53 protein-coding genes and 1 tRNA gene (2 of these 54 cut by a window edge) are annotated in these 54,577 nt (G+C 68.7%); 18 read left to right on the plus strand and 36 right to left on the minus strand.

The window, feature by feature from the left end:
- A protein-coding gene (locus ACAM54_RS00285; protein WP_145738842.1) for an RcnB family protein crosses the window boundary here: on the plus strand, positions 1–194 show its final stretch. 250 nt of this gene lie to the left of the window's left edge; only the last 194 of its 444 coding nucleotides appear in the window; its start codon lies off the left edge, out of view; the stop codon is at positions 192–194.
- A 93-nt stretch (positions 195–287) separates the two neighbouring features.
- Here ACAM54_RS00285 and ACAM54_RS00290 read toward each other — a convergent pair whose 3' ends face one another.
- Together ACAM54_RS00290 and ACAM54_RS00295 are read right to left on the minus strand one after the other, a co-directional pair.
- A complete protein-coding gene (locus ACAM54_RS00290; RefSeq protein ID WP_012745225.1) occupies positions 288–548 on the minus strand; it encodes a hypothetical protein in 261 nt (86 codons plus the stop codon).
- 114 nt (positions 549–662) lie between these two features.
- Positions 663–1,607: a CysB family HTH-type transcriptional regulator gene (locus ACAM54_RS00295; protein ID WP_145738840.1), complete on the minus strand. Its 945-nt coding sequence runs from the start codon at positions 1,605–1,607 to the stop codon at positions 663–665.
- A gap of 191 nt (positions 1,608–1,798) precedes the next feature.
- Between ACAM54_RS00295 and ACAM54_RS00300 the strand changes: the two genes are divergently transcribed.
- Together ACAM54_RS00300 and ACAM54_RS00305 are read left to right on the plus strand one after the other, a co-directional pair.
- A complete protein-coding gene (locus ACAM54_RS00300) occupies positions 1,799–2,401 on the plus strand; it encodes a TetR/AcrR family transcriptional regulator (RefSeq protein ID WP_145738839.1) in 603 nt (200 codons plus the stop codon).
- Between the two features lie 215 nt (positions 2,402–2,616).
- Complete coding sequence (locus tag ACAM54_RS00305; protein ID WP_369649422.1) at positions 2,617–3,534, plus strand: alpha/beta fold hydrolase; 918 nt, start codon at positions 2,617–2,619, stop codon at positions 3,532–3,534.
- Between the two features lie 51 nt (positions 3,535–3,585).
- Here the strand turns inward: ACAM54_RS00305 and minE are convergent, their stop codons facing one another.
- The 5 genes from minE to ACAM54_RS00330 form a co-directional block, all read right to left on the minus strand.
- Entirely contained in the window at positions 3,586–3,864 is a 279-nt protein-coding gene (gene minE, locus ACAM54_RS00310) for a cell division topological specificity factor MinE (RefSeq protein WP_012745230.1), read from the minus strand.
- 3 nt (positions 3,865–3,867) lie between these two features.
- The gene (gene minD / locus ACAM54_RS00315; RefSeq protein ID WP_124960303.1) at positions 3,868–4,683 is read right to left on the minus strand and encodes a septum site-determining protein MinD; all 816 of its coding nucleotides are present in this window, start codon (positions 4,681–4,683) and stop codon (positions 3,868–3,870) included.
- Between the two features lie 55 nt (positions 4,684–4,738).
- Positions 4,739–5,515: a septum site-determining protein MinC gene (gene minC / locus ACAM54_RS00320; RefSeq protein ID WP_192324772.1), complete on the minus strand. Its 777-nt coding sequence runs from the start codon at positions 5,513–5,515 to the stop codon at positions 4,739–4,741.
- Between the two features lie 121 nt (positions 5,516–5,636).
- Positions 5,637–6,923: a solute carrier family 23 protein gene (locus tag ACAM54_RS00325; protein WP_369649423.1), complete on the minus strand. Its 1,287-nt coding sequence runs from the start codon at positions 6,921–6,923 to the stop codon at positions 5,637–5,639.
- An 87-nt stretch (positions 6,924–7,010) separates the two neighbouring features.
- Entirely contained in the window at positions 7,011–7,433 is a 423-nt protein-coding gene (locus ACAM54_RS00330) for a hotdog fold thioesterase (RefSeq protein WP_145738831.1), read from the minus strand.
- 83 nt (positions 7,434–7,516) lie between these two features.
- Between ACAM54_RS00330 and ACAM54_RS00335 the strand changes: the two genes are divergently transcribed.
- Positions 7,517–8,854, plus strand: coding sequence for a hypothetical protein (locus ACAM54_RS00335; protein WP_369649424.1), 1,338 nt, complete (start codon positions 7,517–7,519; stop codon positions 8,852–8,854).
- Between the two features lie 60 nt (positions 8,855–8,914).
- Here ACAM54_RS00335 and ACAM54_RS00340 read toward each other — a convergent pair whose 3' ends face one another.
- The 3 genes from ACAM54_RS00340 to ACAM54_RS00350 all read right to left on the minus strand — a co-directional run bounded on the left by ACAM54_RS00340 (position 8,915) and on the right by ACAM54_RS00350 (position 12,131).
- Complete coding sequence (locus tag ACAM54_RS00340; protein ID WP_186454094.1) at positions 8,915–10,303, minus strand: tripartite tricarboxylate transporter permease; 1,389 nt, start codon at positions 10,301–10,303, stop codon at positions 8,915–8,917.
- Positions 10,300–10,752 carry a hypothetical protein gene (locus ACAM54_RS00345; RefSeq protein WP_369649425.1) on the minus strand — a complete coding sequence of 151 codons (453 nt, stop codon included), beginning with the start codon at positions 10,750–10,752 and terminating at the stop codon, positions 10,300–10,302. Before ACAM54_RS00345 ends, ACAM54_RS00340 begins: the two co-directional genes overlap by 4 nt.
- Before the next feature lie 92 nt (positions 10,753–10,844).
- On the minus strand, positions 10,845–12,131 hold the full coding sequence (locus ACAM54_RS00350) for a hydroxymethylglutaryl-CoA reductase, degradative (protein ID WP_369649426.1): 1,287 nt from the start codon (positions 12,129–12,131) through the stop codon (positions 10,845–10,847).
- A gap of 137 nt (positions 12,132–12,268) precedes the next feature.
- On the opposite strand from ACAM54_RS00350, the gene ACAM54_RS00355 reads away from it, so the two are divergent.
- Entirely contained in the window at positions 12,269–13,657 is a 1,389-nt protein-coding gene (locus tag ACAM54_RS00355) for a PLP-dependent aminotransferase family protein (protein WP_369649427.1), read from the plus strand.
- Between the two features lie 10 nt (positions 13,658–13,667).
- Here ACAM54_RS00355 and ACAM54_RS00360 read toward each other — a convergent pair whose 3' ends face one another.
- From ACAM54_RS00360 to ACAM54_RS00375, 4 genes are read right to left on the minus strand one after another with little or no spacing between them, the layout of a single operon-like run.
- Entirely contained in the window at positions 13,668–15,485 is a 1,818-nt protein-coding gene (locus tag ACAM54_RS00360; RefSeq protein ID WP_369649428.1) for a feruloyl-CoA synthase, read from the minus strand.
- 1 nt (position 15,486) lies between these two features.
- Positions 15,487–16,428, minus strand: a complete 942-nt coding sequence (locus ACAM54_RS00365) for a 3-hydroxyacyl-CoA dehydrogenase NAD-binding domain-containing protein (RefSeq protein WP_369649429.1) — start codon at positions 16,426–16,428, stop codon at positions 15,487–15,489.
- A gap of 10 nt (positions 16,429–16,438) precedes the next feature.
- Positions 16,439–17,431: a Bug family tripartite tricarboxylate transporter substrate binding protein gene (locus ACAM54_RS00370; protein WP_369649430.1), complete on the minus strand. Its 993-nt coding sequence runs from the start codon at positions 17,429–17,431 to the stop codon at positions 16,439–16,441.
- Between the two features lie 60 nt (positions 17,432–17,491).
- Positions 17,492–18,415 (minus strand): 3-keto-5-aminohexanoate cleavage protein, encoded by a 924-nt coding sequence (locus ACAM54_RS00375; protein WP_369649431.1) that lies wholly within the window; start codon positions 18,413–18,415, stop codon positions 17,492–17,494.
- A gap of 132 nt (positions 18,416–18,547) precedes the next feature.
- Here ACAM54_RS00375 and ACAM54_RS00380 point away from each other — a divergent pair, with 132 nt between their 5' ends.
- Positions 18,548–19,258 carry a Crp/Fnr family transcriptional regulator gene (locus ACAM54_RS00380; protein ID WP_369649432.1) on the plus strand — a complete coding sequence of 237 codons (711 nt, stop codon included), beginning with the start codon at positions 18,548–18,550 and terminating at the stop codon, positions 19,256–19,258.
- A gap of 9 nt (positions 19,259–19,267) precedes the next feature.
- On the opposite strand, the gene ACAM54_RS00385 is transcribed toward ACAM54_RS00380, so the two are convergent.
- Positions 19,268–21,070, minus strand: a complete 1,803-nt coding sequence (locus tag ACAM54_RS00385) for an NAD(P)/FAD-dependent oxidoreductase (protein WP_369649433.1) — start codon at positions 21,068–21,070, stop codon at positions 19,268–19,270.
- Positions 21,071–21,299: 229 nt separating this feature from the next.
- Between ACAM54_RS00385 and ACAM54_RS00390 the strand changes: the two genes are divergently transcribed.
- The gene (locus tag ACAM54_RS00390; RefSeq protein WP_309925492.1) at positions 21,300–21,944 is read left to right on the plus strand and encodes a helix-turn-helix domain-containing protein; all 645 of its coding nucleotides are present in this window, start codon (positions 21,300–21,302) and stop codon (positions 21,942–21,944) included.
- Positions 21,941–23,152, plus strand: a complete 1,212-nt coding sequence (locus ACAM54_RS00395) for a glycosyltransferase (protein WP_369649434.1) — start codon at positions 21,941–21,943, stop codon at positions 23,150–23,152. The genes ACAM54_RS00390 and ACAM54_RS00395 overlap by 4 nt, the downstream gene beginning before the upstream one ends.
- Here ACAM54_RS00395 and ACAM54_RS00400 read toward each other — a convergent pair.
- The 3 genes from ACAM54_RS00400 to ACAM54_RS00410 all read right to left on the minus strand — a co-directional run bounded on the left by ACAM54_RS00400 (position 23,149) and on the right by ACAM54_RS00410 (position 26,217).
- Positions 23,149–25,080: a sigma-54-dependent Fis family transcriptional regulator gene (locus ACAM54_RS00400; RefSeq protein WP_369649435.1), complete on the minus strand. Its 1,932-nt coding sequence runs from the start codon at positions 25,078–25,080 to the stop codon at positions 23,149–23,151. The genes ACAM54_RS00395 and ACAM54_RS00400 overlap by 4 nt on opposite strands.
- A 143-nt stretch (positions 25,081–25,223) precedes the next feature.
- Complete coding sequence (locus ACAM54_RS00405) at positions 25,224–25,466, minus strand: 4-oxalocrotonate tautomerase family protein (RefSeq protein ID WP_192324750.1); 243 nt, start codon at positions 25,464–25,466, stop codon at positions 25,224–25,226.
- A gap of 10 nt (positions 25,467–25,476) precedes the next feature.
- Complete coding sequence (locus tag ACAM54_RS00410) at positions 25,477–26,217, minus strand: SDR family NAD(P)-dependent oxidoreductase (protein ID WP_369649436.1); 741 nt, start codon at positions 26,215–26,217, stop codon at positions 25,477–25,479.
- 108 nt (positions 26,218–26,325) lie between these two features.
- Here ACAM54_RS00410 and ACAM54_RS00415 point away from each other — a divergent pair, with 108 nt between their 5' ends.
- Entirely contained in the window at positions 26,326–27,237 is a 912-nt protein-coding gene (locus tag ACAM54_RS00415; protein WP_192324746.1) for a LysR family transcriptional regulator, read from the plus strand.
- 6 nt (positions 27,238–27,243) lie between these two features.
- On the opposite strand, the gene ACAM54_RS00420 is transcribed toward ACAM54_RS00415, so the two are convergent.
- The 9 genes from ACAM54_RS00420 to ACAM54_RS00460 all read right to left on the minus strand — a co-directional run bounded on the left by ACAM54_RS00420 (position 27,244) and on the right by ACAM54_RS00460 (position 36,404).
- On the minus strand, positions 27,244–27,945 hold the full coding sequence (locus ACAM54_RS00420; protein ID WP_124960284.1) for an ABC transporter ATP-binding protein: 702 nt from the start codon (positions 27,943–27,945) through the stop codon (positions 27,244–27,246).
- Positions 27,946–27,947: 2 nt separating this feature from the next.
- A complete protein-coding gene (locus ACAM54_RS00425) occupies positions 27,948–28,697 on the minus strand; it encodes an ABC transporter ATP-binding protein (protein ID WP_209500431.1) in 750 nt (249 codons plus the stop codon).
- Positions 28,694–29,668 (minus strand): branched-chain amino acid ABC transporter permease, encoded by a 975-nt coding sequence (locus ACAM54_RS00430; RefSeq protein WP_145738799.1) that lies wholly within the window; start codon positions 29,666–29,668, stop codon positions 28,694–28,696. Before ACAM54_RS00430 ends, ACAM54_RS00425 begins: the two co-directional genes overlap by 4 nt.
- Positions 29,665–30,537, minus strand: coding sequence for a branched-chain amino acid ABC transporter permease (locus tag ACAM54_RS00435; protein WP_021004792.1), 873 nt, complete (start codon positions 30,535–30,537; stop codon positions 29,665–29,667). Before ACAM54_RS00435 ends, ACAM54_RS00430 begins: the two co-directional genes overlap by 4 nt.
- Before the next feature lie 153 nt (positions 30,538–30,690).
- On the minus strand, positions 30,691–31,863 hold the full coding sequence (locus ACAM54_RS00440; RefSeq protein WP_192324744.1) for an ABC transporter substrate-binding protein: 1,173 nt from the start codon (positions 31,861–31,863) through the stop codon (positions 30,691–30,693).
- Entirely contained in the window at positions 31,860–32,666 is an 807-nt protein-coding gene (locus ACAM54_RS00445) for an alpha/beta fold hydrolase (protein WP_369649437.1), read from the minus strand. Before ACAM54_RS00445 ends, ACAM54_RS00440 begins: the two co-directional genes overlap by 4 nt.
- A 139-nt stretch (positions 32,667–32,805) precedes the next feature.
- Entirely contained in the window at positions 32,806–34,353 is a 1,548-nt protein-coding gene (locus tag ACAM54_RS00450; protein ID WP_369649438.1) for a benzoate-CoA ligase family protein, read from the minus strand.
- Between the two features lie 30 nt (positions 34,354–34,383).
- On the minus strand, positions 34,384–35,934 hold the full coding sequence (locus tag ACAM54_RS00455; protein ID WP_369649439.1) for a 3,4-dehydroadipyl-CoA semialdehyde dehydrogenase: 1,551 nt from the start codon (positions 35,932–35,934) through the stop codon (positions 34,384–34,386).
- Positions 35,931–36,404 (minus strand): DUF4863 family protein, encoded by a 474-nt coding sequence (locus ACAM54_RS00460; protein WP_369649440.1) that lies wholly within the window; start codon positions 36,402–36,404, stop codon positions 35,931–35,933. Before ACAM54_RS00460 ends, ACAM54_RS00455 begins: the two co-directional genes overlap by 4 nt.
- A gap of 200 nt (positions 36,405–36,604) precedes the next feature.
- On the opposite strand from ACAM54_RS00460, the gene ACAM54_RS00465 reads away from it, so the two are divergent.
- The 5 genes from ACAM54_RS00465 (at position 36,605) to ACAM54_RS00485 (ending at position 42,817) form a co-directional block, all read left to right on the plus strand.
- The gene (locus ACAM54_RS00465; RefSeq protein WP_309933577.1) at positions 36,605–37,552 is read left to right on the plus strand and encodes a helix-turn-helix transcriptional regulator; all 948 of its coding nucleotides are present in this window, start codon (positions 36,605–36,607) and stop codon (positions 37,550–37,552) included.
- A gap of 255 nt (positions 37,553–37,807) precedes the next feature.
- Complete coding sequence (boxC, locus tag ACAM54_RS00470; RefSeq protein ID WP_369649441.1) at positions 37,808–39,484, plus strand: 2,3-epoxybenzoyl-CoA dihydrolase; 1,677 nt, start codon at positions 37,808–37,810, stop codon at positions 39,482–39,484.
- A gap of 31 nt (positions 39,485–39,515) precedes the next feature.
- Positions 39,516–40,943, plus strand: a complete 1,428-nt coding sequence (gene boxB / locus ACAM54_RS00475) for a benzoyl-CoA 2,3-epoxidase subunit BoxB (RefSeq protein WP_218296135.1) — start codon at positions 39,516–39,518, stop codon at positions 40,941–40,943.
- Between the two features lie 130 nt (positions 40,944–41,073).
- Positions 41,074–42,366, plus strand: coding sequence for a benzoyl-CoA 2,3-epoxidase subunit BoxA (boxA, locus tag ACAM54_RS00480; RefSeq protein WP_369649442.1), 1,293 nt, complete (start codon positions 41,074–41,076; stop codon positions 42,364–42,366).
- A gap of 10 nt (positions 42,367–42,376) precedes the next feature.
- Positions 42,377–42,817: a MaoC family dehydratase gene (locus ACAM54_RS00485; protein ID WP_369649443.1), complete on the plus strand. Its 441-nt coding sequence runs from the start codon at positions 42,377–42,379 to the stop codon at positions 42,815–42,817.
- Between the two features lie 51 nt (positions 42,818–42,868).
- Here the strand turns inward: ACAM54_RS00485 and ACAM54_RS00490 are convergent, their stop codons facing one another.
- Positions 42,869–43,453 carry an adhesin gene (locus ACAM54_RS00490; RefSeq protein ID WP_369649444.1) on the minus strand — a complete coding sequence of 195 codons (585 nt, stop codon included), beginning with the start codon at positions 43,451–43,453 and terminating at the stop codon, positions 42,869–42,871.
- 286 nt (positions 43,454–43,739) lie between these two features.
- Between ACAM54_RS00490 and ACAM54_RS00495 the strand changes: the two genes are divergently transcribed.
- The 3 genes from ACAM54_RS00495 (at position 43,740) to ACAM54_RS00505 (ending at position 45,229) form a co-directional block, all read left to right on the plus strand.
- Positions 43,740–44,201, plus strand: coding sequence for an Rrf2 family transcriptional regulator (locus tag ACAM54_RS00495; RefSeq protein WP_145738777.1), 462 nt, complete (start codon positions 43,740–43,742; stop codon positions 44,199–44,201).
- Positions 44,191–45,099, plus strand: coding sequence for an NAD(P)/FAD-dependent oxidoreductase (locus ACAM54_RS00500; protein ID WP_369649445.1), 909 nt, complete (start codon positions 44,191–44,193; stop codon positions 45,097–45,099). The genes ACAM54_RS00495 and ACAM54_RS00500 overlap by 11 nt, the downstream gene beginning before the upstream one ends.
- 54 nt (positions 45,100–45,153) lie before the next feature.
- A tRNA-Gly gene (locus ACAM54_RS00505) sits at positions 45,154–45,229 on the plus strand.
- 58 nt (positions 45,230–45,287) lie between these two features.
- On the opposite strand, the gene fahA is transcribed toward ACAM54_RS00505, so the two are convergent.
- The 7 genes from fahA to ACAM54_RS00540 are packed head-to-tail and all read right to left on the minus strand — an operon-like array spanning position 45,288 to position 51,556.
- The gene (gene fahA, locus ACAM54_RS00510; RefSeq protein WP_369649446.1) at positions 45,288–46,610 is read right to left on the minus strand and encodes a fumarylacetoacetase; all 1,323 of its coding nucleotides are present in this window, start codon (positions 46,608–46,610) and stop codon (positions 45,288–45,290) included.
- 19 nt (positions 46,611–46,629) lie between these two features.
- Positions 46,630–47,436: a cyclase family protein gene (locus ACAM54_RS00515; protein ID WP_145738771.1), complete on the minus strand. Its 807-nt coding sequence runs from the start codon at positions 47,434–47,436 to the stop codon at positions 46,630–46,632.
- Positions 47,437–47,475: 39 nt separating this feature from the next.
- Positions 47,476–48,264, minus strand: a complete 789-nt coding sequence (locus ACAM54_RS00520; protein WP_369649447.1) for an ABC transporter permease — start codon at positions 48,262–48,264, stop codon at positions 47,476–47,478.
- Positions 48,261–49,115 carry an ABC transporter permease gene (locus tag ACAM54_RS00525; protein WP_369649448.1) on the minus strand — a complete coding sequence of 285 codons (855 nt, stop codon included), beginning with the start codon at positions 49,113–49,115 and terminating at the stop codon, positions 48,261–48,263. Before ACAM54_RS00525 ends, ACAM54_RS00520 begins: the two co-directional genes overlap by 4 nt.
- Positions 49,108–49,890, minus strand: coding sequence for an ABC transporter ATP-binding protein (locus ACAM54_RS00530; RefSeq protein ID WP_369649449.1), 783 nt, complete (start codon positions 49,888–49,890; stop codon positions 49,108–49,110). Before ACAM54_RS00530 ends, ACAM54_RS00525 begins: the two co-directional genes overlap by 8 nt.
- On the minus strand, positions 49,887–50,831 hold the full coding sequence (locus tag ACAM54_RS00535; RefSeq protein WP_209535764.1) for an ABC transporter substrate-binding protein: 945 nt from the start codon (positions 50,829–50,831) through the stop codon (positions 49,887–49,889). The genes ACAM54_RS00530 and ACAM54_RS00535 overlap by 4 nt, the downstream gene beginning before the upstream one ends.
- Positions 50,828–51,556, minus strand: a complete 729-nt coding sequence (locus tag ACAM54_RS00540; protein ID WP_309925432.1) for a TetR family transcriptional regulator — start codon at positions 51,554–51,556, stop codon at positions 50,828–50,830. The genes ACAM54_RS00535 and ACAM54_RS00540 overlap by 4 nt, the downstream gene beginning before the upstream one ends.
- Positions 51,557–51,655: 99 nt before the next feature.
- On the opposite strand from ACAM54_RS00540, the gene ACAM54_RS00545 reads away from it, so the two are divergent.
- Positions 51,656–53,671: an acetoacetate--CoA ligase gene (locus ACAM54_RS00545; protein WP_369649450.1), complete on the plus strand. Its 2,016-nt coding sequence runs from the start codon at positions 51,656–51,658 to the stop codon at positions 53,669–53,671.
- Here the strand turns inward: ACAM54_RS00545 and ACAM54_RS00550 are convergent.
- A protein-coding gene (locus ACAM54_RS00550; protein ID WP_369649451.1) for an adenylate/guanylate cyclase domain-containing protein crosses the window boundary here: on the minus strand, positions 53,650–54,577 show its 3' portion. It continues 1,019 nt past the right edge of the window; the window shows 928 of its 1,947 coding nt (coding positions 1,020–1,947); the start codon falls outside the window, past its right edge — the gene reads right to left on this strand; its stop codon occupies positions 53,650–53,652. The two genes, ACAM54_RS00545 and ACAM54_RS00550, sit on opposite strands and share 22 nt — an antisense overlap.

The following is a 54,577-nucleotide window of genomic DNA, read 5'->3' on the forward strand; positions in this document are numbered from 1 at the left end:
CGCATGCGGAGTGGCGTCGCGGCGGGCGCGTGCCCCATGAATACCGTGGCCGCAACTACGTGGTGAACGATTGGCGCGCCTACCGCCTGCAGCAGCCGCCGCGCGGCTACCAGTGGGTGGGCGTGGGCGGCGACTACGTGCTCGCGGCCATTGCGACCGGCGTGATCGCGCAGATCATCGTGGGCAGCCAGTAACCGGCCGGGCGCGCAGGCTGCTGCGCACCGGACATTTCAAGACCGCCGCGGGGCTTCCTGTGGCGGTCTTTTGCTTTGGCGGGCGCGAGGCTCTCAGGCCACCACCGTGGGCAGCGACTGGGCGCAGACATTGCGCCCGGTGATGGTGAGCCGCAGGCCGCCGCCGTGCCATTCGAGCCAGTTCAGGCTCACGTAGGCCTCGATGTCGCTGTCGTCGATGCGGTCCGCCTGGCGGCTCTGCAGCAGCTCCACCGTGGCGGGCAATGCCCGCCTCAGCCGCTCGCGCCGTTCGGCGGCGTCGGCGGCCTTCAGGGCGGCCCTTGTTTTCTGTTGCTGCTGCGGGGTCGATGCCATTGCTGATCCGTTCCGGGAAGCCAAGGAATTAACCCGAATGTACGCCCCCTGTGTGAAGCGGCGCGCATCTTTTTAAAACCTGTTGCTGCAGGCGCCGAAGACGTTGCGCGGGCCCTAGATTTCGTAGTGCGATCCCTTCGCTTCATCGCCCAGAGCCTTTTCGACGACCGCGCGCGTCAGCGTGGGTGCGAACGACTCGATGAAGGCGTAGACGTACTTGCGCAGGTAGTTGCCGCGGCGAACCGCGAGCTTGGTCATGTTGATGCCGAAGAGCCGGCCCGCATCGAGCGCGCGCAGCTGCGTGTCGCGCTCCGTCTCGTAGGCCACGCCGGCCACGATGCCCACGCCCATGCCCAGCTGAACGTAGGTCTTGATCACGTCGGCATCCATCGCGGCCAGCACGATGTTGGGTTCGAGCCCGTGCTGCGCAAAGGCCTCGTCGATGCGCGAGCGGCCGGTGAAGCCGGTGTCGTAGGTGATCAGCGGATGGCGCGTGAGCGCCTCGAGCGTCAGCGGCGCATCGAGCAGCGCGTGGCCCGGCGGCACGATCACCGAATGCGTCCAGCGGTAGCAGGGCAGGGCCACCAGCTGGGGATAGTCGCCCAGCGCCTCCGTTGCAATGCCCACGTCGGCCTCGCCGTCGATCAGCATCTGCGCGATCTGCCTGGGCGAACCTTGGTGCAGGTGCAGCTTCACGTTGGGAAACTGCGCGCGGAATTCCTGCACCGCCACCGGCATCGCATAGCGCGCCTGCGAATGCGTGGCCGCCACCGAGAGCAGGCCGCTTTGCTGCGCCACGAACTCCTGTCCGGCATGGCGCAGGTTGCTGCTCTCCATCAGCATGCGCTCGATGATCGGCAGCACGTGGCCGCCCGGCTCCGTGAGCCCGGTGAGCCGCTTGCCGGCGCGCACGAAGAGTTCGATGCCGAGCTCTTCCTCCAGCTCGCGGATCTGCCGGCTCACGCCCGGCTGGGAGGTGTGGAGGGTATGGGCGACTTCGGTCAGGTTGAAGCCGCAACGAACGGCCTCGCGTACCGAGCGCAGTTGTTGGAAGTTCATCTGGCGCGGAGAAGATCGGGAGGAGAAGGCACAGGCCCGCGGCGGGCCGAGCGGCGATTCTCGGCACAAGCGCTCATGCGGGGAACGATGCGTTTGTTGGTTTCACATGAGCAAAACATCTGTGCAGACCTGCTGCCGATGCCGCAGCCAGCGAATTTGCAATTTCGCACGACTGTGCTAAAGTTGCCGGCATGGACGCCAAGACCCAGAAAAGCGAACTCACCCGCGCCGCCATCGTCGGCGCGGCAATGGACCTTGCGCTGGCCGAAGGCCTGGAGGCCATCACGCTGCAGGCCGTGGCCAGCCGCCTGGCGCTCTCCAAGAGCGGCGTGTTCTCGCGCGTGGGCTCGCGCGAAGCGCTGCAGAAGGCGGTGATCGAGGAATACGGCCGCCGCTTCCTGGCCGACGTGTTCGTGCCGGCCATGCAAAAGCCCAAGGGCCTGGCGCGCCTCAACGACATCGTCGGGCGCTGGATTGCCCGCACCCGCGACATCGAGGCCGAAACCGGCTGCATCTACATGGCGGGCGCCTTCGAATACGACGACCGCGAAGGCGAGCTGCGCGACCTGCTGTTCGGCGAGATCACGCGCTGGCGCGCCGCGCTGCGCCGCACGGTGCTCCAGGCGGTGGAAACCGGCGAGCTGCGGCCCGACACCGACCCGGCGCAGCTGGTCAGCGAACTGAACGGCCTCATCATGGGCCTGCTGCACGACGCGCGCTTCCTGCGCGACCCCCAAGCCGCCGATCGCGCCACGCAGACCTGGCAGCGGCTTCTTTCGAGCTACCGCGCCTGAGCCACGGCACAGGCCATTTCGTTCCGTCTTTCTTTGTCTTAATTTCGCACGATCGTGCGATAAAAGGAAAAACACCATGCTGATCATCGCCCTCTGTCTTGCCGTCTATGTGGTCGCCATCGGCGCCGACGCCACCCGCGATGCGCTGCGCAGCCTGCCGCGCAGCAATGAGGACTGGGTCTGGTACTGAACGACCGTACGCAGGAGCCCATTGCATGACGAGCACCACCACCTCCGCGGCCACGCACGCCGCGCAGTCGAACTACTACCGCCCGGGCCGCCTGATGCGCGCCTTGCGCTTCGGCCTGACCGCCTCGCAGCGCCTGTGGCCCGCGCTGGGCGTGCGTGCGGCCTACCGCGTGTTCGGCACGCCGCTGCCGCCCAAGTGGCTCTACCGCGGCCAGGGGCCCGGGGCCGGCTGGCGGCGCGAGGCCTGGGCTTTCGAAAACGCCGGCCTCGGCCTCTATCACCTGGCTGCGCAGGACTTCGGTGCGGAATCGGCGCCCGTCGTGCTGCTGGTGCACGGCTGGGGCGGGCATGCGGGGCAGATGCTGGCGCTCGCGCAGGCGCTGGCCGATGCGGGCCTGCGGCCGGTGCTGCTCGAACTGCCGGCCCATGGCCGCAGCGCGGGCACGACGAGCAACTCGCCGCAGTTCGCGCGCGCCATCGCGTATGTGGTTGCCAGGCTCGCGGCCGACGGCCATGCGCTGCGCGCGGTGGCTGCCCATTCGCTGGGAGCCAACGCGCTGGCGCTGGCGGCCGCGCAGGGCCTGCAGGCCGAGCGGATGGTGCTGCTCGCGCCGCCGGCGTCGCCGCGCGAATACACGCGCTATTTCGCGCACACCTTCGGGCTCAGCGAGGCGACGCGCCAGGCCATGCAGCGGCGGTTCGAGGCGCGCGAAGGCATCCTGATGGCGCAACTGGAGCCGGCGGCCGTCGGTCCGCGCATCGCGCAGCCGACGCTGATCGTGCATGACCGCGACGACCGGGTGAACCGCTTTGCGGATGCCGAGGCCTATCGAGACGCGATCAGTGGAGCGCGGCTGGTGGCCACGCAGGGACTGGGGCATCGCCGCATCCTCAAGGAGGAGGACGTGGTCCGCCAGGTGGTGCGCTTCGTGGCGCAGCCCTGAGCGGTGGGCGGGCGTGGGGGGCAATGCCGCCCGCGCCGCGTTCTTTCTATTTCAGCGCGCCGGCGAGGGTGCCGGGTCGGGCAGCTCGATCTTGATGTCGAGCACTTCGAGGTCGTCCTGTTTTTCCAGGTGAACCTTGATGTCATCGGCATTGATCTTCACGTACTTGGAGATCACCGCCATCAGCTCGCGCTGCAGGTCGGGCAGGTAGTCGGGGCGCTTCTTGCCGCTGAGGCTGGACCGCTCGTGCGCGAGGATGATCTGCAGCCGCTCCTTGGCGACGCTGGCCGTCTTCTTCTTTTCGCCGAGCAGGAACGAGAAAAAGGACATGGCCTACTTGCCTCCGAAAATTCGCTTGAAGAAGCCCGGCTTTTCGGCGTCGACGAAGCGCATCGGGCGGTCCTCGCCCAGGAAGCGCGCCACCACGTCGCTGTAGGCCTTGGCCACGTCGGTTTCCTTGTCGTGGATGGCGGGCACGCCCTGGTTGGAGGCCTGCAGCACGCTCTCCGACTCGGGAATGACGCCGATCAGCTTGATGCGCAGGATGTCCTGGATGTCCTCCAGAGAGAGCATCTGGCCGCCGGCCACGCGGTTGGGGTTGTAGCGGGTGATCAGCAGGTGCTCCTTGATGGGGTCGCCGCCTTCCTTCGCCCGCTTGGTCTTGCTGCTGAGCATGCCCAGGATGCGGTCGGAGTCGCGCACCGAGGATACCTCGGGGTTGGTCACCACGAGCGCCTCGTCGGCAAAGTGCATGGCCATCATCGCGCCGGTCTCGATGCCGGCGGGCGAATCGCAGACGATGTAGTCGAAGTCCATCGCGGCCAGGTCGGTCAGCACCTTTTCGACGCCCTCCTGCGTGAGCGCTTCCTTGTCGCGCGTCTGCGAGGCCGCGAGCACGAACAGGTTGTCGCACTGCTTGTCCTTGATGAGCGCCTGGCTCAGGTTGGCCTCGCCCTGGATCACGTTGATCAGGTCGTACACCACGCGGCGTTCGCAGCCCATGATGAGGTCGAGGTTGCGCAGGCCCACGTCGAAGTCGATCACCGCCGTCTTCTTGCCTGCGAGCGCGAGGCCCGACGCGAAGCTGGCGCTCGTCGTGGTCTTGCCGACGCCGCCCTTGCCTGAGGTCACCACCACAATTTTGGCCATGGCCATTCCTTCTTGTTTCGATTCGGTTGTTGGTTGTCGGATGCGGCGCGGCCCGTCAGGGAATCGCGTCGATCATTAGCTTCTTGCCATCGAGGCGTATCTGGGCCGGCTTGCCGAGCACCGGGTCGGGCAGCGGCACCTCGTTGGTGCGGTAGATGCCCGCGATGGCCACGAGCTGCGCTTCCATGCAGGTCGAGAAGATGCGCGCCTCGGTGTTGCCGCGCGCGCCGGCAATGGCCTTGCCCCGCAGCGGCGCGTAGACGTGCACGTTGCCGTCGGCGATGACTTCGGCGCCGAAGCTCACCACCGCGGTCACCACCACGTCGCCGCCGCGGGCGTAGACCTGCTGGCCCGAACGCAGCGGCTTGTCGATCAGCAGGGTGCCGTTGGCCGGCACCGGCACTTCGCGCACGATCTGCGGTGCCTCGCTCGCGGGCGCCGGCGAAGCGGCCGGCGGTGCCGGGGAGCGCGGCGCGGGTGCCACCGGCATGGCCGTGAGCGACAGGCCGGCGGCGCGCGCCGCCGCATTCTGGGCGTTGTTGCCCCCGCGCACCGCAATCGGCTGCGTCTGGTGGCGCGCCAGCAGGCCGCGCAGCGCCGCGAAGTCGAGCGCCGGGGGTTCCTCGCCGCCTTCCTCGTCCGGCTGCAGCTGCGAGAGGTCGATGACCACCGGCTCCTGCTCGAAGAAATCGGGCGAGTCGGCCAGCTGCGCGTCGAGGGCCTCGGCCAGCACGGCCAGGTCGGCCGTCTTGAGGATCACTGCGATCAGCGGCAGCGTGGCGCTCTTGAATTCGAAAACCGCCTTGGTGCGCGCGGCGGAGACATCGGCCATTGGAAAACGTCGGTGCGAAAAGCGTTGAAGTCTAACGGGCGCGGGCTTCGGGCCAGTGACCGGGGCCCGCTTCAAGCACCTCGGACAACATTTCTTGCACGAGGTTTCACTTTGCAGAGCCTCAGGCGTTGCGCGTCCGGCCCAGAAGCGCGTAGAGGATGATGGCCCCGAAAGTCGCGGTGCCGATGCCGCCCAATGCGAAGTCGCCGAACTTCAGCGTGAAGTCGCCGGTGCCGATGATCAGCGTGATGGCGGCCACGATCAGGTTCTTGTTCTGCGAGAAGTCGACCTTGTTGTCGACCCAGATCTTGGCGCCCGCAATGGCGATGAGGCCGAACACCACGATGCTCACGCCGCCCATCACCGGCAGCGGAATGGCCTGGATCAGCGCGCCGAACTTGGGGCTGAAGCCCAGCACCAGCGCGATGAGCGCGGCCACCACGAACACCGCCGTCGAGTAGATGCGCGTGGCCGCCATCACGCCGATGTTCTCGGCATAGGTGGTCACGCCGGTGCCGCCCGAGGCGCCGCTCACCACGGTGGCAATGCCGTCGCCGATGAAGGCGCGGCCGATGTAGGGGTCGAGGTTGCGGCCGGTCATGGCCGTGACCGCCTTCAGGTGGCCGAGGTTCTCGGCCACCAGGATGATGGCCACGGGCGCGATCAGCAGCATGGCGTTGGCCGTGAACACCGGCGCGGTGAAGGTCGGCATGCCGAACCAGGCGGCGTTGGCGATGCCGCCCAGGTCCACCGGCTTGCCCAGGCCCATGCCGTTGGTCAGCGCCGCATAGACCAGCGTGGCCAGGATCAGCCCGACCAGGATCAGGAGCCGCTGCAGCATGCCGCGCGTGAACACCGCGACCAGCCCGACGCAGAGGAAGGTGACGGCCTGCATCCACGAATCGAAATTGCTGGCCGCCATGTTCTTGATCGGCACGCCCGCCAGGTTGAGCCCGATCACCGCCACCACCGCGCCCGTGACCACCGGCGGCATGAAGCGCTCGATCCAGCCGGTGCCGATCGCCTGCACCAGGGCGCCGATCAGGATGTAGACCACCCCGCAGGCCACGATGCCGCCGAGCGCCACCGCGATGTTGGCGTTGGGACCCTTGCCCGCGTAGCCGCTGGCCGCGATCACCACGCCGATGAACGCGAAGCTCGAGCCCAGGTAGCTGGGCACCCTGCCGCCCGTCACCAGGAAGAAGATCAGCGTGCCGATGCCGCTCATCAGGATCGCGATGTTGGGATTGAAGCCCATCAGGATGGGCGCCAGCACCGTGGCGCCGAACATCGCGATCACGTGCTGCACGCCCATCGCGCCGGTCTGCAGCCAGGGCAGGCGTTCGTCGGGCGCGACCACGCGGCCCTCGGTGGCGGCGACTTCGCGCCAGCTGAACAGGTTGCTCATGAGTGGTGATCTCCTCGGTAGTTATTGATGTTCCTGGGGGGCTTCTCTCGGCCCGCTGCCGCCCGCGTGCCGGGCGGGTTTCCTGCCCTAGCGCGGCGCCAGCACCGCCATTGTGATGCGCGAGACGCAGGTCAATTCGCCCGCGTCGTTGGTCATGTCGATCTGCCACACCTGGGTGGTGCGCCCCCGGTGCACCGGCCGCGCGGTGCCCGTGACCCAGCCGCTCGTGGCCGAGCGGATGTGGTTGGCGTTGATGTCCAGGCCCACGGCCCGGTCGCCCTCGGGGGCCGAGTAGTGCGCGCCGCAGGAGCCCAGCGTCTCGGCCAGCACCACCGACACGCCGCCGTGCAGGATGCCGTAGGGCTGGCGGGTGCGCTCGTCCACCGGCACGCGGGCGCGGATGAAGTCGTCGCCCACCTCCAGGAATTCCATGCCCAGCGTGGACACGGCGGTGCCGATGTGGTTGCGGGTCAGTTCCTCGACAGAGATGTCTTTTTTCCAGATACGCATTCGGTTTCTCCGGTACAGGATTTGGGAAACTATAGCGACGGGGGCTGACAACGGCAGTCGCCTTTGCGTGCTAAGTTGGCCGGATGAAACGTCCTGTCCGCCGTTGGCTCATCGGCATTGCCGCGGTCCTGCTGCTGGGTGCCGGCGCGCTGGTGTGGGTGGCGAGCACCCGCCTGCCCAGCGACGAGGAAGTGGCCGCGCGCATTGCCGAAGGTTTCGAGAAGCGCTTCGGCGTGGGCCTGAAGATCGGCGGTGCGCACTGGGCGCTGTGGCCCAGCCCCGTGCTGGTGCTGTCCGACCTGGCCACCGAGCAGCCGCGCCCCGTCACGCTGCGCCGCATCACGGTGCAGCTCAAGCTGCGGGAGCTGCTGCGCCGGGTCGTCGCGATCGACGAGGTCGAGATCGAAAGCCTGGTGCTGCCGCGCGAGTCGGTGCGCGCGTTCCGCGGCAAGGGCCCCAAGCCGAAGGAGGGCGGCCACATCGTCGCGCTGCCCGCGCCCTGGACGCTGGCGCCCGTTCCGCTCGAAAAGCTGCGCTGGCGCGACCTGAGCTGGATCGACCGGCGCGGCATTGCGCTGGCCTATGACGGCGAAATCAGCTTCGACGCCGGCTGGCGGCCGCGCCAGGCGCGCATCGAACGCGCCGGCGCATCGCCACCCGCCCGGCTGCGCCTGGACCGCGCCGCCGGACAGGACCGGTGGCGCACCCGCATCGACGTGGGCGGTGGTACCGCGAACGGTGTGACGTGGTTCGAGGCGTTGCCGAACGACCTGCTGCGCGTGTCGGCCGAGCTCGAGCCTCGGCAGGTGGACATCGAAGGACTGGTTCAGGCCTTCGGCCGGCGCAGCGCCGTGGCCGGCAAGGTATCGGGCCAGTCCACGCTGGTGGCCGAGGCCGGCGAAGTGGGCGCGCTGCTGCGCAGCCTGCGCACCCGCACCACCTTCTCGGTCCAGCCCGCCACGCTCACGCGGCTGGACCTGGCCAAGGCCGTGACCACCGCCGGCATCAGCCGCGGCGGCGCCACGCCGCTCGACGAGCTCACCGGCGTGCTCGACACGCAGGGCACCGAAGACGGCGTCGTGATGCGCTACACCGGGCTCAAGGCGCGTTCGGGCGTGCTCACGGCCAGCGGCAACCTGCGGCTCTTCAACGGCAAGCTGGACGGCGAGATGGCGGTCGACCTGGTCGATGGCGTGGTGGGCATGCCGCTCAAGATCGGCGGGACCATGAGCGAGCCCGAGGTGTCGCTGACCGGCGGTGCGCTGGCCGGTGCGGCGGTCGGCACCGCGCTGCTGCCGGGCGTGGGCACGGCCATCGGCGCGCGCGCGGGGCAGCAGATCGAAAGGCTTTTCGGCGAGGAAGAGCCCGCGAAGAAGGCAGCGCCGGCGGCTCGCAGGAAAGGCCCTCGGGTTTCCCCCTGACCGGTGCCGGCGGGGCCTGCCACTGAAGCTCGTTGAAGCCGCGCTGCGCACCCCGAGGCATCAACCGAAGGCCTTGATGACGGCCGGCACCGTCAGCACCGCCGTGTAGTAGCCCATGAACTGCACGCCGGTGTTGAAGCCGATGGCGCGCGACAGCAGGCCCCCGAGCAGGCCCATCGTGAGGATCACCAGCAAGCCGAGCAGCTGCCCTTCCCACACGCTGATCACCACGATCAGGCCAACGAAGGTCGCGATGATGGCCTCGTGGCTCACCTTGCGCGAGACGAAGAGCGCCGCGCGGCGCGCGAAGTTCATCGTGAACGGATAGGCCACCAGCGCCGCGAGCATCACCGCCAGCATGCCGTAGCCCAGGAACTCCCAGTGGTTCAGCAGGTTGTGCAGGTTGTGGGTCTGGCCGGTGGCCGAATCGATGGTGAACACCGGCGGCGCATTGAAGAGCGGCGCGGCCGGGCCGGCCGCCACCGGGCTCAGCGGCAGGCCGATGGCGATCAGCGGGATCAGCGCCTCGGCGATGTACGTGGCCTCGGTCACGCCGTTGCGCGCGGCCAGCGTGGTGGTCAACCGGTGGTAGGCGTGCTTGATGCGCGAACCCACCAGCTCGCCCAGCACCACCGTCATCGCGACCGGGCTGAACACGAAGGTGGCGCTGGAGATCGCGGCGGTCGCAACGGTCCACTTCACCTGTCCGCGGTCGAGCACCTTGAACGGGTTCGGAAAGTAGCCTGACCAGCCCTTCACGTCCGGCGCGAGCGAGAAGGTGCGGACCTTGTCGCGCTTCATGCGGGCGCGTGCCGCCGGCGAGATCACCGAGAACAGGTCGGCCACCAGCGGCCCGATCGCGATGCCCAGGAAGTAGCTGATGCTGAGCTTCACGCCGTACTTGCCGGTGAGCGCCTGCAGCGCCACGATCACCATCACGAACGGCACCAGCGTGGCCACCGAGGCCCAGCGACCGCTCGAGAAGTAGGCGATGGCCACGGCCGCCACCACGAAGATCCAGGGCGCCGCCTTGGTGATGGCCGCGCCGTAGGGTGCCAGCAGCACCGCGAACAGCACGGCCAGCGGCACCGCGAGGAAGGCCGCGATGATTGCGCCCGACACCATCTTGCGCAGCGCGATGTGCGGCACGCCGAGGTTGCGCAGCACGTTCGCGTCCTGCAGCAGCGGCGTGGCCATGGTGTCGCCCGGAATGCCCAGCAGCGCGGTGGGCACCGCATGCGTCATGTGCTTGGCCACGGCCGCTGCGAGAAAGAAGGTGAACACGCCTTCGGGCGGCACGCCGAGCAGCACCACCAGCAGGGTGAGCGGCGCGAGCGTGGTGGTTTCGTCGGTGCCCGAGACGAGGCCGATGGCCGCGAAAACAATGGCCCCCACGAGGCCCATGCCGGTGGCAACGAGGATCTGGTCGAGGAGTGCAGCGTCGATCACGGTGCGGCTCCTTCGGCGCTGCGTGCGCGGGGCTTGTACGACGCGAACAGGTCGTAGATCTCCAGCTCCTTCATCTCGCGCACCACGGACGGCGGCAGGTCGTCCACCGAGCCCAGGTCGCCATGCTCGCCGGCCAGTTCGGCCAGCACCTCTTCGCGCCAGCGCGGATCGGCTTCGGTGCCTTCCACCACTTCGCGCTTCGGCGTGAAGAGCTTCGCGCAGACCAGGCCCGACACCACGCAGCCGCCGAGGCCGGCGAGCATGGCGTAGGCGCGTGCCAGCTCGGGTGTGCCCACGGCGCTCGCGAGCACGCGGCTGGCCACGAGATAACCCGTGAGGCTCACCGCGACGCCGATGACGATCGACCACGCGAGGTGGCCCAGGTCGGCCGTGTCGCCCCATATCTCCACCAGCCGCCATCTGGCGCGCGTTGCACTGTCTGCGTTCATTTGTGATGTCTCCGTCTTGGTGATGTGACGGCCGCTTCCATGGCCGCCGCGGTTTCGGCCGCGGTCCGTTGTGCGGGCCTCTCCGGCCCTGCCTACTTCCTGCGCAGCGCTTCGAGCAATGCCACGGCGCGATCGGTGCGCACGTCATGCTCGGCGGCCATCTGCCTGGCGATGCTGTCGATCTCGTCGCCGGCGGCGCCCGCGACCAGCGCGATATTGCGGGCATGCAGCGCCATGTGGCCGCGCTGGATGCCTTCGGTGGCGAGCGCGCGCAGCGCGCCGAGGTTCTGCGCGAGACCCACGGCCACCGCGACTTCGCCGAGTTCCTGTGCCGACTTCACGTCGAGGATCTTCAGTGCGAGCCGGGCGAGTGGATGCGTCTTGGTGGCACCGCCGACCAACCCCACAGGCATCGGCATCTCGATGGTGCCGACCAGCGCGCCGCCCGCATCCTTCTCCCAGGTGGTCAGCGAGCTGTAGCGCCCGCTGCGGCACGCATAGGCATGCGCGCCGGCTTCCACCGCGCGCCAGTCGTTGCCGGTCGCGACGATCACCGGATCGACGCCGTTCATGATGCCCTTGTTGTGCGTCGCCGCGCGGTAGGGGTCGATGGCCGCGAAGGTGTAGGCGTCGATCACGCCCTCGACCACGTCCTCGCCGCTGCGCTCGCGCGTGGCCAGCACCGCGGGGGCGAGCCGCACGCGCGCACGGGCCAGCCGCAGGTCCGCCAGGTTCGACAGGATGCGCAGGCGCACCGTGCCACCCGTGAGCGTCTCGACCAGTGGCGACACCGCCTCGGCCATGGTGTTGACCGTGTTCGCACCCATCGCGTCGCGCACGTCGACGATCAGGTGCATCACCACCATCGCGCCGCGCGGCGTGTCGCCGAACACATGCACCTCGATGTCGCGGCAGCCGCCGCCCAGGCCGATCAGCACCTTGTCGCGGCTGTTCGCCACGGCCAGGATTTCGTCGCGCGCACGCAGCAGCGCGAGCCGCGCACCGTACGGGTCGGTGATGCCGATCACCTGCACCTGCGCGCGCATCAATGGCCCGGTGCTCGAAGCCTCGAAGCCGCCGCCCTCGCGGGCCAGCTTGGCCATGAAGGAAGCGGCCGCCACCACCGAGGGCTCCTCGACCGCCATCGGCACGAGGTAGTCGCGCCCGTTCACGGTGAAGTTGCCGGCCACGCCCAGCGGCAGCTCGAAGGTGCCGATCACGTTCTCGACCATGCCGTTGGCGCGGTCCACGCTCAGCGCGCCGGGCTGGGCGAGCAGCGCCACCTCGTCGCCGGTGAGCGATGTGGCCTGCGCGATGTGGGCAAGGCGCTGTGCGGGCGTGAGCGCGCGGAAGTTGGGAATGCGGGAATCGGCGACCATCGTTGCTTGTCTCTTCGGAAGATGAATTCGGGAGCAGGCAATTTAGGCCGGCTGTACCGGCCGCGGAAGGCACAGTTTGGCGGGACAGTGCGGACAGTGGTGCACCGCGGCGGCCTGCTGTGTCACAGTCGCAGCCCATGACCACGATTGCCGATTCGCTTGCCGAAACCCTCGCGCGCCAGATCGCGAGCGGCGCCTACAAGGCCGGCGACAAGCTGCCGTCGCTGCGCGAACTCGCGCAGCTGCACGGCTATGCCAAGAACACGGTGGTGGCCGCGTTCGAGCTGCTGGTGTCGCGCGGCCTCGTCGAGCCGCGGCGCGGTTCGGGCTATTTCGTGCTCGCGCAGTCGACCCCCAAGCCCGTCGAGGAAGAAGCGGGCAGCCTTGGCCGCGCGATGGACATCGTGTGGCTCATGCGCGAGCAGCTCAAGACGCAGCCCGACGCGGTGGCCGTGGGCGACGGCTTCCCGCCGGTCGAATGGCTGGCCGACGTGCGGCTCGACAAGTACCACCCCAAGGTGGTCCGCACGGGGCTTGGCGCGCTGTTCCGCTACGGCAGCCGCTTCGGCTATGCGCCGCTGCGCGACCACCTCGTGCGCAAGCTGGCCGACTTCGGCATCGGCGCCGAGCCGCGGCAGATCGTGCTCACGCACGGCGCCAACGAGGCGATGGACATCGTCATCCGCTATTTCGTGCCGCCCGGCGGCAAGGTGCTGGTGGACGACCCGGGCTACTACCCGCTGTTCGGAAAGCTCAAGCTCGCGGGTGCGCAGATGCTGGCCGTGCCGCGGCTGGCCGACGGGCCCGATCTCGACGTGCTGGAGCGGCTGTTGATGGCCGAGCGGCCGCGCCTCTTCTTCACGCAGTCGCTCGCGCACAACCCCACGGGCTCCGACATCTCGCCGGCCAAGGCCTTCCGCGTGCTGCAGCTCGCGCAGAAATACGACCTGCTGATCGTCGAGAACGACCCGCTGGCCGACTTCAAGCCCACGGCCTTGCCGCGGCTTTCGGCGCTCGACCAGCTGGAGCGCACCATCTACATCGGCAGCTTCTCGAAGTCGTTCTCGGCAGCCTTGCGCGTGGGCTTCATCGCCTGCGGGGCCGGCCTGGCGAGCGACCTCGCGGACCTGAAGGCGCTGATCCACGTGAGCAGTTCGGAGTACAGCGAGCGCACGGTCGACGTGATCCTGAGCGAAGGCCACTACCAGCGGCACCTGAACCGCCTGCAGAACCGCCTCGGCGAGGCCACGCGCAAGGCCTTGCAGCTGTTCGATTCGGTCGATGCGGAGGTCTTCGCGCGCACCCCGCAGTCGCTCTATGTCTGGGCCGCGCTTCCCGGCGTGGCCGACTCGCTGGTGCTGGCGAAGGAACTGCTGCCGCGCAAGATCGTGATGGCGCCGGGGCGCATCTTCAGCACCGATTCGACGCAGGTCTCGCGCTGGTCGCGCTTCAACGTCGGCGCCATGGCCGACCCGCGTTTCGCGAAGGCGCTGCGTACCGCGCTGCGGCGACGTCCCGGCGGTTGATCTTTTTCAGTCAGTCGCGCAGCCGGATGACCTGCAGGTCGTGGTCCGCGCCGGCATGCAGCCGCGCCACCTCGGCCGCGCGGCGCACGAGCACCGCGCGCTGGTTGATGTAGCCCTTGTCGGTGATCTCGCCCGCGTCGAGGCTCGGTGGTTCGCTGAGTACCAGCGCGCATGCGGGGCATTGCGAGGAACCCGCGCCTTCGCTGCGCAGCGCGCGCAGCACCTCGGCGATGCGCCCGGCCAGCGCCTGCGGCGCGAGCGAGGCGGCCTGCGGGCTCGCGAACACCAGCATGCCGATCTCGTCGCGGTCATGGCCCGTGAGCACCACGTCCTGCACATGCGGCGCCAGCATCGACACCAGCTTCACGCGCAGCGTGCCCACCGAGACCCAGGTGCCGCTCGAGAGCTTGAAGTCCTCGGCCACGCGGCCGTTGAAGATCACGCCTTGCGAGGGTTCGGCGGGGTCCGCAAGAAAGCCGGCATCGCCGATGCGGTAGTAGTCCTCTTCGTCGAAGGCCTCGGCGGTTTCGCGCGGCGCATGGCGGTAGCCCGGGAACACCGAGACGCCCTTGACGCGCATCTCGAGCTTCTGGCCGTTGGGCACGAACTTGAGTTCGAGCCCTGGCAGCGGTGCGCCGATGCAGCCGGCGCCATCGAGCTTCCAGTGCGCCGAGGTGATGGCAGGAGAGGTCTCGGTCGCTCCCCACGAGGTGGTGAGCCACAGCGGGCGCTCGGGCCGCACGCGCTGCGCCACCGCTTCGAGCCGCTGCCAGGTCGAGGGGGCGAGCGCCGCGGCCGCATAGAAGGCCAGCCGCAGCCGCGAGAACACCTCGCTCGCGAGCGCATCGTCGGCTTCGAGAAAAGGCAGCAGCATGTCGAAGCCGCGCGGCACGTTGAACAGCAGCGTGGGCTTCACCTCGCGCAGGTTGCGCATGGTCTTCTCGATCAGGCCCGGCGCGGGCCGGCCCTCGTCGATGTAGAGCGCGCCGCCATGGGCGAGCACCATGTGCAGGTTGTGGTTGCCGCCGAAGGTGTGGCTCCAGGGAAGCCAGTCGACCAGCACCGGCTTCTCGTGCGCGAGGAATCGCCAGGTCTGCGCCATCATCTGCTGGTTGGCGCAGAGCATGCGGTGCGTGTTGATCACCACCTTGGGCTTGCCGGTGGAGCCCGAGGTCAGCAGGTACTTGGCGTGGGTGTCGGGCAGGATGGCTTCGTAGGCCTGCATCACGGCGGATGTCTCGCGCGCCTGCAGCAGTTGCGCAAAGGGCAGGGCGCCGGCATGCGCGTCGGCATGGCGGCTGAACACCGTGACCGCCTCGACGCCGCAGCCCGCGAGCGCGCCGCCGTAGATCCTGGCGTCCGAGGCGTAGATCAAGGCGGGCTGCAGCGCCTGCAGCATGCCGTGCAGCCGCGACGGATCCCTGGCCAGGCGCGAGTACGCGCTCGACAGCGAGCACGCCGTGCGCCCGATGTGCATGGCCGCGAGCATCAGCACCGCGTGGTCGATCGCGTTGTCCGAGAGGATCACGATGGGCTTTTCGGCCGGCAGCTCCAGGTCGAGCAGCGCCTGCGCGACGCCGCCCACGGCCTCGCGCAGCGCGCGGTAGTCGAGCTTGCGCCAGCCTTCGCCGCTGTCGTCGCGCTCCGCGAAGGCCAGTGCCTCGGGCGTCTCGCGCGCCCAGCGCTCCAGCCATTCGCCGATGCAGCGCGCATAGGGCTTGAGCGCCATCGGCGAACGCAGCGCGAAGGAGCCGTCGTCGAAGTCGATGCGCACCGTGCGCGGCGGGGCGATCTGGCTTTGGTCGAGGAGGAAGTCGTCGTCGTTCATTTCAATCGAGTCTGCCGGTTTCGGACTTCGCGCGAATCAGGTTCAACAGCAGGATGTCGCGCGCGGCCTCCAGCTCGGCCACGCGCCGCGCGCCCAGTTCCTCGGCCACGCCCTCGGCCACCTTCTGCTTGAGTTCTTCCGTCATCGACGGCGCGCCCAGGTCTTTCCACCAGTCCTCGATCGGCCCGCCCAGGTGCGCGAGCACGTGTTCGATGCCGCCCGCGCCGCCTGAAAGATGCAGGTTCATGAACGGCCCCATCACCGCCCAGCGCAGGCCGGGGCCGTGCGCAATGGCGGTGTCGATGTCGGCCACGCTCGCCACGCCTTCATCGACCAGGTGGAAGGCCTCGCGCCAGAGCGCAGCCTGCAGCCGGTTCGCGATGTGGCCCTTGACCTCGCGCTTCACGTGGATCGGCCGCTTGCCGATGGCGGCATAGAAGGCCATCGTGCGTTCGATGGTCTGGTCCGAGGTGCGCGCGCCGCCGACCACCTCCACCAGCGGGATCAGGTGCGGCGGGTTGAAGGGATGGCCCAGCACCACGCGCTCCGGGTGCTTGCACTCGGCCTGCACGGCGCTGATCGCGAGCCCCGAGGAGCTCGACGCCAGGATCGCGTGGGCCGGCGCGGCCTCGTCCATGCGCCGGAACAGGTCGACCTTGAAATCCAGCCGCTCGGGGCCGCTTTCCTGGACGAAGTCGGCCTGGGCCACCGCATCCTCGAGCCGCGCGTGGAAGCGCAGCCGCCCGGCCGAGGCGCCGCTGGCCAGGCCGAAGCGTTCGAGCGTGGGCCAGTGCGCAGCCACGGCCGCGCGCAGCCGCGCCTCGGCATCGGGCGAGGGGTCGGTGGCCTCCACGTAGAGGCCGCGCGCGAGGAAGTAGGCGGCCCAGCTGGCGCCGATGACGCCGGTGGCGACCACCGCCACGCGTTTCGGAGTCGGTTCCATCTGCATCGCCTCAGGAGTCCGCCGTGAAGCCGATCTTCTTGACCAGCGGGCCCCAGCGCTCGGCCTCGGCCCGCTGAGAGCGCGCCATCTCTTCGGCGGTGGAGCCCTGGGCGATCAGGCCGACCACGGCCAGGCTGTCCGTCACCACCTTTTCCTTGATGGCCGCGTTGATCGCCGCATTGGCCGTTGCCACCACGCTGGCTGGCGTCCTGGCCGGCGCGTAGAAGCCGAACCATTCCTCGGTGGTCAGCTCGGCGAAGCCCTGCTCGGCGAAGGTCGCCACCTCGGGCGAGAAAGGCGAGCGCGCCTTGCCCGAGGTGGCGAGCAGCCGCAGCTTGCCGGCCTTGTGGTTGGGAATGAAGTCGCCGCTGGGCGTGACCATGGCGGCGATCTGTCCGCCCACCACGTCGGTCACGCCGGGAATGGAGCCGCGGTAGGGCACGTGCTTGAGATCGACGCCGTTGTGGAGGCCCAGCAGCGCGCCGATGAAGTGCGGCGTCGAGCCGGCCGCGGGCGAGCCGTAGCTGGCCTGGTTCGGGTTGGCCTTGGCCCAGGCGAGGAAGTCCTTCACCGTGCGCACCTCGGGCGGCACCAGCGGGCCGACCGCGAGGCCATGGTGCATGACGGCGGCGATCGACACCGGCACGAAGTCCTTGCCCGGGTCGTAGCTGAGCTTGCTGTAGATGTGCGGATAGATCGAGGTGCACGAGAAGGGCGACAGCGCCAGCACGCTGCCGTCGGCCGGCGCGCTCTTGAGCGTTTCCAGCGCGATGCGTCCGCCGGCGCCCGGCTTGTTCTCGACCACGGCCGCGTTGCGGCAGTAGGCCGAGCCCGCGAGCTTTTCGCCCACGCGGCGCGCCACGCTGTCGCCGGCGCTGCCGGCCGGGAAGCCGTAGTAGATCTTGACCTGCTCGAGTGCCTGGGCCCGTGCGGCCAGCGGCGAGAGGGCGCCCAGCGCAGTGGCTGCGCCGAGCGTGTGGAGGAAGTGGCGGCGGGTGTTCATGGAATGTCTCCTGTTTTCTGGTGGCGGTTCGGGCGGTTTCCGGCGGGTCGGACGGCCGCTTCAGCGCGGCGCGAATTCGGGGCGCGGGCCGCTTCTGCGCGGCAGCCCCATCATCTGCCTTGCTTCGGCCGGCGTGGCCACTTCCATGTCGAGCTCATGGATGACGCGCACGATGCGTTCGGTGAGCTGCACGTTGGTGGCCAGCTCGCCGTGGCGGAAGTAGAGGTTGTCTTCCAGCCCCACGCGCGCATGGCCGCCCAGCAGCAGCGCCGCCACGTTGGCTTCCAGCTGCGAGGTGCCGATGCCGCTCACGCCGAAGATGCTGCCGCGCGGCAGAGTGTCGACCATCATCTGCAGGAAGCGCGGCGAATACGGCATCGCGTTCTGGAAGTTGCGGTGCACGTTCATCACCAGGTTGATGAAGTAGGGCTCGTCGTCATGGCCCTCCTCGATCAGCGTGGTGGTGTCCTGCAGGATGTGCGTGGGGCTGAACACTTCCCATTCGGGCTTGATGCCGCGCGCCTTCATGCCGGCCGCGAGCTCGCGGCCGCGCGTGATGGGCGTGTCCATCAGGATCTGCCTGCCCTCGAAGCTCAGGTTCAGCGTGGTCGCGTCGAGCGTGCACATCTCGGCGCCCGCGTCCATGCCCTTGATGCGCTCTTCCCAGGCGATCTCCCAGCGGTCGCCCGCCAGTGGCTTCACCATGTCGCCGTGCACGCCGCCGCCGGTGGAGTTGTTGATGACGATGTCGCAGCCGGCATTGCGGATGCGCGTGTTGATGTCGCGGTACACGTCCGCGTCGCAGGTCGCGCCGTCGTCGGGGCGGCGCGCATGGATGGCGGCCACGCTCGCGCCGGCGTTCCAGCAGCGCAGCACGTCGGCCGCGATCTCGTCGGGCTGGGTGGGAAGGTGGGGGTTCTGCGACTTGTGCGCCATGCCGCCGGTGGGGGCGATGGTCACGATCACTTTGCGCTTGGACGACATGCTCCGGGTCTCCTGGGGGGTCTTCTTTCATGAGGGGCGCGCTATTATTTTTGGCGGCGCAGGCACACTCAGTCATTGCGACGACATTTGGGCTCAGGGTTTACGCACCCGGGCCCCAGGAGCTTTCATTTCATGGCCACGACGAAGCCGGCCTTCAAGGCGGCATCGCTGACGATTCCCCAGTTGCTGCAGCGCTCGGCCTGGTATCCGCTGCTCGACGAAACGGCGCGCGAACGCGTGCTCGACGAGATCCGCGAGGTCGAAGTCGCGGCCGGCGCCGCGCTGTGCCGGCGCGGCGATACGCCGCTGCACTGGTACGGCACGCTCGAAGGCTTGCTCAAGTGGTCGATCACCTCGAGCGACGGCCGCTCGGTCACCTTCGGCGGGCTGTCGGTGGGCAGCTGGTTCGGCGAAGGCACGCTGCTGCGCGGCGCTCCGCGCTCGGCCGATGTCATTGCGCTGCGGCCGAGCCGCGTCGCGCAGCTGCCGGTCGAGACCTTCGAATGGCTGCACCGCACGCAGCGCGGCTTCGATCACTTCCTGCTGCAGCAGCTCAACGAGCGGCTGCACTGGTTCATGGGCAACTACGCGGCGCACCGGCTGCTCGACGCCGACGGCCAGGTGGCCCGTGCGCTGGCGGGGCTGTTCCATCCGTGGCTGTATCCGGGCAGCGAGCTGCACCTGCAGACCTCGCAGGAGGAGATCGCCAACCTTTCCGGCGTGTCGCGCCAGCGCTGCAATGCGGCACTGAACCGGCTGAAGGAAGCGGGGTTCCTGCGGATCGAATACGGCGGCATCACCGTGGTCGACCTCGAAGGGCTGCGCCGCTTCATCAGCGAATGAGCCGCCCGCTCAGCGCGTGTGGTAGGACGGCGCGCGCTCGTACACCGGCGTGTCGATGCCTTCCATGCGCGCCTTCAGCTGCAGCGCCAGGAACTGCGAGTAGTGGCGCGACTGGTGCAGGTTGCCGCCGTGGAACCAGAGGTTCTCGACCTGCGTGGGCTTCCACATGTTGCGCAGCTCGCCTTCCCACGGGCCTGGGTCCTTCGGCGTGTTGGAGCCCAGGCCCCAGCACTTGCCGACCTTGTCGGCGATCTCGGGCGAGATCAGGTCGGCCAGCCAGCCGTTCATCGAGCCGTAGCCGGTGGCGTACACCAGCAGGTCGGCCGGCAGCTCGGTGCCGTCGGTCAGCGTGACCGAGCGCTCGTTCACCCGCTCGATGTTCACGCCGCTCTTGAGGTGGATGCTGCCGTTGGCCACCAGCTCGGAGGCACCCACGTCGATGTAGTAGCCCGAGCCGCGCCGCAGGTACTTCATGAAGAGCCCCGAGCCGTCGACGCCGAAGTCGAGCAGGAAGCCCGCCTTCTCCAGCCGTGAATACAGGTCGGCGTCGCGCTTCTTCATCTCCTCATACACCGGGATGTGGAAGGTGTGCATGATCCTGTAGGGCACCGAGGCGAAGATCAGGTCGCCCTTGTGGTGGTCGATGCCGTTCTTCACGGCCTGCTCGGAGTAGAGCCCGCCCAGCGCCAGCTCCATCAGCGACTGCGAAGGCGCGATGTGCGTGGACGAGCGCTGGATCATCGTCACGTCCGCGCCGTGCTCCCACAGCGCCGCGCAGATGTCGTGCGCCGAGTTGTTCGAGCCCAGCACCACGCACTTCCTGCCGGCATAGGCCTCGGGCCCGGGGTGCTGGCTCGAATGGTGCTGGTCGCCCTTGAAGTTCTCCGCGCCCGCGATCTTCGGCACGTTCGGGTAGCCCGAGACGCCGAGTGCGAACACCAGCTGCTTCGGCCGCAGCACGACCTGCTTGCCTTCGCGCTCCACCGTCACCTCCCAGCGCTGCGTGGCTTCGTCGAAGCGGGCCTTCTTCGCGTTGGTGGAGCTCCAGTAGTTGAGCTCCATGATCTTGGTGTACATCTCGAGCCAGTCGCCGATCTTGTCCTTGGGCGCGAACACCGGCCAGTCGTCGGGAAAGGGCATGTAGGGCAGGTGGTCGTACCAGACCGGGTCGTGCAGGCACAGCGACTTGTAGCGCTTGCGCCAGGAGTCGCCGGCCTTCGCGTTGCGCTCCACGATGATGGTCGGCACGCCCAGCCGGCGCAGCCGCGCGCCCAGCGCGATGCCGCCCTGGCCGCCGCCGATGACCACCACCTCGGGCTGCTCGGTGTAGCCGAGCGCGGCCTCTTCGTCGCGGCGCTTCTCGAGCCAGTTCTTGCGGCCCTTGTGCACGCCGTGCTCCGCGCCCTTGATGCGGTTGTCGCCGGTCTTTTCCTCGAAGCCCTTGAGCTCGGTCATGGTGGTGAGCAAGGTCCAGGCCTTGCCGCCGCGCAGCCGAAGATGGCCGCGGCCGCGCGCCACGCGCGTCTCGAAGCTGAACCAGGCATCGACCACGCCATCGGCCTCGGTCGCCTCGCCCTCCAGCGCGAAGGCCGCGGGCTGCGTGTCGGCCAGCCGCGCCTGCAGCATCGCGCGGATGGCATCGGCACCTTCCTGCGTGCGGATGTTCCAGGTGAAGGCGACGAGGTCGCGCCAGTAGCTGTCGGCCTCGAACAGCGAGACGGCCGTGTCGATGTCGCCGCGTGCGAGCGCGGCGGCGAAGTCGGCGAGCCAGGTGGCGGCGGCCCGGGTGGGGGCGGTGGTCGGGTCTGTCATTGCATGTCTCCGTGTGTCGTTGAACGAGTCGAATCGAATCGCGGCGCAGCAAGGCGCACGCGGGATTCGTGGCGCAGATTTCGTGCCGTGCGGAACGGGACGAAGAATCAAGGGCCTGGCCGGGGTTTTGTCGCAGGCGCCTGTTGCTGTCTCACCGAGACTGAGACAGCGCATGAGAATTTGAACGTCGTATAAAATTGGACGGCGTTTAAATTCAAGGGCCCACACCGTGACAGAACCCGACCCCCCAGGCCGCCGCGAGCGCCGGCGCACCCAGACGCTCGACCACGTCGCGTCCACCGCCATGCGCCTGTTCGAAGCCCAGGGCTACGACGCGACCACCATGGAGCAGATCGCGCAGCGGGCGGACGTGGCCAAGGGCACGCTCTACAACCACTTTCCGACCAAGGAAGCGATCCTGGCGCACTGGGTGCACCTTGAACTCGTGTCCGATGTGCAGCGCCTGCACGAGGCGGTCGATCCGAAGGCGGATTTCGCGGTGCAGCTCGCCAGCCTGCTCGACGCGTCGGCCGAGTGGTCCGAGCGCTACCGGGCCTACCTGCTCGACTACTTCCGCTTTCGCTTCCTCAACATCGAGAGCGAACTCGGCGGCGGCGACCGCAGCACGCCGCGCGACCTGTCGGGGCTGTTCGAAGCGCTGATCGCCGCCGCCCAGCAGGCGGGCACGCTGCGCACCGACGTGTCGGCCGCGCACCTTGCGAGCCTGCTGCACCACCTGTACTTTGGCGCGCTGATGCGCTGGCTCACGCTGCCCGGCCTGGTGCTGCGCGACGAGTTCGCCGTGGTCGTCGATCTCTTCGCCCGTGGCGCACGCGCGGCGCCGAAACCCCCTGCAAGGAGGCGCTCCTCATGAAACTCGCCGTGCTCACCTACGGCACCGAGGGCGACGCCCGGCCGCTCGCTGCGCTGTGCCGCGCGCTGGACGACGCGGGCCATGCGTCGGTGCTGCTGGCGGACGCCACCACGCTCGGCGCGGCCGAACGGCTTGGCGTGCGCTCGCAGGCGCTGGCCGGCGACATGCGCGAGGCGCTCGGCAGCGTCGTCGCGCAGGGCGACAAGCCGGCCGCGGCCGCGAAGGCGCTCGCGGACATCGCCAATGCCAACGCCACGTCCTGGCTGCGCCAGACCGTCGAGGCCGCGCAGGGCTGCGACGCGGTCGTCTGCGCGGGGCTCGCGGCCTTCGTGGGCCTGTCGGCGGCCGAGGCGCTGGGCGTGCCCGCCATCGGCGCAGGCATGTTCCCGCTCACGCCGACGGCCGCATTCGCTTCGCCTTTTTTGCCGCCCGCCCGCGTGCCGCGCTTCCTGAACCGCGCGAGCCACCATCTCGTCAACGGGCTGCTCTGGCGCGCCTTCCGGCCGGCCGTGAATGCCGCGCGCGCCGAGGTCTGCGGCCTGCCGCCGCGACGCCGCCTGTGGACCACGCACCCCGTGCTCTACGGCTACTCGCCGAGCCTGCTGCCGCGCCCGGCCGACTGGCCCGCCAACGCCGCCGTGTGCGGCCAGTGGCTCGCGCCCGCGCCCGGCTGGCAGCCGCCGGCGGCGCTGCGCGACTTTCTCGCGGCCGGCGAGGCACCCGTCTACATCGGCTTCGGCAGCATGACGGGCTTCGACAAGGCGCGGCTGCTCGCGGCCCTCGTCGAGGGCGTGGCCGGCCGGCGCGCGGTGCTGCATCCCGGATGGAGCGGCCTCGATGTGCAGCTGCCGCCGAATTTCCACGCCATCGGCGACACCCCGCACGACTGGCTGTTTCCGCAGATGGCGCTGGTGGTGCACCACGGCGGCTCGGGCACCAGCCACTCGGCCGCGCGCGCGGGCGTGCCCTCGGTGGTCGTGCCCTTCGCGGGCGACCAGGCGTTCTGGGCGCACCACCTCGCGCAGGCGGGCGTGGCACCGCCTGCGGTGGCGGGTGCCCGGTTCGGCGCCGGCGACCTGGCGCGCGGCATCGCGTTTGCGCACGACCCGCAGGTGCGCGCGCGGGCACGGGCATTGGGCGAACGCATGCGCGCGGAAGACGGCCTGGGCACGGCCGTGCGCGCCGTCGAGCAGATCCTGAGGCGTTAGCCGCGCTGCGGCGCCACGATGCCGAAGCGCTTCATGTGGCGGTACGCCGTGGCGCGGCTGATGCCGAGCGCCTGTGCGGCCCGCGCCACATGCCAGCGGTGGCGCTGCAGCGCGTCGAGCAGGCGCGTGGCATCGGCGGCGCTGTCGCCGTCGTCTGCCGGCGTGGGTGATGTGTCCCCGCGGTCGAGCGACGGACGATGCGGCGCCAGGCGCAACTCCTCGGGCGTGATGCTCGCCCCCGTGCAGAGCGCCAGTGCCAGCCGAAGCACATTGCGCAACTCGCGCAGGTTGCCCGGCCAGTCGTGCGCCATCAGCCGCAGCATCGCGGCCTCCGACAGCCGCGCGGCCGAGCCCATCGCCGCCGCCTCTTCATGGAACATCGCCTCGATCAGGTAGCGCCGGTCGCGCCGCGCGCGCAGCGGCGGCAGCTTCAGCACCGCGCCGCACAGGCGGTAGTACAGGTCCTCGCGAAAGCGCCCGGCCGCGACCAGCGCCGACAAGTCGCGGTGCGTGGCCGCCACCACCGCGATGTCCACGCGCTGCGGCGATTCCGCCCCCAGCGGCAGCACCTCGCCTTCGGACAGCACGCGCAAAAGCCGCGTCTGCAGCGCCATCGGCATGTCGCCGATCTCGTCGAGGAACAGCGTGCCGCGGTCGGCCTGCGCGATCAGCCCCTTCATGCCCTTGGCGCGGCCGCCGGTGAAGCTGCCGGGCGTGTAGCCGAAGAGTTCGCTCTCGATCAGCGAATCGGGAATGGCCGCGCAGTTCACCGCCACGAAGGGCATCGCCGCGCGGGCGCTTGCGCCGTGCATGGCGCGCGCCAGCACTTCCTTGCCGCTGCCGGTTTCGCCTTCGACCAGCACATGGATGCCGCGGTCCACCAGACGGCGCGCCTGCGCGAGAAGCTGCTGCATGGCCGGGTCGTCGCCGGCGATGCGCGCGAGCGGCGGCAGGCGATCGGAGGGGCGGGCCGTGCCAGGCGCTGGCGCTGCCGCCCGCCGCACGCGCGGCGCCAGCAGCGAGGCGTGGTATTCGCCGCCGCCCGGCAGCAGCACGGTGTGTGCGAAAGGCATGGCCGATGCGCCGCCGTTGCCCAGGCGCCAGATCGCGTCCATCGGCATGTGCAGCAGCTGCGACAGCTCGCGGCCCAGCGGGTTTTCGGCCAGGGCCTGCCGCGCGCCGCTGTTGGCGCCGACCACCGTGCCGCCCTCGTCGAAGGCCAGCATCAGCTCGCCGGCCACGTCGACCAGCCCGTAGGCCGTGCCCAGCCGCAGGATCCAGTGGCCGCGGAAGCTGCGCAGGAAATCGGCGTCCTCGATCATCCGCGCGTAGATCGACACCAGGTGCCGCACGAGGTGCTGGCTCTCCCTGGCCTCGGGCGAGCGCAGCGCCGAGACGTCGAGGATGGCCGTGAGCTTGCCGCTGTGGTCGAACAGCGGCGCCGTCGTGCAGGTGAGCGCGATGTGCGTGGCATCGAAGTGCTCGGTCTGGTGGCAGGTCATCGGCTGGCGCTCGATCAGGCAGGTGCCCACGCCGCAGGTGCCCGCATGGGCTTCGTTCCAGTCGGCGCCCAGGTAGAGGCCGGCGCGGCGCAGCTGGTCGTCCCAGGCCGGATTGCCGATGTAGTCGACCGTGATGCCTTCGGCGTCGGTCAGCAGCACCATGTAGCCGAGGTCCGCCACGCGGCGGTAGATGTCTTCCATGCCGGCGCGCGCCGCGCGCAAAAAATGCTCCAGCTGCTGCTGGTGCGCGCGCAGCTCCTGCGCCGGCAGGATGCGCGCGGGGCTGGGCTTCGTCGGGTCGAGGCCGTGCTCGCGCACGCAGCGCGCCCACGACTTGTGGACCAGGCTCGCCGCCGGATCGGCCAGTGCCGTGCCGGTGGCGATCGAGTAGACGTTGTCGATGTGACGCGATTGCAGGGAAGTCATGCTCAACCTCGCGGTGCGCACGGCCTCCGCGGGGATCCATGGGGCGTGCAGCCGCACATCATTCGACTGCCGCATGCCCCGGGGTGAGAGGTGAAACCCGGTGGAACGGAGGTTTTACGCCCCTCGCGTCGCGGGCACGCCGCTCAATCCGGCGCAGTTCCTTCACTGCCCGGTTTCGCACCACCGGCCAACCGCTTGCGGTACTCGGTGGTCGTCAGGCCCGCGAAGCCCCAATCGTCGGTGTCGATCTCCTCGATCACGACGTGCGTCCATTCGGGCGGCTTCTTCAGCACCCGTTCGAGGGTTTCCGTGAACTCGGCAATGACCTGGGTTTTCTGTTCGCGCGTGACACCGTCGCGCGTGATCTTCAGGTTGATGAAAGGCATGGTGTGCTCCTTACCAGGTGCCCGTGCTCATGCCGCCGTCCACCGGCAGCACCACGCCCGTCGTGAAGTCGGAGCTCGTGAGGTAGAGCACCGCGTCGGCGATCTCGCGCACCTGCGCGATGCGGCCGGCGGGCGCCAGGCCGTTCAGAAAGCCGTGCATCTCGGGCGTGTACAGCGGCGTGTCGACGATGCCGGGCGCCACCGCATTCACCTTGACGTTGTGCGGCGAGAGTTCGAGCGCCAGCGCGCGCGTCGCGGCGTTGACGCCGCCCTTCACCAGCACCGGCAGCAGGGCCGGCACCTTGAGGTTCGGCTGCAGCGCGAGGCTCGCGGTGATGTTCACGATATGGCCCCGGCGGCGCGGCACCATGTGCGCCGCCGCGGCTTGCGAGGCGTAGACGAAACCCTTGATGTTCGTGGCCACGATGCGGTCCAGCTCTTCCTCGGTGTACTCGACGAAAGGCTTGGCATTGAAGATGCCCGCGTTGTTGATGAGCACGTCGACCTGGCCGAAGCGCTCCACGGCGCGGTCGATGAGCTGCCGCGCGGTGTCGCGCTGGCCGATGTCGCCAGCCACGCCGAGAAAGCGTGCAGGGCTGCCGAGCTGCTTCGCTGCGGCGGCGAGCCGATCGTCGGTGCGCGCATTGGCGACCACGTTGAAGCCGCGCGCCAGATAAGCCTCGGCGAGGCCCAGGCCGATGCCGCTCGAGGCGCCTGTGATGACCACGGTGGGGGATGTGTTGTCCTGCATGTCGGTTCTCCAAAGGAAGTTGATGACGTGGGGAGAACTGTATTGATGACACGGCAATAGATAAATCACTAGACTCGCACTTCACTTGATACGCAAGGTAATCAATCCATGCAGCGGCAGTTCGGCGACATCCTCCTGGGCAGCATCGAGCTCTTCTGCCTCGCAGCAGAGACGGGCGGGTTCACCTCGGCGGCGCTCGCTGCCGGCGTCACGCCAGCGGCCGTGAGCCGCTCGATCTCGCGGCTCGAAAAGCGGCTCGGGCTTCGCCTCTTCGTGCGCACCACGCGCAGCGTGCGGCTCACCGACGCGGGCCGCTCCTACTTCGCGCAATGCCGCCAGGCGCTGGCGCAACTCGCCGAGGCCGAGCGCGAAGTGATGGGCCAGCAGGCGCAGCCCTCGGGCATGCTGCGCATCAGCGTGCCCACCACCTACGGCCATCACCGCATCCTGCCGATGCTGCCCGCGTTCCGCGAACGCTTTCCCGACATCCGGCTGCATGTGCACCTGAGCAACCGGAACATCGACTTCGTGGAAGAGGGCTACGACATGGCCGTGCGTGTGCGTGCCCAGCCCGACTCCACGCTGATTGCGCGCCACCTCGAGGATGCGCAACTGGTGGTGGTGGCCAGCCGCAAGTACCTGAGGAAGGTCGGCACGCCGCGCACGCTGGACGATCTTTCCGCGCACGAGTGCATCCAGTTCGAGCTGCCCAGCAGCGGCCGCCGCATCTCATGGCTCTTCAAGGAGAACGGCAAGGACCGCGAAGTCTTCGCGGACAGTGCCTACAGCTGCTCCGACGACGTGCTGGGCGGCGTCACGCTCGCCAGGAGCGACGCCGGACTCTTTCAGACCTACCGCTTCGTGGTGGAAAAAGAGCTCGCCGACGGATCGCTCGTCGAGGTGCTCAAGCCCTTTGCGGGCCGCTCGCGGCCCTACACGCTGCTGTACCCGGACGGGCGGCATGTGCCGCTGCGCATGCGGGTGTTCATCGATTTCCTGATGGCGCAGCGGGCCGCCTGAAGCGCCTTACACGCCCAGCAATTCTTCGAGCGCCTGAGGCTCCGCCAGCAGGTCGGCCGACGCGCCATGCCGCACGATCTGCCCCTTCTCCATCACCACCGCGAGGTCGGTATGCGCGAGCACCTTGCGGTAGTCGCGGTCCACGATCAGCGTGGCGATGCCGGTCGCGCGGATCTCGCCGATCACGCGCCAGATCTCGGCCACGATCAGCGGCGCGAGGCCTTCGGTGGCCTCGTCGAGGATCAGCAGGCGCGGGTTGGTCATGAGTGCGCGGCCGATCGAGAGCATCTGCTGCTCGCCGCCCGAGAGCTGCTGGCCGCCGTGCGAGAGCCGCTCGGCCAGGCGCGGAAAGGTGGCCATCACGCGGTCGAAGGTCCAGGCGCGGCGGCCGTCGATGCCCGCGCGCTCGCTCATCACGAGGTTCTCGCGCACCGAGAGATTCGGGAAGATGCCGCGGCCCTCGGGCACGTAGCCGATGCCGAGCCGCGCCATCTTCTCGGGCGGCCAGCCGGTGACGGTGCGGCCGTCGACCTGCACCTCGCCCGAGGCGGGGCGCACGTAACCCATGACCGTGCGGATCAGCGTGGTCTTGCCCATGCCGTTGCGCCCGAGCAGGCCGACCGAGGTGGCGGCCGGAATGCCGGCGTGCACGCCGCGCAGGATGTGGCTGCTGCCGTAGTAGGTGTTGAGATCGCGGACGACGAGCATGGTCAGTGATCCTCTCCAAGGTAGGCGGTGCGCACTTCGGGGTTCTCGCGGATCGATTTCGGATCGCCGGTCGCGATGACCGTGCCGTTCACCATCACCGTGATGCGGTCGGCGATGCGGAACACCGCGTCCATGTCGTGCTCCACCAGCAGGATCGCGTGCGTGGCCTTCAGCCGCGCGAGCAGCGTGAGCATGCGGTCGGTTTCCTCGGCGCCCATGCCCGCGAGCGGCTCGTCGAGCAGCAGCACGCGCGGTTTGGTGGCCAGGCACATTGCCACTTCGAGCTGGCGCTGCGCGCCATGGCTCAGTGTGCCGGCGATGCGCAGGGCTTCGTTCGACAGGCCCGCGGCTTCGAGCGCCGCATCGGCCGCCGCATTGCTGGCCGCGCAGCGCCCGGACGACTGCCACACCGTCCAGGGCCGCGCCGTGGCGGCCTGCGCCGCGAGCCGGCAGTTCTCGTGCACGCTGAACTCCGGGAAGATGGTGGTGCGCTGGTAGCTGCGGCCCACGCCGGCACGTGCGCGGCGCCACTGCGCGCGGCGCGTGATGTCGACACCGTCGAGCGCGATGCGGCCTTCGGAGGCTTCGATCTCGCCCGAGAGCATGTTGATCAGCGTCGACTTGCCTGCGCCGTTGGTGCCGATCACCGCATGGACTTCGCCCACGTGCAGGTCGAGCGTGATGGCGTTGACGGCGGTGAGGCCGCCGAAGCGGCGCGTGAGGCCTTCGACGGAAAGCAGTGCGGTCGTCATGCAGCCCCCTTCGGCGAGAGCCGTTTTGCCAGCCCGATCAACCCCTTGGGCAGCCACGCCACGAACACGATGATCGCGATGCCCAGCGTCAGCTGCCAGTGGTCCGCGAGCGGCCCCATCACCGCATGCGTCGAGAAGATCTCCTTCAGCAGCGTGAACGCGATGGCGCCGATGACCGCGCCGCGCAGGTGGCCGAGGCCGCCGAGGATCACCATCAGCAGCACCTCGCCCGAGTTGTGCCAGGCCATCAGCTCGGGGTTGACCACGCCGTCGCGCGAGGCCAGCAGAAAGCCCGCGAGCCCGGCCAGCGCGCCGGCCAGCACGAAGGCCGCGAGCTTGTAGCCGTACACCGGGAAACCGGCCGCGCGCATGCGCTGCTCGTTCACGCGGATGCCCGCGAGCGCCGCGCCGAAGCGGGAGCGGCGAACGAGCGCCAGCAAGCCGTAGGTGAACACCAGCGATGCGAGCACCACGTAGAACAGCACCATGCGGTTCTCCATGTCGAGCTTGCCGATGGCCGGCCGCACATACATGTAGATGCCGTCGCTGCCGCCGCCCACCTTGGTGTCGTGGAACACGAAGAAGGCCATCTGCGCGAAGGCCAGCGTCACCATGATGAAGTACACGCCGCGCGTGCGCAGGCTCAGCGCGCCCACGAACAATGCATAGAGCGCCGCCGCGCCCATGGCCAGCGGCAGCAGCAGCGCGAGGTTGCCGCCTTCGTTGCCCGAGGCCAGCACCGTCACGTAGGCGCCGATGCCGTAGAACGCCGCATGGCCCAGGCTCACGAGGCCCGTCATGCCGACCAGCAGTTCGAGGCTCAGCGCGAAGATCGACAGGATCATCACCTTGACGACGAAGTCCGAGACGTAGTTGCCCATCATCGGGCCGAGCACGCCGATCGCAATGGCGCAGGCCACCGGCACGAGAAACGCGCCGCGCCGCACGGAAGAAGTGTGGACCTGCGTCATGGCCGCCTCCCCATCAGCCCTTCGGGCTTCCAGATCAGCACGATGGCCATCAGCAGGTAGATGCCGATGCCGCTCAGGTCCGCGAAGAACACCTTGCCGAAGGTGTCGACGAAGCCCACCAGCAGCGAGGCCACGAGCGCGCCCGTGATCGAGCCGATGCCGCCGATCACCACCAGCACGAAGCAGATGATGAGCACGCTCGCCCCCATGTTCGGATACACCGAGGACATCGGCGCCGCGATCATGCCGGCCAGCGCCGCGAGCGCCACGCCGGCCGCGAACACGATGCGGTAGAGCCGCTTCACGTCGATGCCCAGCCCGCGCACCATGTCGCGATTGCTCGCGCCTGCGCGGATCATCATGCCCAGCCGCGTGCGGTTGACCACCCAGTACAGCGCCACCGCCAGCACGATGCAGGCAGCCGAAGCGAAGAGCCGGTACCACGGATAGCTCATGACGTTGCCGAGCGCGAAGCTGCCGTCGAGCCAGGCCGGCACCTTCACGCCATGCACGTCGTTGCCCACGAGGATGGAGCGCAGCTCCTCGAACACCAGGATGAGCCCGTAGGTCATCAGCACCTGCTGCAGGTGGTCGCGCTGGTAGAGGTAGCTGAAGAAGGCCCATTCGAGCAGGTAGCCGAAGATGGCTGCCAGCACCACGCCGGCCACCAGCATCAAGAGGAACTGGTCGCCGAACAGCGGCGCGAGCGCGAACGCCATGTACGCGCCGATCATGTAGAAGCTGCCGTGCGCAAGGTTGATCACGCCCATGATCCCGAAGATCAGCGTGAGCCCCGAGGCCACCAGGAATAGAAGAAGTCCGTACTGAACCGAGTTCAGGCACTGGACAAGGAAGGTGCCGAAATCCACGTTAGGTCATCCCGGTAGGGGGCTTGGAGAGCGTGGCGCGAAAGCGCCCGCGATGTTCGTGAGACACCGCGGATCCGGCTTCGCCGGTCCGCCGGTGTCGCCCCCTCGAGGGGGGAGTCGAGCTACACGAAGTGAGCGAGGGACGGGGGTGGGTCACATCCTGCATCCGCGGGCCGGGTCCGTCAGGCCCTTGATCGCGATGCTCACCAGCTTGTTCTCCTTGCCTTCCACCTTGCGCAGGTAGATGTCCTGCACCGGGTTGTGCGATTTGCTCATCGTGAACGTGCCGCGCGGGCTGTCGATCTTCGCCTTCTCGATGGCGGCCGTGAACTCGGCCTTCTTGCCGATGTCGCCCTTGGTGGCGGCCAGGCCCACGCCCAGCATCTGCGCTGCGTCGTAGCCCTGCACCGCGTACACGTCGGGCTGCAGCTTGAACGACTTGGCATATGCCACGCGGAAGGCGTTGTCGCGCGCGGTGTTGAGGCCGTCGGCATAGTGCAGCGTGGTCAGCATGCCTTGCGCGGCTTCGCCCTGCGCATCCAGGGTGCCGTCGGTCAGGAAGCCCGGGCCGTAGAGCGGAATCGTCTTGTTGAGGCCTGCGGCCTGGTAGTCCTTGACGAACTTCACCGCGCCACCGCCCGCGAAGAAGGCATACACCGCATCGGGCTTGGCCGCCGCGATCTCGGTCAGGAGCGCCTGGAACTCCACGTTGGGAAAGGGCAGCGTGAGCTGCTTCTCGACCTTGCCGCCATTCTTCTCGAAGCCTTCCTTGAAGCCGTTGACCGACTCGTCGCCGGCCGCGTACTTCCAGGTGATGGTCATCGCCTTCTTCTTGCCCTGCTGCTTGGCCGCCACTTCGCCCATCGCGTAGGCCGGCTGCCAGTTGCTGAACGAGCTGCGGAAGATGTTGGGCGCGCACATCGGGCCCGTGACCGCGTCGGCGCCGGCATTGGGCACGATCAGCACGGTGCCGCTTTCCTTGGCGGCCTTGGCCATGGCCATGGCCACGCCGGAGTGCACCGTGCCGACGATCACGTCGACGTTGTCGCGCTTGATCAGCTTGTTGACGTTGTCGGTGGCCTTGGCGGGGTCGGACTCGTCATCGACCTTGAAGTATTCGATCTCGCGGCCGGCGAGCTTGCCGCCGTGCTCGTCGACATAGAGCTTGAAGCCGTTCTCGATGGCCACTCCCAGCGCGGTGTAGGTGCCGCTGTAGGGCAGCATCAGGCCGACCTTGAGTTTGCCGGTGCCCTGCGCGCCGGCGGCGCTGGCCAGGGCGGCGAAGGCGATCGCGGTGAGCGCGAGGCGGGCGGTACGGATGGTCATGGTGTTTGTCTCCTGTTTTTGGCAATGAAAGAAGTGGCCGCGACGATGACACGATCCGGCTGATCGCGATGCGGGGAATGCCCGCATTCCGGGATTTCGAGCAGCTCGCATCCCCTGACCCGTGCCGCGATGCCGCGGATCTGCGCGAGCGTGCCGTACTCGTCGCCGATGCCCTGGATGGCGAGCACCGGGCAGCGGATGGTGTCGAGCTCGGCCTCGATGTTCCATTCGCGGAAGGGCGGGTGCAGCCAGATGCGGTTCCAGCCCCAGAAGGCCGAGTCGGCGCTGTCGTGGTAGCGGCCGAGCTTCTTCGGCAGGTCGGTCGAGAGGTAGGCGGTGCGGGCCTGTTCGATGTTCGCGACGGTCACGTCCTCCACGAAGATGTGCGGCGCGAGCACCACGAGGCCTTCGACGCGGTCCGGGAAGCGCGAGGCATAAAGCAGCGAGATCGAGCCGCCGTCGCTGTGGCCGAAGAGCCAGGGCTTTTCAGCGTCGAGCTCCAGGGCGGTGAAGAGGGCGGGCAGCACCTCGTGCGCCTGGCGGTGCATGAAGTCGACGTCCCAGATCTCGCCGTCGGCGCGCGGCGTGGAGCGGCCGTAGCCGGGGCGCGAGAACACGAGGCCGCGGGCATTGGCGGCTTCGCAGACTTGCGCGGGGAAGTCCTTCCACATGGCAATCGAGCCGAGGCCTTCGTGCAGGAAGACGATGAGCGGGGCATCGCTGCGTTCGGGGGAGATCCACTGGCATTCGATCTGCACGGGACGGCCGCGCCAGTTGATGGTGGCGAAGTCGAGGGAGCTCATGGTGTTGCTCCTTCCCCCTCCGGGGGAAGGCTGGGATGGGGGCTCCCGGCACTGGCAGAAGCCATGCCTTTGCAGAGGCCGCCTGCCCCCGCCCCAACCCTCCCCCGGGAGGGGAGGGAGAAAAAAGACAAGGGGCACCTCATGCCTGCTTCTCCCGCTCGCGCAAGCGAAAGCGCTGGATCTTCCCCGTCGCCGTCTTCGGCAGCTCCTGCACGAATTCCAGGAAGCGCGGGTACTTGTAGGGCGCAAGCCGCTCCTTCACGAAAGCCTTCAATTCCTCGTCGCCGACCGACTGGCCGTCCTTCAGAACGACAAAGGCTTTGGTCTTGGTCAGCCCGTCCGCGTCTTCCTTGCCGATCACCGCGGCCTCGAGCACCGCGGGGTGCTGCATCAGCGTGGCTTCCACCTCGAACGGCGACACATAGATGCCGCTGACCTTCAGCATGTCGTCGCTGCGCCCGGCGTAGGTGTAGTAGCCGTCGGGGTCGCGCGTGTACTTGTCGCCGCTCTTGGTCCAGCCGCCCTGGAAGGTCTCGCGCGACTTCTCGCGGTTGCACCAGTACATCAGTGCCGAACTCGGGCCGCGGATGTAGAGGTCGCCTACTTCGCCGTCAGGCACCGGGCGGCCGTCCTCGCCGCGCAGTTCGACTTCGTAGCCCTCCACCGGCTTGCCCGTGGTGCCGTAGCGCACGTCGCCGGGGCGGTTGGAGATGAAGATGTGCAGCATCTCGGTGGAGCCGATGCCGTCGATGATCTCGCAGCCGAAGTGCGCCTTGAAGCGCTGCGCGATCTCGCCGGGCAGCGCCTCGCCGGCGGAGGAGCACATGCGCAAGGCCACGGCTTCGCGCGCCGGCAGCTTCGGCGAGGCGAGCATGCCGGCAAAGCCGGTGGGCGCACCGAAGAACACCGTGGGTCTGTGCTCCACCCAGCGGCGGAAGGTGGCGTCGGGCGTGGGCCGCTCGGCCATCAGCACCACGGTCGCACCGACCGACAGCGGGAAGGTCAGCGCATTGCCGAGGCCGTACGCGAAGTACATCTTGGCGGCCGAGAAGCACACGTCGTTCTCGGTCAGCCCGAGCACCGGCTTGCCGTAGAGCTCGGCCGTCCACCACAGGTTGGCGTGGGTGTGGACCGTGCCCTTGGGCTTGCCGGTGGAGCCGGAGGAGTACAGCCAGAAGCCGGGGTCGTCGCAGGCCGTGGCTGCGGGCGCTGCCATCGGCAGGGCGGCAGCGAGCGCGGCTTCGAATTCCTGCGCGCCGTCGGGCAACGCGCCCGCCGGCTGCGAGACGATCAGCGTGTGCACTTCATGTGCGCCGCGGCCCATGGCCTCCTGCAGCGTGGGCAGCAGCGCGCCCGACACCAGCGCGGCCTGCGCGCGGCTGTGTTCGAGCATGTAGGCGTAGTCCTCGGGCGTGAGCAGCGTGTTGACGGCGACGGGAACGATGCCGGCATAGAGGCAGCCCAGAAAACTCACGGGCCAGTCGCTGCTGTCGAGCATCAGAAGCAGCACGCGCTCTTCGCGCCGCACGCCGGCGGCCTTGAGCGCGGCGGCCAGGCGGCGCGCGCGGTCTTCGAGCTGGCCGTAGCTCAGCGTGCCGCGGTCGTCGATGTAGGCCGTGCGGCCGGCGCGGCCGCGGTTGAGGGCGAACAGGTGTTCGGCGAAATTGAATCGTGCGGGTGGGCTCATCGTGTGTCTCCGTGGGGCCTGTGCTTTTCTCTAGAGGCCGAGGTGGGCGAGCACGCCGGGGCTCGCCTGGACGGCGCTGCGGCGATGGTAGAAGTCCAGCGCGCGCAGGCCGCCAAGCTCGGCGCCGCCGCCCGCGCGGCCCGGACCGCCGTGCAGCGACATCGGCATCACGTTGCCGTGGCCGGTGTGGGCCTGTGCCACCTCGGGCGAGATCACGTGCACGCGGCCGTGGCTCGGCGCGACGGCGAGTGCGGCTTGCGCCAGCGCGGCGTCGTCGCCGCCATAGAGCGAAGTCACGAGCGAGCCCTGGCCACGGTGTGCCAGCGCGATGCCGTGCGCCAAATCGCGGTACGGCAGCAGCGTGGCGACCGGCCCGAACACTTCCACGTCATGCACGCGCTGCGCCGCATCGGCATCGCGCGCGCCCAGCAGCACGGGGCCGATGCAGGCGGCCACGGACGGTTCGGCATCGATCAGCGGCGTGTTGCGGCCGTCGTACAGCAGGCTGGCCTGCGCAGACAGTGCCTCCAGGCCTTCGCTCACGGCCTTCATCTGCGCCCGGCTCACGAGCGCACCCATGCGCACGCTCTCGTTGCGCGGATTGCCGACCGTGATGCCCGCGAGCTTGGCGCTGATGGCTTCGGCCGCCGCGTCATAGAGCTCGGCCGGCACGAGGATGCGGCGGATCGCGGTGCACTTCTGGCCCGATTTCACCGTCATCTCGCGCACCACTTCGCGCACGAGCAGGTTGAAGGCCTCGCTGCCGGGGGCGGCGCCGGGCAGCAGCAAGGCGCTGTTGAGGCTGTCGGCCTCGATGTTCGCGCGCACCGAGCGCCCGGCCACGGCGGCGTGCGAGCGGATCACCGCGGCGGTCTCGGCCGAGCCGGTGAAAGAGACCACGTCGAAGGGCTGGAGCTGGTCCATCAGGCCGGCCGAGCTGCCGCAGATGACGGAGAGTGCGCCGGCGGGTAGCACGCCCGCATCGACCACGTCCCGCACCATGCGCTGCGTGAGCCAGGCGGTGGCCGTGGCGGGCTTCACGATCACGGGCACGCCAGAGAGCAGCGCCGGCGCGGCTTTTTCCCACAGGCCCCATGAGGGGAAATTGAAGGCATTGATGAAAAGCGCCACGCCGTGCGTCGGCACCTGCAGGTGCTGCGACTGGAACACCGGCTCCTTGCCGAGCTTGACCGCGTCGCCGTCGCGCAGCGCGCGCACGTCGCCGAGCGCATCGCCCCACTTCGCGTACTGGCCCAGCGTGAAGATCGCGCCGTCGATGTCGACGGCTGAATCGTTCTTCACCGTGCCGGAGTTCGCGGTGGCGATCTCGTAGTAGGCATCGCGGTTCGCCTGCAGCACCTTCACGATGGCGCCGAGCAGCCCGGCACGCTCGCGGTAGCTGAGGGCGCGCAGCGCGCGGCCGCCCTGTTCGCGCGCAAAGGCAAAGGCGGCGGCCAGGTCGAGGCCGGAGGCGTCGACGCGCACGAGCTCGGTGCCCAGCACCGGGTCGAAGAGCGGCGTGCCGGCGCCCGATCCGCCTTGCCAGCGGCCGGCGATGTAATTGGGGAGGAGTTCGGTCATGCGGTGAACTTGATCTGCCCTTCGGGCAGGAGATAGAGAACCAGGGCGCGGCCGTTCGCCACGGTCGGCTGGTGCGCGGTGCCCGGCCCGTAGACGCAGCAGCCCGCGGGCCGGCCGTCGAAGGTGGCGCCGGGGCTGCCTTCGAGCGGCATGATCAGGTCGATCTCGCCGTTCGGATGGGTGTGGTGCGGCCCCGCGATGTCCTGCATGTCGACCACGTCGACCGAGAAGCGGTGCAGCGCGTCCTCGGCCTTGAACACGCGGCCGTAGCGGATGCCGCCGCCTTCGCGCTCGCACAGCCAGCCTTCGGCCACGCCGCCGATGCAGGCCTGGCGCAGCGCCTCGAAGCGCGCGCTGCCCGCGCCATGGGTGGCGTTGAGCCACTGGTCGAGTTGTTCATCGAGCGGCCGGCCGGCGATTTCGGCGGCCAGGCCGGCAATCAACTGATGAAATGCTTCCTTGCTGGACATTGGCGGGCTTCCTTTTTGGAGGCTGGCTGGCAGGGTGAATGGCTCAGCGAACTTTTGGACTACCTTGCAGGATTGGTGCGCGTGCAGTATCTTGCTTGTGGCCGAACAATAAGCATCGACTCCATGGGTGTCAAGCAATATAGTGCATCTATGGTGTTTACCCTGAGCGCGCACAATCCCGGCCAAGAACGAGGACATGCATGAACGAGCACGTAGACGCGGTGCTGGCCCCCGCGCCCGAAGAAGGCCACCGCGCCGGCAACCCGGCGGCACCGGCCGCGGAGGCCAAGAATCCATTGCTGGCGGCATTGGGCGAGCGCGTGCGCAACCTGCGCGCGCAGCGCGGCCTCACGCGCAAGGCGGTGGCCATTGCGGCCGACGTGTCGGAGCGGCACCTGGCCAATCTCGAATACGGCATCGGCAATGCGTCGATCCTGGTGCTGCAGCAGGTGGCTGGCGCGCTGCATTGTTCGCTGGCCGAGCTGGTCGGCGACGTGACCACCAGTTCGCCCGAATGGCTGCTGATCCGCGAGCTGCTCGAGAACCGCAGCGAGGCCGACCTGCGCCGCGTGCGCGTGGCGGTGGGTGAGTTGCTGGGCACGGCCTCGGTCGATCCGGCGCGCCACCGCCGCATCGCGCTCGTGGGCCTGCGCGGCGCGGGCAAGTCGACGCTCGGCCAGATGCTGGCCGACGACCTCGACGTGCCCTTCGTGGAGCTGAGCCGCGACATCGAGAAGCTCGCGGGCTGCAGCGTGCGCGAGATCCACGACCTCTATGGCACCAATGCCTACCGCCGCTACGAGCGCCGCGCGCTCGAGGAAACCATCCAGATCTACGGCGAGGTGGTCATCGCCACGCCGGGCGGCATCGTCTCGGACCCGGCCACCTTCAACGAATTGCTCGCGCACTGCACCACCGTGTGGCTGCAGGCCGCGCCCGAGGAGCACATGGGCCGCGTGGCCGCCCAGGGCGACACCCGCCCCATGGCGGCCAGCAAGGAAGCCATGGAAGACCTGCGCCGCATCCTGAACGGCCGCGCCGCCTTCTATTCGAAGGCCGATCTCTCGGTGGACACCAGCGGCAAGACGCTGGCGCAGAGCTTCCAGGCGCTGCGCGCCGTGGCGCGCCAGTCCATGGGGATTGCCTAGGCTCGCCCCCAGTCTTCGCGCACTTTGTGTCGCTACGCCAACCCCCTACCGGGGGCAACACCAGCGGCCCGGCAAAGCCGGTTCCGCGGTGTTCGCTGGAAAAAAGGCCGCCTCAATGTCTGGCCATGCCTGAAATCTGAAAAAAAGAGATTCAGGCATTGACTTGCCTGTTCGCATGCAGCATGATGCATGTCATCGGAACCGGAGTGTGCATTATTTTTCCGGTTTACATCTGCCCCCACAGGAGACTTCCGTATGACCGAGACCACGACCCTTCAGGCGCCCCCGCGCGTCGACTACCGCATCGAACCCGCGCAATACAGGCACTGGAAGCTCAGCTTCGAAGGCCCGGTGGCGCGGCTGGTGCTCGACATCGCGGAAGACGGCGGCATCCGCCCCGGCTACAAGCTCAAGCTCAACAGCTACGACCTGGGCGTGGACATCGAGCTCAACGACGCGCTCAACCGCGTGCGCTTCGAGCATCCCGAGGTGCGCAGCGTGATCGTCACCAGCGGCAAGGACCGCATCTTCTGCTCGGGCGCCAACATCTTCATGCTCGGCGTCTCGAGCCATGCCTGGAAGGTGAACTTCTGCAAGTTCACCAACGAGACGCGCAACGGCATCGAGGATTCGTCGAAGCATTCGGGCCTGAAGTTCATCGCGGCCGTGAACGGCGCCTGCGCCGGCGGCGGCTACGAGCTGGCGCTGGCCTGCGACGAGATCCTGCTGGTGGACGACCGCTCTTCCGCCGTCTCGCTGCCCGAAGTGCCGCTGCTCGGCGTGCTGCCCGGCACCGGCGGCCTGACCCGCGTGACCGACAAGCGCCATGTGCGCCATGACCTGGCCGACATCTTCTGCACCAGCGTCGAAGGCGTGCGCGGCCAGCGCGCGGTCGAATGGCGCCTGGTCGATGCCGTGGCCAAGCCCGCGCAGTTCGCCGCCGCCGTGCAGGAGCGTGCTGCGCAGCTCGCCGCTGCGAGCGACCGCCCCGCCAGCGGCAAGGGCGTGGCGCTGACCCGGCTCGAACGCACCGACAGCGCCGACGGCATCGCCTATTCGCACGTCGACGTGAAGATCGACCGCAGCAAGCGCACCGCCACCCTCACCGTCAAGGCACCCGCGGGCACGCAGCCCGCGGACATTGCCGCCATCGAAGCGGCGGGCGCCGCGTGGTGGCCGCTGGCCGTGTGCCGCGAGCTCGACGACGCGATCCTCAACCTGCGCACCAACGAGCTCGACATCGGCACCTGGCTGCTCAAGACCGAGGGCGACGCGCAGGCCGTGCTCGCATCGGACGCCCTGATGCTCGCCCACAAGGACCACTGGCTGGTGCGCGAGACCATCGGCGCGCTACGCCGCACGCTGGCGCGGCTGGACGTGTCGTCGCGCAGCCTGTTTGCGCTGGTCGAGGCGGGCTCCTGCTTTGCCGGCACCTTGGCCGAGCTGGCCTTTGCCGCCGACCGCAGCTATATGCTCGCGCTGCCCGACGATGCCGCGCGCGCACCGAAGCTCGTGCTCAACGAATTCAACTTCGGCTTCTTCCCGATGGTGAACGACCAGAGCCGCCTGCAGCGCCGCTTCTACGAAGAGGCCGCGCCGCTGGACGCCGCCCGCGCCGCCGCCGGCCAGCCGCTCGATGCCGACGAGGCACTGAAGCTCGGCCTCGTCACCGCCGCGCCCGACGACATCGACTGGGACGACGAGATCCGCATCGCCGTCGAGGAGCGCGCCGCCATGTCGCCCGATGCACTCACCGGCCTGGAAGCCAACCTGCGCTTCGCAAGCCGGGAGAACATGGCCACCCGCATCTTCGGCCGGCTCACCGCCTGGCAGAACTGGATCTTCAACCGCCCCAACGCCGTCGGCGAGAAGGGCGCGCTCAAGGTCTACGGCACCGGCGAGAAAGCCGGCTTCGACTTGAACCGCGTTTGAACTGGCAGCCTGAACAACCCAAGGAACAACGATGAGCACGATCAACTACAGCGAGAAGATCCCCAACAACGTCAACCTCGGCGAAGACCGCACGCTGCAGCGCGCGCTCGAAGGCTGGCAGCCCAACTTCATCAACTGGTGGGACGACGTGGGCCCCGAAGGCTCGACCAACCACGAGGTCTACCTGCGCACGGCCGTGAGCGTCGACCCGCAGGGCTGGGCCCAGTTCGGCCACGTGAAGATGCGCGACTACCGCTGGGGCATCTTCCTGAACCCCGGCGACGCCAACCGCGAAATCCACTTCGGCGACCACAAGGGCGAGAAGGCCTGGCAGGACGTGCCCGGCGAGCACCGCGCCAACCTGCGCCGCATCATCGTGACGCAGGGCGACACCGAGCCCGCCTCGGTCGAGCAGCAGCGTCACCTGGGCCTGACCGCGCCGAGTATGTACGACCTGCGCAACCTGTTCCAGATCAACGTGGAAGAGGGCCGCCACCTGTGGGCCATGGTCTACCTGCTGCACAAGCACTTCGGCCGCGACGGCCGCGAGGAGGCCGAGGCGCTCTTGCAGCGCACCTCGGGCGACCAGGACAACCCGCGCATCCTGGGCGCCTTCAACGAGAAGACGCCCGACTGGCTGGCGTTCTTCATGTTCACCTACTTCACCGACCGCGACGGCAAGTTCCAGCTGGCCGCGCTGGCCGAGAGCGCCTTCGATCCGCTCGCGCGCACCACCAAGTTCATGCTGACCGAGGAAGCGCACCACATGTTCGTGGGCGAGAGCGGCGTGTCGCGCGTGCTCGCGCGCACCGCGCAGGTCATGAACGAGCTCAAGACGGACGACCCGCAGAAGGTGCGCGCGGCCGGCGCCATCGACCTGGGCACGATCCAGCGCTACCTGAACTTCCACTACAGCGTGACCATCGACCTGTTCGGCGCCGACCAGTCGAGCAACGCCGCCATCTTCTACAGCTCGGGCCTGAAGGGCCGTTACGAGGAAGGCAAGCGGGGCGACGACCACGTGCTCAAGGGCCAGACCTACAAGGTGCTGGAAGTGAAGGACGGCCAGCTCGTCGAGAAGGACGTGCCGATGCTCAACGCGCTCAACGAAGTGCTGCGCGACGACTTCATCAAGGACTCGGTGGCCGGCGTCGGCCGCTGGAACAAGGTGCTCGAGAAGGCCGGCATTCCGACCCGCCTGACCGTGCCGCACAAGGCCTTCAACCGCCAGATCGGTGCGCTCGCCGGCATCAAGATGTCGCCCGAGGGCCGCGTGGTGAACGACATGGAATGGGCCGCCAAGCGCGATGAATGGCTGCCGAGCGCCGAAGACTTCGCTTTCGTGGCATCGTTGATGGGCCGCGTGGTCGAGCCGGGCAAGTTCGCGGGCTGGATCTCGCCGCCGGTGATGGGCATCAACCGCCAGCCGGTGGATTTCGAGTACGTGCGTTTCGGCTGATTGGTATTGGTATTGCTCCTTCCCCTTCCGGGGGAAGGCTGGGATGGGGGCAGCAGCGCGACCACGACAAGCGCCGCGGGCCCCCACCCAACCCTCCCCCGAAAGGGGAGGGCTTTCAGGAGAGAACAACATGGACATGGCCGTTGAAGCCGGAGTCATCAAGCAGCACCTGATCGACCCCGAGATCTGCATCCGCTGCAACACCTGCGAGGCCACCTGCCCCGTCAACGCGATCACGCACGACGACAACAACTACGTCGTGCGGGCCGACGTCTGCAATGGCTGCATGGCCTGCATCTCGCCGTGCCCCACGGGTTCGATCGACAACTGGCGCACCATGCCGCTGGTGCGCGCCTACACGATCGAGGAACAGCTCAGCTGGGAATCGCTGCCCGCGGAGCTCACGCCCGAGGAGCTGGAAGCCGCCGGCGTGTCCGCCGAAGCGGCCGGCGATGCGGCCGCCGCCGTGCCCGCGCAGACCCAGGCGCAAGCCCAGGCCGCGGTCGAGTCCGTCGAGCCCGCCTTCAACTCCGCCCAGTACGGCGCCACCGTGCCGCCCTGGTCGGCCGCGCACGCCTACACCAACCTCTTTGCGCCCAAGTCGCCGACCACGGCCACCGTGGTGGGCAACTTCAACTGCACCGAGGCCGGCTTCGACAGCGAGACCCACCACATCGTGCTCGACTTCGGCGTGGTGCCGTTCCCGGTGCTCGAAGGCCAGTCGATCGGCATCATTCCGCCGGGCGTCGATGCTACGGCCAAGCGCCACCATGCGCGCCAGTACTCGGTGGCCAGCCCGCGCAACGGCGAGCGGCCCGGCTACAACAACGTGTCGCTCACCGTGAAACGCGTGACCGAGGACCACCAGGGCGACCCGGTGCGCGGCGTGTGCTCCAACTACGTCTGCGACCTGAAGGTGGGCGACACGGTGCAGGTGGTGGGGCCCTTCGGTTCCTCGTTCCTGATGCCGAACCATCCCAAGTCGCACATCGTGATGATCTGCACCGGCACCGGCAGCGCGCCGATGCGCGCCATGACCGAATGGCGCCGGCGCCTGCGCAAGAGCGGCAAGTTCGAAGGCGGCAAGCTCATGCTGTTCTTTGGCGCGCGCACCCAGCAGGAGCTGCCGTACTTCGGTCCGCTGCAGTCGCTGCCCAAGGACTTCATCGACATCAACCTCGCGTTCTCGCGCACGCCGGGCCAACCCAAGCGCTACGTGCAGGACCTGATGCGCGAGCGCGCCGCCGACCTGGCCGCGCTGCTGAAGGACGGCGCGAGCCACTTCTACGTGTGCGGGCTCAAGAGCATGGAAGAAGGCGTGGTGCTCGCATTGCGCGACGTGGCGAAGGAAGCCGGGCTCGACTGGGACACCGTCGGCGCCGCATTGAAGCGCGAAGGCCGCCTGCACCTGGAGACGTATTAAGCTGCGGCGAATGAAGTTCGCCGACTTCCACCCCGGCCAGGTCATCGAGGCCGGGCCTTATGTCGTGTCCGAAGCGGAGCTCGTCGGCTTTGCGCAGGCCTACGACCCGCAGTGGTTCCACACCGACGCCGTCGCCGCCGCGGACAGCGCCTTCGGCGGACTGATCGCGAGCGGCTGGCACACCTGCTCGATCGCGATGCGGCTCGTGGTTGATGCCGCACTCAGGGGCTCGGAGTCCTTTGCGTCGCCGGGACTCGAGCATGTGCGCTGGCCGCATCCGGTGCGGCCCGGCGATGCCTTGCGGCTGGTGGCCGACGTCATCGAGGCGCGGCGCTCCGAAAAACGGCCGACGCTCGGCATCCTGCGCTGGCGCTGGCGGCTCTTCAACCAGCGCGAGCTGATGGTGCTCGATGTCGAAGTGACGAGCCTGTTCAGGCTGGAAGCAAGTTAAAAAAGCCCGCGGCGCATCGCACCGCGGGCTTCTTTCCCTGAGCGAAGTGCTTTATTTCTTGACGTCGACCGCGCCGGAACCCTGGGCCTTGCCGCGCGCCTTGGCATCCACGGCTGGCGCCTTCAGCGCACCGCCGGCCGAGCCCGCGGCGCCGGTCGCACCGCTCACCGTGTCACCAACGACGTTCGTCGCGCCGGTCACGTTGCGGGCCGCGCCGGTCGCGGCATTGGCGGCGCCGCCCACTGCGCCGGTCGCACCGCTGACTGCGCCAGTGGCTCCGCCGACTGCACCGGTGGCACCGCCGACCGCGCCCGTCGCGCCACCGACCACGCCGCCCAGGGTATTGCCCAGGCCGCCTGCGGCCTTGCCGGGGACTTCGACCGGCAGCACGCCGGCATTCGTGGCGGCACTGCCGCCGGCGCTTCCCTCGGTGCGCGTCTGCGCGGCTGCATCGGTGCGTGCACCGGCGCCCGCGGCGCCCTGGCGTTGGGTCGCGTTCGCGCTGCCCGATGTGTTGACATCGGCATTCACGCCCACGCCGACCCCGACGCCTTGTGCCTGTGCGAAGCCGCTCATGGCAAGAAGGCCTGCGAGCAAGGCGCCGACGAAAAGGGATTTGTGTTGTTGCTGCTTCATAGGTGACTTTTCCTTTCGTTGAATGGTCACTGACCAGAACCGGCTTTGGGCCAGTTCGGTCGCTACCGTGACCACCTCCGCACATGTCGCCGTGTGCGAGGCGGCCGCCGGCGCGTGTGGGACGCCTCCGTCGTCCGGAATGAGGGGTCGTGCGTTAGGCGGCGCCTCCTTCTTGCCTGCGAGAGGATCAGAACCAGCACGGCGGGAGGCCAGGCAACCTTTTCAGCGGCAGGGTCAAAGGCGATCTTCCTGGATGCCCGGCCTTTCATGCAACTAATAATGTTGCATGAAACGAGACAGCAAGCTTTCAGGCGTTCTCCACGCACTGCTGCACATGGCCGAGATGGAGGGGCCCGTCACCTCCGAATCGCTGGCCATGGCCATGCAGACCAACCCCGTCGTCGTGCGCCGGGTCATGGCGGGCCTGCGCCAGGCCGGCTTCGTGAGTTCGGCCAAGGGCCATGGCGGCGGCTGGGTGCTGTCGTGCCCGCTCGATGCCGTGACGCTCGGCGACATCCACCAGGCGGTGGGGTCTCCGGCGCTGCTGGCCATGGGCAACCGCACCGAGAGCCCCGGCTGCATCGTCGAGCAGGCCGTGAACGCGGCGCTCGACGGCGCCTGCCGCGAGGCCGAGGCCCTGCTGCTCGAGCGTTTCAGCAGCATCACGCTGGCCGATCTTTCCCGGGACTTTCATCGCCGCATGACGGGCGGCGGCTTCACTCGCAAGGACATCGAACATGCACTATGACGCTCTGGTCGTGGGCGGCAGCTTTGCCGGCCTCTCCGCTGCCCTGCAGCTTGCGCGCGCGCGAAAAAAGGTCTGCATCGTCGATGCGGGCGCGCCGCGCAACCGCTTCGCCGCCGCTTCGCACGGCTTCTTCGGCCAGGACGGCACGCCGCCGCTGAAGATGATTGCCGATGCGCGCGCCAAGGTGCTCGCGTATCCGAACGCCAGCTTCGTCGAGGGCCGGGTCGTGCAGGCGCAGGCCGATGGCGCGGGCGGGTTCGTTGTTTCGCTCGAAGGTGGCGGCGCGCCGCTGTCGGCCCGCCGGATCGTGCTCGCCTTCGGCGTCGAGGACGGCTTTCCGCAGATCGAGGGCGTGCGCGAACGCTGGGGCCAGAGCGTGCTGCACTGCCCCTACTGCCACGGCTATGAAGTCGGCGGCCGGCGCCTGGGCATCCTGATCGAACGGCCGCATGCGCCCGAGCATGCGATCCTGTTCGCCGAATGGGGATCGGCCACGCTGTTCCTCAACGGCAACAACACGGTGGACGAGGAGACGCGCGCCAGGCTGCAGGCGCGCGGCGTGGCGATCGAGCCGGGCCGCATCGCGGCGCTCGAGGGGCCGTCGCCTGCCGAGCTCTCGGACGTGCGCCTCGCGGACGGCCGGCGCGTGCCGCTCGATGCGATGTTCCTCGTGCCGCGCACGCGCCTGGCGAGCCCGCTGGCCGAGCAGCTCGGATGCGCGATCGACGAAGGCGGCTTCGGCCCGCTGATCCGCACCGACGCCATGAAGATGACCACGGTGCCCGGCGTGTTCGCGGCCGGGGATGCGGCCATGATGTTCCACAACGCCACGATGGCTTCGGCCGATGGCGTGATGGCCGGCATTTCGCTGCACCGCGCATCGGTGTTCGGCCACTGATCGAAGGGGCGACGGGAGGCCTGAAAAACCAGGCTATAATCTGCGGCTCGAAATGCGGGAATAGCTCAGTTGGTAGAGCGCAACCTTGCCAAGGTTGAGGTCGAGAGTTCGAGACTCTTTTCCCGCTCCACATTTCATGCAAAAGGCCACCTCACCGGTGGCCTTTTGCTTTGGGGCGGCTGCTGTCCTCAGCCCTTCGCGGGCAGCACCATCCCGCGGCTTTCGCCGAAGCCGATGCGCACGTGGCCCGGCTTCTCGCACCAGCCGCGCAGCAGCACCGCGTCGCCGTCCTCCAGGAATCCGCGCTGCTCGCCGCTGGCCAGCGTGACCGGGTCCTGCGCGGCGCGCGTCAGCTCGATGATCGCGCCGGCCTCGCCCGGCCCCGGTCCCGAGATGGTGCCGCTGCCGAACAGGTCGCCCGGGTTCAGGCTGCAGCCGCCCACCGTGTGGTGCGCCACCATCTGCGCCACGCTCCAGTACTGGTGCCTGAAGCTCGTGCGCGACAGGCGCGAAGGCCCGCTCCCCCCGTTGCGCGCCTTCTCGCTTTCGAGCCAGACCTCCAGGCGGATGTCGATCGCGCCGCTTTCGCGGTTGGCCGGGCTTTCGAGATAGCCGAGCGGCTGGGGCTCGTTTGCCGGCCGCGTCCAGGCCAGGCGATAGGGCGCGAGCGCTTCCATCGTCACGATCCACGGCGAAATGGTGGTCGCGAAGTTCTTCGCGAGGAAGGGGCCGAGCGGCGCCATCTCCCAGAACTGAATGTCGCGCGCCGACCAGTCGTTGAGCAGGCAGATGCCGAAGATGTGCTCTTCCGCGCGTTCGAGCGGAATCGCTTCGCCGGCCGCGTTGCCTTCGCCGATCCAGATGCCGAGCTCGAGTTCGTAGTCGAGCCGCGCGCAGGCGTGAAAGGTGGGCGCCTTCGCACCCGGCGCCATCGTCTGCCCCATCGGCCGATGGAAGCGCTGGCCGCTGATGCCGATGGTCGACACGCGCCCGTGGTAGGCCGTCGGGATCCAGCGGAAGTTGGGCGTCACGTCGCCTTCGGGATTCATCAGGCGGCTGATGTTCAGCGCATGGTCGATGGAGGTGTAGAAGTCGGTGTAGTCGCCGATGCGTGCGGGCACCGTGTATTCGACCTCGGCCTGCGGCACCAGGCATTCGCGCACGGCCTGCACCGTGGCGGCCGGCGCGTCGTCGCGCAGCAAAGCGAAGACCGCATGGCGCAGCGCGCGCCAGGCGGTGGCGCCGAGCGCGAAGAAGTCATTGAGCGTGGGCAGCGCGGCGGCACGGGCGGCGTCGAGCGCGAGTCCGTCGAGCAGCTGGCGCGCGCAGAGCGCGGCCATGTCGAGCACCTGGTCGCCAATGGCCACGCCGCCGCGGAAGGGCTGGGGGCTGCCGGTGCGGCGGAACACCGCATAGGGCAGGTTCTGGATCGGAAAGTCGGTGTCCGGCGCATTGGCCGTGTCGACCCAGCTCCTGGCGTTGGCGTCGTGCGTGTGGTTGAGCGTAATCATCGGCTTGGCCTCTCGCGCTTCAGACCGACGCCATCAACGCGTCGTCGAAGATCGCCACCGCACGCGTCCAGCCGGCCGATGCGCCGCGGATCTTGTGCGGAAAGCAGCTGATGAAGAAGCCCGTGGGCGGCAGCGCCTCGAGGTTGTGCAGCTTCTCGAGGTGGCAGTAGCCGATGTCGCGGCCGGCCTTGTGGCCTTCCCAGATGAGGGACGCATCCTGCGTCTCGCCGTACTTCTTCGCGGTGTGCACGAAAGGCGCGTCCCAGCTCCAGGCATCGGTGCCCGTGAGGCGCACGCCGCGCTCCAGCAGGTACATCGTCGCCTCGTAGCCCATGCCCGCGCCGGCCGAGACATAGTCGGGGTTGCCGTAGCGCGAGCCGGCGCGCGTGTTGACCACCACGATCTCCAGCGGGCTCAGCGTGTGGCCGATGCGCTTGAGTTCGGCCTCGACGTCGCCGGCCGTGACCACGTAGCCGTCCGCGAAGTGGCGGAAGTCGAGCTTCACGCCGGGCTGGAAGCACCATTCGAGCGGCACCTCGTGGATCGCGATGGCGGGCTTCTTCTCGCCCAGTGCCTTGTCCATGGTGGAGTGGAAGTGGTAGGGCGCGTCGAGGTGCGTGCCGTTGTGCGTCGACAGCTGCACCAGCTCTACGGCCCAGCCTTCGCCGTCGGGCAGGTCTTCCTTCTTGAGCCCGGGAAAGAAGGGCTCGATCTGCTCGTAGGTCTGCTCGTGCGTGAAGTACTGGATCTTCGGCGCGAAGGCCGGCGGATCGGACAGCACGTCGTTTTCCAGGAAGATCGAGAGATCGACGAACTTGCGTGGCATGGCGGGGCTCCTTGTGGAATGAGGATCTGAGGGATGGCGTCAGGGCTGCTGCCAGCGCAGCAGCCGCTTCTCTGCAAAGGCCAGCAGCGCGTTGCTCGCGAAGCCGATCAGCCCGAGCAGCACGATGCCGGCGAAAAGATCGCTGGCGCGAAACGCGCGTGCCGCGAGAAGAATGGCCTGGCCCAGGCCGCTCTGCGAGGCGATCATTTCGCCCACCACCGCAACGATCAGCGCAATGGTCAGCGCAAGCCGCATGCCGGCCAGGATGTCGGGCATGGCGTTGGGCAGGCCCATCTTCCAGACGAAGGCCGCGCGCGACATCTGCAGGCAGCGCGCCACTTCCGAAAGCTGCGGCTCCACCGCCGCAAAGCCATGCACCGTCGCCAGCAGCACCGGCCACATCGCGCCGAAGGCCACCACGAACAGCACCATGCCGGGGTTCAGCCCGAAGATCGAGATCGCGAGCGGCAGCAGCGCCGAGGCGGGCAGCGGGCGAATGAACTCGAGCGTCGGCTGCACCCACGCGCGCACCGCGGGCGACACCCCGATGGCTGCGCCCAGCAGCACGCCGAACAGCGACGCGAGCAGCCAGCCCTGCACCATGCGGCCGACCGTGGCCTGCGTGAAGGCGAGCAGCTCACCGTTGCCGTTCGAGCCGCGGAGGTTGAGGCCTTCGAGCAGGCTTGCGAAAGTGGCCTGCGGCGTCGGCAGGAACACGCGGCTCACCCAGCCCGCGTTGCTCGCCATCCACCACAGCGCAATCAGTGCGCAGAGCACGGCGAGCGAGCCGAGCCGGTTCATCACGCCAACGCGGCCATTGGCGTTCATGGCAGCACTCCCATGCGCCGTGCCACCACGCGCTGCAGCCGCACCATGCCCGCGTTGATCGCAAAGCCCACCACGCCGATCCAGCCGAGCCAGGCGAGCATCAGCGCGGGGTCGAAGCTCTGCTGCGCAATCATCATCGCGTAGCCCATGCCGTGGGGATTGGCCGCAATCTCCACCGTGACGGCCACCACCAGCGCCACCGCCACGCCCAGCCGCAGCGCCACGAACAGGCGCGGCACGATGGCCGGCAGCACGATCTTGAAGGCGCGTTCGCGCGCCGAGAGGCCCAGCACGCGGCTCACTTCGAGCAGCCGCGGCTCGATCTGCTGCACCGCCGACTGCACCAGCACCAAGAGCGGCCAGAAGGTGGCAAAGGCGACGATGGCCAGCTCCATGCGCACGCCGAATCCGAAGCTCAGCATCGCGAGCGGAATCAGCGCCACCGAGGGCACCGGCCGCAGCACTTCGATGGAAAGCGAGCCGAGCTGCGCCGCGCGGCGCGAGAGCCCGAGCACCAGGCCCAGCGCAATGCCGAGCACCGCCCCCAGCAGCAGGCCGAGCGCGGCCGTGCCCAGCGTGAAGCCCGTGGCCTGCCACAGCGAGCCGTCGAGCGCCGCACCCATGAAGGCTCGGGCCGCCGCGCTCGGCGCGGCGAGCGCATCGCTGCCCTGGGCCGCCGCGCGCCGCGCGTACCACTCGAACAGAGCCAGCAGCAGCAGCGGCAGTACAAAGGGGCGGACCGTACCAGGAACACCGCGGAACCGGCTTTGCCGGGCCGCTGGTGTTGCCCCCGGCGAGGGGGTGGGCGAAGCGACACGAAGTGCGCGAAGACTGGGGGTGTGCCTATCCATGGCTTTGCTCGATGAAGGCGAAGAGTTCGCGCCGCAGATGCAGGTATTCCGGATGCTCCTTGGTCGTGAGCTGGTCGCGCGGCCGCGGAATCTTCACGTCGATCATGCGTGCCAGGCTGGGCCGCCCCGGGCCGGGGTTGGCCTGCAGCGCGATCACGCGGTCGCCAAGGTAGATGGCCTCTTCGAGATCGTGCGTGACGAACAGCACCGTGAGCCCGTCGTCGCGCACCAGCCGCGCGAGCTCGTCCTGCAGGCTCTGGCGCGTGAGCGCATCGAGCGCGCCGAAGGGCTCGTCCATCATCATCAGCTCGGGCTTCTGCGCCAGGCAGCGGGCGATCTGCGCGCGCTGCTGCATGCCGCCCGACAGTTGCACCGGGAACTTCTGCGCGTGCTTCGCCAGGCCGACCTTGCCGAGCACATCGGCAATGCGCGGTGCGCGCCCGGCCGCAGGCACGCCGGCCGCTTCGAGCGCGAGGCTCACGTTGCCCTCCACCGTGCGCCAGGGCAGCAGTGCGCGGCCGTAGTCCTGGAACACGAAAGCCACTTCGCGCGACGGCTCGGTCATCTTCACGCCGTTGCGCCGCACTTCGCCGGCACTCGCCGTGACGAGCCCGCTGGCCGCGCGCAGCAGCGTGGTCTTGCCGCAGCCGCTCGGGCCGACGATGCAGACGAACTCGCCGCGCGCCACGTCGAAGGAGGTGGGCGACAGGATCTCGCGCCCGCCGAGCCGGATCGCGACGCCGTCGAAGCGAAGGAAGTCGGCGGCCGTGCTCACTTGGCGATCAGCTTCGCAACGTCGATGGAGGTCTTGAGCATGTCCTGGTCCTTCATCAGGCCGACCCAGTAGCCCAGCTGCTTCTCGTTCACCGTGGCGCCGGGCGGCGAGATCTGGATCTTCGCGAGCACCTCGGGCGGCAGCTTGATGTACTTGCCGATGGCCGCGCGCACCTTGGCGTCGTTCTTTTGCTGCTGCATGAAGGCCGCGGCCTCGACCAGCGACTCGCGGAACGCGCGCGCGGCGCCCGGGTTCTTCGCCACCCATTCGCGCTTGGCCGCGTGCACGATGGTCTGGTTGTTCTCCGGCAGGAAGGTGGAGTAGTACGAGGCCACATAGCCCGCGCCGCTCTCGGTGATGCGGCTCATGAACGGGTCGGCCGACACCACCGCGTCGACCGAGCCGCCGCGCAGCAGGTCGGCATGCTGCGGGAACGAGGCCTCGACGAAGTTGACCTTGCGGTAGTCCACGCCGCTGTCCTTGAGCCAGGCACGGAAGGTCACGTGCAGGAACGCGCCGAGCCCCGGCACGCCGATCTTCTTGCCCACGCAGTCCTGCGGGTTCTTGATGCCCGAGCCGGCGCGCGCCACCAGGCCGAAGCCGGTGATCGTCTTCGAGGTGAGGCCGCCGCCGGCCACCAGCACCAGGTCGAGCCCGCCGTCCACCGCCTGCAGGAACACCGAGGGCGTGGGTCCGCCGATCTGCAGCGAATCGGACTGCAGCGCCGCGGGGATGGTGGAGTTGAGCGGGATGAACTTGAGCTCCACGTCGAGGTTGCGCTTCTTGAAGTAGCCCTCTTCCGCGGCCACGAAGACCGAGGCGAAGTCGGACACGGCCGTGTAGCCGAACACGATCTTCGGGTTCGATTGCGCGCGCGAGGGCAGCGCCGCGGCGGCCGAGGCGGCGGCCAGCGCCGACAGCAGGGTGCGTCGTTTCATCATGTCTTCTGTCTCCTGGGGGTGGTTTTCTTCTGCGGGGCCTTGGGTCGCGGCAGCGCGGCGCGCAGCCCGCCGACGATGAAGTTCACGAGCATCGGCGCCGCGGCCGGATCGCTGCGCCGGTTCTCGCCGTGCGAGAGCCGCTCGATGCGGCTGTCGTTCAGGTGGTGCAGCAGCGCTCCGAGCGAGAACTGGTAGCCCCAGGCGGCCTGCCCGCGCGTGGCATGCGGCAGCGCGACGTGCAGCGCATCGATGTAGGCCTCGGCCAGCGGATCGAAGTAGCCGCGCAGCACGCGGTCGGCTTCCTCGGTGGCGTGATAGAGCTCGCGCGCCACCAAGAGCGCGTAGTACTCGCCCTCGGCGCTCGCGCGCAGCGCCAGCACGGGCCCGGTGAAGGCCTCGATGATGCGCGGCAGCGTGCGCGCGTCGTCGGGGTCGTTGTTCACGGCCCGCAGACCCGCGAGCCGCTCCTCGATGCTGTGGCTCCAGTGCTCGAAGATCGCATGGAAGAGCTCGTGCTTCGGGCCGAAGTAATAGCCCACCAGCGCCAGCGGCACGCCCGCTTCCTCGGCGATCTGGCGGATGGTGACCGCGTGGTAGCCGTGCTGCGCAAAAAGCTTTTCCGCCGCCAGCAGGATGGCGTGGCGCCGATCGGGCCGGGCCGCTTCGGCGGCTGTGGCTGCGGCCCGGTGGGCGCTTCGCCTGGCGGGCGGGGTGCGGGTGTTCATCGGGCGTATTGAACGTCTGTACAAAACTATTGAACACACGTACAAACCCTGAGGTCAAACCCGGTTGAACGGCGCGGAATGCGGCATTAGGCTCGGTGCATGCCCGCTCCCAACATTCCCCAGATCCGCCTCTACCAGGACTGGCTGCGCGAGCAGCGCGGCCTGTCCTTCGACACCTACGACGCGCTGTGGCGCTGGTCCGTGACCGACCTCGACGCCTTCTGGCAGAGCATCTGGGACTACATGGGCATCGTGTCGCCCACGCCGCGCACGGCGGTGCTGGCCGACGACCGCATGCCCGGCGCCAAGTGGTTTCCGGGCGCGCAGGTCAACTATGCGCGCGAGGTGCTGCGCCATGCCGACGCGGCGCATGCGGCCGGCATGCCCGCCATCGTGAGCGACAACGAGCTGGGCGAAGTGCGCGAGATGTCGTGGCCCGAACTGCGCCGCCAGGTGGCCTCGGTGGCGCTCACGCTCAAGTCATTGGGCGTGCAGCGTGGCGACCGCGTGGCGGCCTATATGCCCAACGTGCCCGAGACCATGGTCGCGTTTCTTGCGTGCTCGAGCATCGGCGCGGTGTGGAGCGTGTGCGCGCCCGACATGGGCACGGCCGCGGTGGTCGACCGCTTCCGCCAGATCGAACCCAAGCTGCTGATCGCGGCCGACGGCGTGCACTACGGCGCCAAGCCCATCGACCGCAGCGCGGTGGTGCAGGAACTGCGCGGCGCATTGCCCAGCGTGCAGAAGCTGCTGTTGCTGCGTACGCCTTATGCCGCCGAGCAGCTTGCCGCCGACGCCGACTGGCAAAGCGCCAGTGCGCGCCGCGACGCCGAGGTGGCCGCCTTCGAGCCCGAGTGGCTGCCCTTCGACCATCCGATCTGGATCGTCTATTCGAGCGGCACCACCGGCCTGCCCAAGCCCATCGTGCACGGGCAGGGCGGCATCATCGTGACGATGTACGCCTGCGGGCTGCACAACGACATCGGCGCGAGCTACGGCGCCAACAACTTCAACGAGCGCTTCCACTGGTACAGCTCGACCGGCTGGGTCATGTGGAACTGCCAGCTCGCGGGCCTGGCCTTCGGCGCGACCATCGTCATCTACGACGGCCATCCGGCCGGCAGCAAGGAGAAGCCCGACTGGAGCGTGCTGTGGCGCTTCGTCGCGAAGCACCGCATCACCTTCTTCGGTGCCGGCGCGGCCTACTTCACCAACTGCATGAAGGCCGGCGTGGTCGCGGTCGAGTGCGGCGACCTGTCGCGCGTGCGTGCGCTCGGCAGCACCGGCTCGCCGCTGTCGGAAGAGGTGCAGCGCTGGGGCACGGCGCAGCTGCTGGCCGCCGGCGCGAGCAGCGTGTGGTGGTGCAACATTTCAGGGGGGACAGACTTCTGCGGCGCCTTCGTCGGCGGCAACCGCGAGCTGCCCGAGGTGCCCGGCCAGATGCAGTGCCGCCAGATCGGCCATGCGGTAGAGGCCTGGAACGAGGACGGCAAGCCCGTCATCGGCGAAGTGGGCGAGCTGGTCTGCACGCGCCCCATTCCATCGATGCCGCTGTACTTCTGGGGCGACGAAGGCAACGCGCGCTACCTGTCGAGCTACTTCGACACCTATCCCGGCGTCTGGCGCCACGGCGACTGGATCAGGATCGGCGAGGACGGCGGCTGCATCATCTACGGCCGCAGCGACGCCACCATCAACCGCCAGGGCCTGCGCATGGGCACCAGCGAGATCTACAGCGCCGTCGAGGCGCTGCCCGAAGTGCTCGACTCGATGGTGGTCGACCTCGAATACCTGGGCCGCGAAAGCTACATGCCGCTGTTCGTGGTGCTGCGCCCCGGCGTGGCGCTCGACGATGCGATGCGCGCGAAGATCAACAACGCGATCAAGACCTCGCTCTCGCCGCGCTTCCTGCCCAACGACATCTTCCAGGTGGCCGAGATCCCGCGCACGCTCTCGGGCAAGAAGCAGGAGCTGCCGATCAAGAAGCTGCTGCTGGGCCAGCCGCTCGAGAAGGTGGTCAACCCCGAGGCCATGGCCAACCCCGGCTCGCTCGGCTGGTACGTGGAGCTCGCGGCGCGGCGCGCCGCGGCCTCTCAGGGCATCAGCAGTTCGTAGAGCACCATGCGCGTCTGGCGGCCGCGCAGCGCCACCCGCTCGTCGATGCGGCGCGTCTGCAGCCGGCCCTTCAGGCCCGCGAAGGTGACCTCCGAGATCAGCGTGTGCGTGCCCAGCTGCTTGTTGATGCCCTCGATGCGGCTCGCCACGTTGACCACGTCGCCCAGGGCCGTGTAGGACAGCCGGTCGTTCGAGCCCAGCACCCCCGCGATCGCCACGCCGGTGTGGATGCCCACGCGCGTGCGGAACTCGGGCAGCCCGTCGGCGCGCCACTTGCGGTTGAGCGCACTCGTCTCGATGTGCAGCTGCAGCGCGGCCAGGCAGGCGCGGTACTCCGCGTCCTTCAGGTCGGCGGGCGCGCCCCACAGCACCATGATGCCGTCGCCCATGAACTTGTCGACCACGCCGCCATAGCGCGCCAGCACGCGCGTTGCCAGGTTGAAGTATTCGGTCAGCATGCGCACCAGCACATTGGCCTCCATCGACTCGGAGATCCGCGTGAAGCCCTCGATGTCGGTGAACATCACGGTCATGCGCCGCGGCGAGCCGCTGGGTGCCAGTGCCTGGCCTTCGGCCACGAGCTGGCTGATGACGTCCACCGGCACGAACTTGCTGAACGCCCGGAGGCTGCGCGCCGACTCGTCCAGCGCCTGGTCCAGGTGCTGGATCTCGAGCACGCGGCTCGGCTCGCGCGGCAGGTCGTCGAGCTCCAGCAGGCCGATGCGGCGCGCGGTCTGCGCGAGCTTCTCGACCGGCGAGGTGACCAGCCTGGACAACTGCAGCGACACGAACAGCGCGGCCGCGAGCAAGGCCAGGCCCAGCAGCAGCCACCACAGCACGGCGCGCCGCAGCTCGCCCAGCACGAAGTCCTCGGGCACCCAGCTCACCAGCTGCCAGCCGGTGGAG

This window comes from Variovorax sp. V93, assembly GCF_041154485.1.
Taxonomy (GTDB): domain Bacteria; phylum Pseudomonadota; class Gammaproteobacteria; order Burkholderiales; family Burkholderiaceae_C; genus Variovorax; species Variovorax beijingensis_A.

Excerpts from the sequence above, each read along its gene's own strand:
- ACAM54_RS00290 (WP_012745225.1), bottom strand. The coding sequence starts at position 548 with ATGGCATCGACCCCGCAGCAGCAACAGAAAACAAGGGCCGCCCTGAAG.
- ACAM54_RS00295 (WP_145738840.1), bottom strand. The coding sequence starts at position 1,607 with ATGAACTTCCAACAACTGCGCTCGGTACGCGAGGCCGTTCGTTGCGGC.
- ACAM54_RS00300 (WP_145738839.1), top strand. The coding sequence starts at position 1,799 with ATGGACGCCAAGACCCAGAAAAGCGAACTCACCCGCGCCGCCATCGTC.
- ACAM54_RS00305 (WP_369649422.1), top strand. The coding sequence starts at position 2,617 with ATGACGAGCACCACCACCTCCGCGGCCACGCACGCCGCGCAGTCGAAC.
- minE (WP_012745230.1), bottom strand. The coding sequence starts at position 3,864 with ATGTCCTTTTTCTCGTTCCTGCTCGGCGAAAAGAAGAAGACGGCCAGC.
- minD (WP_124960303.1), bottom strand. The coding sequence starts at position 4,683 with ATGGCCAAAATTGTGGTGGTGACCTCAGGCAAGGGCGGCGTCGGCAAG.
- minC (WP_192324772.1), bottom strand. The coding sequence starts at position 5,515 with ATGGCCGATGTCTCCGCCGCGCGCACCAAGGCGGTTTTCGAATTCAAG.
- ACAM54_RS00325 (WP_369649423.1), bottom strand. The coding sequence starts at position 6,923 with ATGAGCAACCTGTTCAGCTGGCGCGAAGTCGCCGCCACCGAGGGCCGC.
- ACAM54_RS00330 (WP_145738831.1), bottom strand. The coding sequence starts at position 7,433 with ATGCGTATCTGGAAAAAAGACATCTCTGTCGAGGAACTGACCCGCAAC.
- ACAM54_RS00335 (WP_369649424.1), top strand. The coding sequence starts at position 7,517 with ATGAAACGTCCTGTCCGCCGTTGGCTCATCGGCATTGCCGCGGTCCTG.
- ACAM54_RS00345 (WP_369649425.1), bottom strand. The coding sequence starts at position 10,752 with ATGAACGCAGACAGTGCAACGCGCGCCAGATGGCGGCTGGTGGAGATA.
- ACAM54_RS00350 (WP_369649426.1), bottom strand. The coding sequence starts at position 12,131 with ATGGTCGCCGATTCCCGCATTCCCAACTTCCGCGCGCTCACGCCCGCA.
- ACAM54_RS00355 (WP_369649427.1), top strand. The coding sequence starts at position 12,269 with ATGACCACGATTGCCGATTCGCTTGCCGAAACCCTCGCGCGCCAGATC.
- ACAM54_RS00360 (WP_369649428.1), bottom strand. The coding sequence starts at position 15,485 with ATGAACGACGACGACTTCCTCCTCGACCAAAGCCAGATCGCCCCGCCG.
- ACAM54_RS00365 (WP_369649429.1), bottom strand. The coding sequence starts at position 16,428 with ATGGAACCGACTCCGAAACGCGTGGCGGTGGTCGCCACCGGCGTCATC.
- ACAM54_RS00370 (WP_369649430.1), bottom strand. The coding sequence starts at position 17,431 with ATGAACACCCGCCGCCACTTCCTCCACACGCTCGGCGCAGCCACTGCG.
- ACAM54_RS00375 (WP_369649431.1), bottom strand. The coding sequence starts at position 18,415 with ATGTCGTCCAAGCGCAAAGTGATCGTGACCATCGCCCCCACCGGCGGC.
- ACAM54_RS00380 (WP_369649432.1), top strand. The coding sequence starts at position 18,548 with ATGGCCACGACGAAGCCGGCCTTCAAGGCGGCATCGCTGACGATTCCC.
- ACAM54_RS00385 (WP_369649433.1), bottom strand. The coding sequence starts at position 21,070 with ATGACAGACCCGACCACCGCCCCCACCCGGGCCGCCGCCACCTGGCTC.
- ACAM54_RS00395 (WP_369649434.1), top strand. The coding sequence starts at position 21,941 with ATGAAACTCGCCGTGCTCACCTACGGCACCGAGGGCGACGCCCGGCCG.
- ACAM54_RS00400 (WP_369649435.1), bottom strand. The coding sequence starts at position 25,080 with ATGACTTCCCTGCAATCGCGTCACATCGACAACGTCTACTCGATCGCC.
- ACAM54_RS00405 (WP_192324750.1), bottom strand. The coding sequence starts at position 25,466 with ATGCCTTTCATCAACCTGAAGATCACGCGCGACGGTGTCACGCGCGAA.
- ACAM54_RS00410 (WP_369649436.1), bottom strand. The coding sequence starts at position 26,217 with ATGCAGGACAACACATCCCCCACCGTGGTCATCACAGGCGCCTCGAGC.
- ACAM54_RS00415 (WP_192324746.1), top strand. The coding sequence starts at position 26,326 with ATGCAGCGGCAGTTCGGCGACATCCTCCTGGGCAGCATCGAGCTCTTC.
- ACAM54_RS00420 (WP_124960284.1), bottom strand. The coding sequence starts at position 27,945 with ATGCTCGTCGTCCGCGATCTCAACACCTACTACGGCAGCAGCCACATC.
- ACAM54_RS00425 (WP_209500431.1), bottom strand. The coding sequence starts at position 28,697 with ATGACGACCGCACTGCTTTCCGTCGAAGGCCTCACGCGCCGCTTCGGC.
- ACAM54_RS00430 (WP_145738799.1), bottom strand. The coding sequence starts at position 29,668 with ATGACGCAGGTCCACACTTCTTCCGTGCGGCGCGGCGCGTTTCTCGTG.
- ACAM54_RS00440 (WP_192324744.1), bottom strand. The coding sequence starts at position 31,863 with ATGACCATCCGTACCGCCCGCCTCGCGCTCACCGCGATCGCCTTCGCC.
- ACAM54_RS00445 (WP_369649437.1), bottom strand. The coding sequence starts at position 32,666 with ATGAGCTCCCTCGACTTCGCCACCATCAACTGGCGCGGCCGTCCCGTG.
- ACAM54_RS00450 (WP_369649438.1), bottom strand. The coding sequence starts at position 34,353 with ATGAGCCCACCCGCACGATTCAATTTCGCCGAACACCTGTTCGCCCTC.
- ACAM54_RS00455 (WP_369649439.1), bottom strand. The coding sequence starts at position 35,934 with ATGACCGAACTCCTCCCCAATTACATCGCCGGCCGCTGGCAAGGCGGA.
- ACAM54_RS00460 (WP_369649440.1), bottom strand. The coding sequence starts at position 36,404 with ATGTCCAGCAAGGAAGCATTTCATCAGTTGATTGCCGGCCTGGCCGCC.
- ACAM54_RS00465 (WP_309933577.1), top strand. The coding sequence starts at position 36,605 with ATGAACGAGCACGTAGACGCGGTGCTGGCCCCCGCGCCCGAAGAAGGC.
- boxC (WP_369649441.1), top strand. The coding sequence starts at position 37,808 with ATGACCGAGACCACGACCCTTCAGGCGCCCCCGCGCGTCGACTACCGC.
- boxB (WP_218296135.1), top strand. The coding sequence starts at position 39,516 with ATGAGCACGATCAACTACAGCGAGAAGATCCCCAACAACGTCAACCTC.
- boxA (WP_369649442.1), top strand. The coding sequence starts at position 41,074 with ATGGACATGGCCGTTGAAGCCGGAGTCATCAAGCAGCACCTGATCGAC.
- ACAM54_RS00485 (WP_369649443.1), top strand. The coding sequence starts at position 42,377 with ATGAAGTTCGCCGACTTCCACCCCGGCCAGGTCATCGAGGCCGGGCCT.
- ACAM54_RS00490 (WP_369649444.1), bottom strand. The coding sequence starts at position 43,453 with ATGAAGCAGCAACAACACAAATCCCTTTTCGTCGGCGCCTTGCTCGCA.
- ACAM54_RS00495 (WP_145738777.1), top strand. The coding sequence starts at position 43,740 with ATGAAACGAGACAGCAAGCTTTCAGGCGTTCTCCACGCACTGCTGCAC.
- ACAM54_RS00500 (WP_369649445.1), top strand. The coding sequence starts at position 44,191 with ATGCACTATGACGCTCTGGTCGTGGGCGGCAGCTTTGCCGGCCTCTCC.
- fahA (WP_369649446.1), bottom strand. The coding sequence starts at position 46,610 with ATGATTACGCTCAACCACACGCACGACGCCAACGCCAGGAGCTGGGTC.
- ACAM54_RS00515 (WP_145738771.1), bottom strand. The coding sequence starts at position 47,436 with ATGCCACGCAAGTTCGTCGATCTCTCGATCTTCCTGGAAAACGACGTG.
- ACAM54_RS00520 (WP_369649447.1), bottom strand. The coding sequence starts at position 48,264 with ATGAACGCCAATGGCCGCGTTGGCGTGATGAACCGGCTCGGCTCGCTC.
- ACAM54_RS00525 (WP_369649448.1), bottom strand. The coding sequence starts at position 49,115 with ATGGATAGGCACACCCCCAGTCTTCGCGCACTTCGTGTCGCTTCGCCC.
- ACAM54_RS00535 (WP_209535764.1), bottom strand. The coding sequence starts at position 50,831 with ATGATGAAACGACGCACCCTGCTGTCGGCGCTGGCCGCCGCCTCGGCC.
- ACAM54_RS00540 (WP_309925432.1), bottom strand. The coding sequence starts at position 51,556 with ATGAACACCCGCACCCCGCCCGCCAGGCGAAGCGCCCACCGGGCCGCA.
- ACAM54_RS00545 (WP_369649450.1), top strand. The coding sequence starts at position 51,656 with ATGCCCGCTCCCAACATTCCCCAGATCCGCCTCTACCAGGACTGGCTG.